Here is a 53,059-nt window from a genome sequence, read left to right as displayed (position 1 = left end):
GGGTACGGGCGGGGTCGCAGCGGGCGGTGGCACCGCTGCCGGCTGTTCGGGCACTGTCGGCGACACGGGAGCAGGCGGCGGCCGGCTCGCCGCCTCGAACTGCTGTGGCGCTGCTGGCTGCCACGCTGGCCTTGATGCCGTTGCCGAAGCCGCCGAAACGGCTGGAGGAGGAGCGGGTGTCGGTCGACATCCTGACGCGTGAAGAACGACCGCGGCGGAAATGCCCCAAGGCGAAGCCTCGTTTCGAAGCGTGACGACGACCGGGTCACGCAAGCCTGCTAGTCCCGCTCTTTGCGCAGCTTCGCCCAATAATCGAGCCGCTTCCTGATGTCGCGCTCAAAACCGCGCTCCGGAGGATCGTAGAAGGTTTGCCGTCCCATCTTTTCCGGAAAGTAGTCCTGCCCGGAAAAGGCGTCGGGCTCGTCATGGTCGTAGCGATAGCCCGCGCCGTAATCTTCCTCTTTCATCAGCTTGGTCGGCGCGTTGAGGATGTGTTTGGGCGGCAGCAGCGAGCCAAATTCCTTCGCGGCCCGCGTGGCCGCTTTGAAGGCGGTGTAGACGGCGTTGGATTTGGGTGCGGTGGCGAGATAGACGGTGGCCTCGGCAAAGGCGAGTTCGCCCTCTGGCGAGCCGAGATAGTCGTAGGCGTCCTTGGCGGCGTTGGCGACGACGAGCGCCTGCGGGTCGGCAAGGCCGATGTCCTCCATCGCCATGCGCACCAGCCGGCGGCCGAGATAGAGCGGATCCTCGCCGGCATCGAACATGCGCGCAAGATAATAGAGCGCCGCATCGGGGTCCGAACCACGCACCGATTTGTGCAGCGCCGAGATCAGGTTGTAATGGCCGTCCTGGCCCTTGTCGTAGATCGGCGCGCGGCGCTGCACGATGCGCTGCAGTCCCTCCGGATTGAAAACCTCGCCGGGCTTTGCTGCCCGCCAGACTTCCTCTGCGAGGGTAAGCGACGCGCGGCCGTCGCCATCGCTCATGCGGATCAGCATGGCCCGCGCCTCGTCGTCGAGCGGCAGCGCCCTGCCCTCGGTTTCCTCGGCCCGCGTCATCAGCTTGGCGATGCTCTCCTCGCCCAACGAATGGAAGACCAGAACGCGTGCGCGCGACAACAAAGCGGCGTTCAGTTCGAAGGACGGGTTTTCGGTCGTGGCGCCAACCAGCACGACAGTCCCGTCCTCCATGACCGGGAGGAAAGAATCCTGCTGAGCGCGGTTGAAGCGATGGATCTCGTCGACGAACAATAGGGTCTGGCGGCCATTGGCGCGGCGCAGCTTGGCTGCTTCGAACACTTTCTTCAGATCGGCGACGCCGGAAAAGACAGCCGATATCTGCTCGAAGGCCAGGCTGGTTTCGCCGGCGAGCAGCCGCGCCACCGTGGTCTTGCCGGTGCCGGGCGGGCCCCAGAAGATCATCGAGCCGAGCGACCCGGAGCCGATCAGCCGGGTCAGCGCACCGTCAGGGCCGGTCAGATGCTCCTGGCCGACGACCTCGCCAAGATTCTTCGGCCGCAGCCTGTCGGCCAGCGGCCGCCCAAGCGGCGCCTTTTCCGGTTCATCGACGCTGAACAGATCGGCCATGCACTTCTTTTTCGTTGGAGCATGAGCCCGAATGCACGGGCTGTACCCTAATAACGCAACACCTGGCGCAGTATCTGCCCGCCACGCTCGACGGTAAAGCGCCACCAGCGCGTATCCGTCTTGGCCGCCTGCTCCAGGGTCGCGGCGGTATCGATGGTGGTGCCGTTCACCTCGCGCACGATGTCGCCCGGCTGGAAGCCGAAATCGGCGGCCGGCGAATCGCGGTTGATGTCGACCACGGTGACACCCTTGATGTCGGTGCGCAGGCCAAGCCGCTGGGCGAGCCGGGGCGACAGGTCCGCCACCTTGGCGCCAGAGAACGGGCTGCGGCCGTGCAACGTCACTTCGGCAGCCTTCATACCTTCCGGAGCGCGCTCCAGCGCGATGTCCATCGCCGCTTGCTGGCCTTTGGTCAGAACTGCGAAATTCGCGGTGGTGCCGATCGACAGCGTCGCCATCCGGTAGTCCAGCGCTTCGATGCTCTCGACCGGCTTGCCGTTGAGCTGCAGGACGACGTCGCCGGGCTTGAGCCCTGCCTTGGCGGCCGGTCCGGTCGCCTCGACCGACGAGACCAGCGCACCGGTCGGCTTCTCCATGCCGAGCGATTCGGCAATCTGCGGCGTCACCGCTTCGAACTCGGCGCCGATATAGGGCCGCTCGAAGAAGTCGAGCCCGGCCTTGGCCGCGTCGGCAAAGGCGCGAACCATGTTCGAGGGAATGGCAAAACCGATGCCGATCGAGCCGCCGCTGCGGCTGTAGATGGCGGTGTTGATGCCGACCAGCTGGCCGCCCATGTTGATCAGCGCGCCGCCGGAATTGCCGGGGTTGATGGCGGCGTCGGTCTGGATGAAGAAGCTCGAATCCGACACGCCGATATGGCTGCGGGCAAGTGCCGAGACGATGCCGCTGGTGGTGGTCTGGCCGACGCCGAAGGGGTTGCCGATGGCCAGTAGCAGATCGCCGACCTCGAGCGCGTCGGAATCGCCGATGGCAATGACCGGAAACGGCTTGTCCGAGGTGATCTTGAGCACGGCAAGGTCGAGCGTCTCATCCTTGAGCAGCACCTTGCTGTCGAACTCACGCCCGTCCGCGGTCGCCACCTTGACCTGATCGGCATCCTTGATGACGTGGTAATTGGTGACCACCACGCCGGTCGGGTCGACCAGCACGCCGGAGCCGAGAGACGACTGCGCCCGTGGCTGCGAACGACCGAAGAATTCCTCGAAGAAGGGATCGCCATCGAAGGGCGACGTCACCTTGGCGGTCTGCGAGGCATAGACATTGACCACGGCCGGCGCCGTCTGCTTGACCAGCGGCGCAAACGACAGCTGCACTTCCTCGCGGCCGAACGGCACACGCTTGTCGGGACCGGAGGTGGCGTTCTCGCCTTCCACGCCATGCAGCAGGTCGGTCAGCACATCGGACAGGCCAGGATCGGTCTTGGTCTCCTCGGCCAATGCCTGCCTGACCACCGGTGCGGCCGCAAACGCCATCATGGCGAAGAGCAGAACAAGGGACAGTCGGTTGGCGCGCATTCACGAATCCTCCAAGGCGAGTTCGGGGGCATTGTCCCGACGATTGTGCAAAATGAAAGGCTAAGCCGCTGAAATCCGATTATTTTGGGCAGCAAAGCAGCTATAGGTCGACTTGAAACCGAAAACCCTCGTCGGACCTGATGAAAAGACAGTTCGTCTCATTCCGTGACTTTTTGAGGACCGGCAAACTGGGCCCGGTCTTCCATGGCATGAAAATGATCGAGATCGCCGAAGTGCTCGGCACACCTGAACACGCAGATCCAGATTATTGGACTTTCGGAAAGCTCGAGATTTCCTTTGATGACAAGGCGCCGTGCCAGATGAACTGGTTTCAAATCGAAGAAGCCGGTTACCTCGAAGGCGATTTCGAGGTTCTTACCGCTACCCTTGCGATTTCGCTAGATGGCTTCAATGGAAACACGAAGCCATCGGAATTCCTGGCTGCGGCCTTGTGGCCGCCAGAAGAGGTCATGGTCTTCTATACCGCGGCGGGCGGCGATATCGAGCTGAACATATGTGCCGGTCCCATCCAGATTCATTTCCGAGTTGATGCGGATTTCATCGAAGATCAGGACATCGGAAAATATTTGAACAGCGTGACGGCTTCCCAATTGATCGCCGATATCGACCGTCGAACGGCGGTAGACAGCATCTACTCCTACCCGCATCCGGCGGTGGAACAGATTACACAAGCGATCGATTGGAAGCCGATTGGCGGACGAGACTATCTCGATCTTGCCAGGTAAGGGACAAAGCCCTTCAACAACAAAAAGGGGCCCGCAGGCCCCTTTGAATTCAATCCGGAAAAACCGAGCCTTATGCGGCTGCGGCGTCCGCGTCGGTGCCTTCGGCTTCGATGCGAGCGCGATCGCCGGCGCCCTTGGCCGAGGTGTCGCGATCGACAAACTCGATGACGGCCATCGCGGCGTTGTCACCGTGGCGGAAGCCCGCCTTCATGATGCGCAGATAGCCGCCGTTGCGGGTGGCGTAGCGCGGGGCGATGGTGTCGAACAGGCGCTTGACGACGCCTTCGTTACCGATCTGCGCGATCACCTGGCGGCGGGCGTGCAGGTCGCCGCGCTTGCCGAGCGTGACCAGCTTCTCGACGATCGGACGCAAATCCTTCGCCTTCGGCAGGGTGGTGACGATCTGCTCATGCTCGAGCAGCGACACGGCGAGGTTGGCGAACATCGACTTGCGATGGCTAATGCTTCGGGCGAAGCGACGGCCTTTGAAACCGTGGCGCATGGCTCTTTTCCTTCTTCAGTTGTTCAAGAGGCCGAGGCCTCTGATGGTTTTCCGCATGACCGTCGGATCGAGCGGCTACGCCGCCGATCCTTGGAATTCATGCTCAATATTGGTCTTCGTAACGCTTGGCGAGGTCTTCGATGTTTTCCGGCGGCCAGTCCGGCACTTCCATGCCGAGGTGCAGGCCCATCGCCGCCAGGACTTCCTTGATCTCGTTCAGCGACTTGCGGCCGAAGTTCGGGGTGCGCAGCATCTCGGCTTCGGTCTTCTGGATCAGGTCGCCGATATAGACGATGTTGTCGTTCTTCAGGCAGTTGGCCGAACGGACCGAAAGCTCGAGTTCGTCGACCTTCTTGAGCAGCGCCGGGTTGAAGGCGAGCTCGGTGACGGCCTCGGCGGCGACTTCCTTCTGCGGCTCGTCGAAATTGACGAACAGGCCGAGCTGGTCCTGCAGGATGCGGGCGGCGAAAGCCACCGCGTCCTCGCCGGTGATCGAACCGTCGGTCTCGATGGTCATGGTCAGCTTGTCATAGTCGAGAACCTGGCCCTCGCGGGTGTTCTCGACCTTGTAGGAGACCTTCTTGACCGGCGAATAGAGGCTGTCAACCGGGATGAGGCCGATCGGCGCGTCTTCGGCGCGGTTGCGGTCGGCCGGCACGTAACCCTTGCCGGTGTCGACGGTGAATTCCATGCGGATTTCAGCGCCTTCGTCCAGCGTGCAGATGACGTGGTCGGGGTTGAGGATCTCGACGTCGCCAACCGTCTGGATGTCGCCGGCAAGAACCGCACCCGGTCCCTGCTTGCGAACGACCATGCGCTTGGGACCATCGCCTTCCATGCGGATGGCGATTTCCTTGATGTTGAGGACGATGTCGGTCACGTCCTCGCGCACACCGGCGATGGACGAGAATTCATGCAGAACGCCGTCGATCTGCACGGCGGTGACAGCCGCACCGCGCAGCGAAGACAGAAGCACGCGGCGCAGGGCGTTGCCCAGCGTCAGGCCAAAGCCACGCTCGAGCGGCTCGGCGACCAGCGTGGTCAGCGTCTTCTTCTTCGACGAGAACTCGATCTTGTTCGGCTTGATCAGTTCCTGCCAATTTTTCTGGATCATGATGCTTTCCTTCCGTTGACCCGCCACCATCCAATCGTGGCGGGCGACCTGGAATGCCGTGGAGGAGCACCCAGGGGCGCTCGCGCGACGTTCGGTAAATTGCTTAGACGCGACGCTTCTTGCGCGGGCGGCAGCCATTGTGCGGGATCGGCGTCACATCACGGATCGAGGTGATGGTGAAACCGGCCGCCTGCAGGGCGCGCAGTGCCGATTCACGACCGGAGCCAGGTCCGCAGACCTCGACTTCGAGCATGCGCATGCCGTGTTCCTGGGCCTTCTTGGCAACATCCTCGGCAGCCATCTGGGCAGCGAATGGGGTCGACTTGCGCGAGCCCTTGAAGCCCTGGGCACCGGCCGACGACCAGGCAATCGAATTACCCTGCGCGTCGGTGATGGTGATCATCGTGTTGTTGAAGGTCGAATTGACGTGGGCAACGCCCGACGAGATGTTCTTGCGTTCGCGACGGCGAACACGAGCGGCTTCCTTGGCCATGATAGTCCTTTCAGTTGATCTCTACACCGCCGTAATGCCAGCGGCTCCACCTAGGAAAGCGAGTAGTGAGTAGGGAATAGCGAATAGGGATCCCTACTCGCTATTGGCTACTCGCTATTCGCTGACTTACTTCTTCTTGCCGGCGATCGACTTGGCCGGGCCCTTGCGGGTGCGCGCATTGGTATGCGTGCGCTGGCCGCGAACCGGCAGCGAGCGGCGGTGACGCAGGCCGCGGTAGCAGCCGAGGTCCATGAGCCGCTTGATGTTCATCGAGACTTCGCGGCGCAGGTCGCCTTCGACCTGGTAGTCGCGGTCGATGGTTTCGCGGATCTGCAGCACTTCCGCGTCGGTCAGCTGGTTGACGCGACGCTCGGCCGGGATGCCGACCTTGTCGACGATCTCCTGGGCGAACTTCTTGCCAATGCCGTGAATGTACTGAAGCGCTATGACAACGCGCTTGTTGGTCGGAATGTTGACGCCGGCTATACGAGCCATGTTCTTCTCTTCTCCATGTGGGCCGGACGAACCGGCGCTATCTTAAGTTGCCCCGCGTCCGGTGGAGGCCGGCCCATGCGGGAGTTTCCAGTTCAAAGCGGCTGCCTTGCCCTTGCGGACAAGCAAAGCCCATGCCTGATAGGAAGACGGGCCGCCATACCGCAGCGAACCGCTTCCGTCAAGTGCAATCGTTAATTTCCCCGCGTTGCGTCCTTGAGCACCGCTTCGATCTGTTCCGTCACAGCATCGATATCGGCCATACCGTCGACACTCCGGAGCTTGCCTTTGGCATAGTAGTAGCCAATCAGCGGCGACGTCTTCTTGTAGTATTCCCTCAGACGCTCTTCGAACACGGTCGGATTGTCGTCCTTGCGAACGGGCAGACCAGCGGCCTGTGCCTCGTTGGCGCGCTTGACGATTCGGCCAACCAGCGCCTTGTCGTCGACGACAAGTTCAATGACGGCGTCGAGGCCCTGGGAGCGATCCGAAAGCATCAGCTCGACCGCGTCCGCCTGCACCAGGGTCCGCGGATATCCGTCGAGGATGAACCCCTTGGCGCAATCCGCCTGATCGATACGCTCGGCGACGATCGCGTTGACGATGGCGTCGGAGACCAGTTCACCGGCATCCATCACCGCCTTGGCGCGCTTGCCGACTTCGGTGCCTGCCTGGACGGCAGCACGCAGCATGTCGCCCGTCGAAAGCTGGGGTATGCCGTGTTTTTCTACCAGTCTTTGTGCTTGCGTCCCCTTGCCCGCTCCTGGCGGCCCAAGCAATATCAACCTCATCTGGCTTTCTTCCCCCCGCGCAGCTTCGACTTCTTGATCAGGCCTTCATACTGATGCGCAATCAGGTGACCCTGAATCTGCGCAACCGTATCGAGCGTGACACTGACCACGATCAGAAGCGATGTGCCACCAAGGTAGAATGGTACGCCAGTCGCCGAGATCAGGAACTCCGGCAGCAGGCACACCAGCACCAGATAGATGGCGCCGACGACGGTGATGCGGGTGAGAACGTAATCGATGTAATCGGCGGTGCGCTCGCCCGGACGATAGCCGGGGATGAAGCCCGAATGCTTCTTGAGCTGGTCGGCGGTGTCCTTCGGGTTGAAGACAATCGCGGTGTAGAAGAAGGCGAAGAACACGATCATCGCCGCATAAAACAGCATGTAGAGCGGCTGGCCGTGGCCGAGCGAGGCGAGCACGGTGCTAGCCCAGGCCGGCATGTTGGTCGTCTGCGAGAAGCCGGCGACGGTGGCCGGCAGCAGCAGCAGCGACGAGGCGAAGATCGGCGGAATGACGCCCGACGTGTTGAGCTTCAGCGGCAAGTGCGAGGTATCGCCCTGGAACATGCGGTTGCCGACCTGGCGCTTCGGATACTGGATCAGCAAGCGGCGCTGGGCGCGCTCGAAGAACACGATGAGCGCAATGACGACGATGGCCAGCACGATGATCGCGAGGATCAGGCCGGTCGACAGCGCGCCGGTGCGGCCAAGCTCCAGCGTGCCGGAGATGGCGTGCGGCAGGCCGGCGACGATGCCGGAGAAGATGATCAGCGAAATGCCGTTGCCGATGCCGCGGGCGGTGATCTGCTCGCCCAGCCACATCAGGAACATGGTGCCGCCGACCAGCGTGACGACGGTCGAGATGCGGAAGAACATGCCGGGATCGCTGACGATGCCGTTGCCGCCTTCCAGGCCGACCGAAATGCCATAGGCCTGAACCAGCGCAAGCAGCACTGTGCCGTAGCGCGTGTACTGGTTGATGACCTTGCGGCCCTGTTCGCCTTCCTTCTTCAGCGCTTCCAGCGACGGGATGACCGAGGTCATCAGCTGCATGATGATGGAGGCGGAGATGTAAGGCATGATGCCGAGCGCAAAGATCGCCATGCGCTGCACGGCGCCGCCGGCGAACATGTTGAACATGCCGAGCACGCCCTTGCTCTGCGAGGAGAAGGCTTGGGCGAAGGCGTCGGGATTGATACCGGGAAGCGGAATGTAGGTGCCGAGGCGGTAGACGAGCAGCGCGCCGATCGTGAACCAGATGCGTTTCTTAAGGTCCTCCGCCTTGGCGAAGGCCGAGAAATTCAGATTCGAGGCTAATTGTTCAGCAGCCGAAGCCATGCCTGATTCTCCGCTTGGTAACGCTTGATGGCCCTGAGGTCAGGCGGCGCGTTTCACCGAAGCCCACGAGATAAGCTCCGGGCTCTAAACATGCAAGCGGCCGCGTTGACGCGGCCGCCTCGTTGAGCAGATCAAAGCGCAATCGTGAGCAAAAACGGATCCCACTCTTGCCGATCGCGCTTCAAATTGCCGTTACTCGGCAGCTGCCTTTTCTTCCGGCAGCTTGACCGAACCGCCGGCCTTTTCGATCTTCTCGATCGCGGCCTTGGAGGCGCCGGCAACGTCAAAGGCGAGCTTCGCCTTGATCTCGCCGTCCGAGAGGATGCGCACGCCGTCCTTGACGCGGCGGATGACGCCGGCGGCAACCAGCGATTCAGCCGTCACGGTTGCCTTGGCGTCGAGCTTCTTGGCGTCGATGGCCACCTGGATCCGGGCCAGCGACACGACAGTGAAGCTCTTGGCGAAGATGTTGTTGAAGCCACGCTTCGGCAGGCGCCGGTAGAGCGGCATCTGGCCACCCTCGAAGCCGTTGATGGCGACGCCGGAGCGTGCCTTCTGGCCCTTGACGCCGCGACCGCCGGTCTTGCCGGAGCCGGAGCCGATACCACGGCCGAGACGCTTCTTGGAGTGCGTCGCGCCGTCCTTGTCACGCAGATCGTTGAGTTTCATCTGAGTTCTCCTGCGCTCTGGCTCAGCCCTCGTCCACGACGCGGACGAGATGCTGGACGGCAGCGATCATGCCGCGCACGGAGGGCGTATCTTCCAGCGTGCGCTGCTTGTGCATCTTGTTGAGGCCGAGGCCGACCAGCGTCGCGCGCTGTTCCTTCGGGCGGCGGATCGGCGAACCGATCTGCTCAACGGTGATGGTCTTGGTTGCTTTCTTGGCCATGGTCAAAATCCCTGGTCAGATCGACTATTCTTCAGCCGCAACGGCGGTGCCGCGGCGGGCCTGAAGGGTCGAATACTTGATGCCGCGAGCAGCAGCCACATCCTTGGGATGCATCTGGCTCTTCAGCGCGTCGAACGTGGCGCGAACCATGTTGTAGGGGTTCGACGAACCCATCGACTTGGCGACCACGTCATGCATGCCGAGCGTCTCGAAGACAGCGCGCATCGGGCCACCGGCGATGATGCCGGTACCTTGCTTGGCAGCGCGCAGCAGCACGCGTCCAGCGCCCCAGCGTCCTTCGACGTCATGATGCAGCGTACGACCCGAGCGCAGAGGCACGAAAATCATGTCGCGCTTGGCCGATTCAGTTGCCTTGCGGATAGCTTCCGGCACTTCGCGCGCCTTGCCGTGACCAAAGCCGACGCGGCCCTTCTGGTCGCCGACGACGACGAGTGCCGCAAAACCGAAGCGACGGCCGCCCTTGACGACCTTGGCGACGCGGTTGATGTGGACGAGCTTGTCCACCATGCCGTCATCGCGTTCTTCACGATCGCGGCCGCGGCCGCCATCCCTACGTTCCTGTGCCATATCCTGTTCCTTGTTTTTTTCCGGAAGCACGGTTGCTGATAAGATCCGGTGCCTCTGTGGGTCACCGGGGGCGAAATTCATTTCCTTCGCATAATCTTTATCCGAAAAGTCTGCAACTTTTCGGGATCATGCTTAGAAGCTAAGACCACCTTCGCGGGCAGCCTCGGCGAGCGCCTTGACGCGGCCGTGATAGATGTAGGCGCCGCGGTCGAAGACGACTTCCTTGACGCCGGCCTTGGTGGCGCGCTCGGCGATCAGCTTGCCGATCGCGGCGGCGGCGGCGGTGTCGGCGCCGGTCTTGAGCGAACCCTTGAGGTCCTTCTCAAGCGTCGAAGCGGCTGCGATGGTGTGGCCCTTGGCGTCGTCGATGACCTGCACGTAGATGTTCTTCGACGTGCGGTGGACCGACAGACGCGGACGCTCACCGGCGACCTTCTTGATCTGACGGCGGACGCGCTGCGCGCGGCGCTGGATGGATTCCTTGGTAGCCATGACAGTTCCTTGCCTTCAAAAAACGGGGGCCGCCATATGCGGTAGGCGAAAGCGCCTCCCGCGACCGCTCCCCGCGGCGTTACACTTCTCTAGCTTGGTCCTTTCCGAAAAGTCTTCAACTTTTCGGGGCCAAGCCCACTACTTCTTCTTGCCTTCCTTGCGGACGATCTTCTCGCCAGCGTAGCGGACGCCCTTGCCCTTGTAGGGCTCGGGACCACGATACTCGCGGATCTCGGCCGCAACCTGGCCGACCTGCTGCTTGTCGATGCCGGCCACGGTGATTTCAGTCGGCTTCGGCACGGTGATGGTGATGCCCTGCGGCGTCTCGTAGACGACGTCATGGCTGAAGCCAAGTGCCAGCTGTAGGTTCTTGCCCTGAAGTGCCGCGCGATAGCCGACGCCGGTGATCTCGAGCTTCTTTTCGAAACCGTCCTTGACGCCCTGCAGGATGTTGACGATCTGCGTGCGCGACATGCCCCACTTGGAGCGGGCGGTCTTGGTCTGGTCGCGCGGCTGGACAGCGATCTCGCTGCCTTCCATCTTGACCAGGACTTCGTCGTTCACCACGAACTTCAGCTCACCCTTGGGGCCCTTCGCCGTCACGGTCTGGCCGTTGACGGTCGCGGTCACGCCCTGCGGCAGCGAAACGGGTTTCTTTCCAATACGAGACATTTTGTTGTCCTCGTCACTTCTCTTGTTTCAGGTCTCTGTCTTCGGGCATGATCCCGAAGACCGGATTCCAATTTTCCCGGTCACACGCCAGATCAGAAGATCTGGCAGAGGATTTCACCGCCGACGTTCTGCTCACGTGCTTCGTGGTCGGCCATCACGCCCTTCGGTGTCGAAAGGATGGCGATGCCGAGGCCGTTGGCGACCTGCGGAATCGACTTGGCCGAAACATAGACGCGACGGCCTGGCTTCGAGACGCGGGCGATTTCGCGCACAACCGGCGCGCCGTCGAAATACTTCAGCTCGATCTCGATTTCGGACTTGCCGTTGTCGAAGTCGGTCTGGCTGTAATCGCGGATATAGCCTTCAGCCTTCAGCACGTCGAGGACGCGGGTGCGCAGACGCGAAGCCGGCGTCGAAACGCTCGACTTTTTGCGGCCATACGCGTTGCGGATGCGGGTCAGCATATCGCCGAGAGGATCGCTCAATGACATGTTATGTCCTCCTTACCAGCTCGACTTGACCAGGCCCGGGATCTGGCCGTTGTTGCCGAGATCACGAAGCGCGATGCGCGATACTTTGAGCTTGCGATAGTAGGCGCGCGGACGGCCGGTGACTTCGCAGCGGTTGCGGATGCGGATCTTGGCCGAGTTGCGCGGCAGGGCAGCAAGCTTTAGCTGAGCGCGGAAGCGCTCCTCCATCGGCTTGGACTGATCCATGATGATCGCCTTGAGGGCAGCGCGCTTGGGACCGTACTGGTCGGCAAGCTTGCGGCGCCTGTTGTTCTTCTCGACTGAGCTGGTCTTTGCCATTTCAGATTTTTCCTTTTCTCGCTGCCGTTACTGGCGGAAGGGGAAGTTGAAGGCCTTGAGCAATGCCCTGGCTTCGTCGTCCGTCTTCGCAGTCGTACAAACGATGACGTCCATGCCCCAGATCTGATCAACCTTGTCGTAGTTGATCTCCGGGAACACGATGTGTTCCTTGATGCCCATGGCGTAGTTGCCACGGCCATCGAAGCTCTTCGGATTCAGTCCGCGAAAGTCGCGGACGCGCGGCAGTGCGATGTTCACGAGGCGGTCGAGGAACTCGTACATGCGTTCCTTGCGCAGCGTGACCTTGGCGCCGATCGGCATCTTCTCGCGGACCTTGAAGCCGGCGATCGAATTGCGGGCCCGGGTGACGACGGCCTTCTGGCCGGCGATCATCGCCAGGTCTTCGGCCGCGATCGAAGGCTTCTTCGAATCGGCGGTCGCCTCGCCAACGCCCATGTTCAGCACGATCTTGTCGATGCGCGGAACCTGCATCTCGTTGTCGTAGCCGAACTGTTCCTGCAGCGCCTTGCGGATGGTCTCGTTGTAGACCTGCTTGAGGCGCGGCGTGTTCTGAGCCTTGGACTGTTTGCTTTCAGCCTTGGGCTTCGTGGTTTGAGCCTTAGCCATTGATGACTTCTCCCGAGCGCTTGGCGACGCGCACCTTCTTGCCGTCCTTCTGGAAGATGAAACCGACGCGGGTCGGCTTGCCATCCTTGGGGTCGGCCAGCGCGATGTTCGACAGCTGGATCGGCGCTTCCTTGGTGATGATCCCGCCCTCTTGGGACTGGGACTGCTTCTGGTGACGACGGATCATGTTGACGCCGCGCACCAGCGCGGTGTCTTCCTTCGGCTGTACCGAGAGGACTTCGCCCGAACGGCCCTTGTCCTTGCCGGCCAGCACGACGACCTTGTCGCCTTTTCTAATCTTTTGCATTGGTCCGGCTCCTTACAGCACTTCAGGCGCGAGCGAGATGATCTTCATATGGTTCTTGGCGCGGAGTTCGCGCGGAACCGGTCCGAAGATACGCGTGCCGATCGGCTCTTTCTTGTTGTCGACGAGAACGGCCGCGTTCTTGTCGAAACGGATCACGCTGCCGTCCGGGCGGCGGATGTCCTTGGCCGTGCGAACCACGACCGCCTTCATCACATCGCCCTTCTTCACGCGGCCGCGCGGAATGGCTTCCTTGATCGACACCACGATGATGTCGCCCACGGAAGCGTATTTCCGCTTCGAGCCGCCCAGCACCTTGATGCACATGACACGACGGGCGCCGGAATTATCCGCGACGTCGAGGTTTGTTTGCATCTGAATCATGACTGGCCGCCTTCTTCTCTTCTAACGGGATGGGCTCAAAGCCCCTCCCCGGTCTGTCCAAAATTCGTTGTTTACGCCTGGTCCGAAGACACGACGATCCAGCGCTTATCCTTGGAAATCGGCTTCGATTCCTGGATGAACACCTGATCGCCTACCTTGTGGGCGTTGTTCTCGTCGTGCGCCTTGTACTTCTTGGTCATGCGCACGGTCTTCTTCATCACGGGATGCGTGAAGCGCCGTTCGACCTTGACGACAACCGTCTTCTCGTTCTTGTCGCTGACGACGGTGCCCTGCAGAATGCGCTTTGGCATGGTTTTCGTCCTTAAGCCTTCTTAGCCGCGGACTTTTCCGCAGCGATGGTCTTGATACGCGCAATGTCCTTACGGACCTGTCTCACGCGCGCGGTCTTCTCGAGCTGGCCGGTGGCCTTCTGGAAGCGCAGGTTGAACTGCTCCTTCTTCAGGCTGGCCAGGTCGTCGGTCAGCTGGTCCTGGGTCTTGGTCCGGATGTCTTCGGCTTTCATATCAGCCCGTCCTTATTCTGCGATGCGCTGCACGAAGCGCGTCTTGACCGAGAGCTTGGCCGCGCCGAGACGCAGTGCCTCACGGGCGGTTTCTTCATTGACGCCGTCGATCTCGAACATGATGCGGCCCGGCTTGACGCGCGCCGCCCAATAATCGACCGCGCCCTTGCCCTTACCCATGCGGACTTCGGTCGGCTTCGAAGTGACCGGCACGTCCGGGAAAATACGGATCCAGACGCGACCAGCGCGCTTCATTTCACGCGTGATCGCGCGGCGGGCCGCCTCGATCTCACGTGCGGTGACGCGGTTCGGCTCAAGCGCCTTCAGCCCGAAACCACCGAAATCCAGGTTGGTGCCGCCCTTTGCGGTACCATGGATACGGCCCTTGAACTGCTTGCGGAACTTTGTGCGCTTTGGCTGCAGCATCGTTCTAACTCCAAATTCCTAAATGTCTCAGGCGTTTTCGCGACGACGACCGCGTTCGCGATCACCACCACCGCCATGCGCTGCATCGCTTTCGCTGGCCCGACGCTCCGAAGCCATCGGGTCATGCTCAAGGATCTCGCCCTTGAACACCCAGACCTTGACGCCGCAGATGCCATAAGCGGTGTGCGCTTCGGCCGTGCCGTAGTCGACGTCCGCACGCAGCGTATGCAGCGGCACGCGGCCTTCGCGATACCATTCCATGCGCGCGATCTCGGCACCGCCGAGACGGCCGGCGCAGTTGATGCGGATGCCTTCGGCACCGAGGCGCATCGCCGACTGAACGGCACGCTTCATGGCGCGGCGGAACGCGATACGACGCTCGAGCTGCTGGGCAATCGACTGGGCGACCAGGGTCGCGTCGATTTCCGGCTTGCGCACTTCAACGATGTTGAGGTGCGTCTCGGACTTCGTCATCTCCATCAGCTTCTTGCGAAGCTTCTCGATGTCGGCGCCCTTCTTGCCGATGATCAGACCCGGGCGCGCGGCGTGGATGGTGACGCGGCACTTCTTGTGCGGACGCTCGATCACGACCTTCGAGATGGCAGCCTGCTTGAGCTCCTTCTCGAGATACTTGCGGATCTTGATGTCCTCATGCAGCAGCTTGCCGTACTCGCCGGTGTTCGCGAACCAGCGCGAATCCCAGGTGCGGTTGATGCCGAGGCGAAGACCGATCGGATTGACTTTCTGGCCCATTATGCGGCCTCCCCTTTTTCTTCGACTTCACGAACAACGATCGTGAGGTGCGAGAACGGCTTCTCGATACGGCTGGCGCGACCACGGCCACGAGCATGGAACCGCTTCATGACGATCGACTTGCCGACATAGGCTTCCGCCACGATCAGTGCATCGACATCCAGGTCGTGGTTGTTTTCCGCGTTGGCGATTGCCGATTCCAGCGTCTTCTTGACCGTGCCGGAAATCCGCTTGGCCGAGAATTCGAGATCGGAAAGCGCTGTCGCGACCTTCTTGCCGCGGATCAGCGCGGCAACCAGGTTGAGCTTCTGCGGGCTGATACGGATCGTGCGCAATACGGCGCGCGCTTCGTTATCAGCAAGCCTGCGCGGAGCTTTGGCCTTGCCCATGATTATTTCCTCTTCGCCTTCTTATCCGCGCCGTGACCGTAATAGGTCCGGGTCGGAGCGAATTCACCGAACTTGTGACCGACCATGTCCTCGTTCACCGAGACGGGAACATGCTTCTGGCCGTTGTAGACACCGAAGGTGAAGCCGACGAACTGCGGCAGGATGGTGGAGCGACGGCTCCACATCTTGATCACCTCATTGCGACCACCTTCACGAACCTTGTCCACCTTCTTGAGAAGGTAGCCGTCAATGAAGGGGCCTTTCCAAATCGAACGAGTCACTTGGCGTTACCTCTTCTTAGCTCTTGCGCTGATGGCGCGAGCGCAGGATGAACTTGTCGGTCGCCTTGTTGGACCGCGTCTTCTTGCCCTTGGTTGGCTTGCCCCAGGGCGAAACCGGATGGCGGCCACCCGAGGTGCGGCCTTCGCCGCCGCCGTGCGGATGGTCGACCGGGTTCATGGTCACGCCGCGATTGTGCGGGCGCTTGCCACGCCAAACCGTGCGACCGGCCTTGCCGTCATTGATGTTGCCGTGGTCCGGATTGGACACGGCGCCGACAGTGGCCATGCAGGAGCCGTGAACGACACGCTGCTCGCCCGAGTTGAGGCGCAGGATCGCCATGCCCTGGTCACGACCGACCAGCTGACCATAACCACCTGCCGAACGGGCGACCTGAGCGCCCTTGCCCGGCTTCAGCTCGATGTTGTGGACGATGGTGCCGACCGGCATCGAAGCCAGCGGCATCGCATTGCCCGGCTTCACGTCGACCGATTCACCGGACACGATCTTGTCGCCGGGAGCCAGACGCTGCGGAGCGATGATGTAGGACAGCTCGCCATCGTCATACTTGATCAGCGCGATGAAGGCGGTGCGGTTCGGATCGTATTCAATACGCTCGACCGTGCCGACAACGTCGAACTTGCGGCGCTTGAAGTCGATGATGCGGTACGAACGCTTGTGACCACCGCCGATGAAGCGGGCGGTGATGCGGCCGTGGTTGTTGCGGCCGCCCGACTTGGTCAGGCCTTCGGTCAGACCCTTGACGGGCTTGCCCTTGTAAAGGCCCGAGCGGTCGACGATGACCAGCTGACGGGTGCTGGGCGTTACCGGGTTGAATTTTTTCAGTGCCATTGTTCTGTCCTCGCGGCCTTGCTCAGAGACCCGTCGCGACGTCGATCGACTGGCCGTCGGCCAGCGTCACAATCGCCTTCTTGACGTCGCTCTGGCGGCCAACCGTGCCACGGAAGCGCTTGATCTTGCCCTTGCGGACAAGCGTGTTCACGGCCATCACCTTGACGCCGAACAGCGCTTCGACGGCGGCCTTGATTTCCGGCTTCGACGCCTTCTTGGCGACGTTGAAGACGACCTGGTTCTGCTCGGAGGCCATGGTCGACTTTTCGGTGATCGCCGGCGAGACGATCACGTCGTAGTGACGAAGGTCGGTCATTTAAAGCGCTCCTCGAGAGCCTCGACGGCGGCCTTCGAAAGGACCAGCGTGCCGCGGCGCAGAATGTCGTAGACGTTGATGCCCTGGATGGGCAGCACGTCGATGTTGGGGATGTTCGTCGCCGCCAGCTTGAAGTTCTTGTCAAGCTCGGCGCCGCCGATCAGCAAAGCGTTGGTCAGGCCCAGCGTCGCGAAATTCGCGATCAGCGCCTTCGTCTTGGCCTCGGTCAGCTTCAGCTCGTCGATGATGATGATCGACGCGCTCTTGGCCTTGGCCGAGAGAGCATGCTTGAGGCCGAGAGCACGAACCTTCTTCGGCAGTTCGTGCTCGTGGCTGCGAACGACCGGGCCGTGAGCCTTGCCGCCGCCGCGGAACTGCGGAGCGCGTGCCGAATGGTGACGGGCGCGGCCCGTACCCTTCTGCTTGTACATCTTGGCGCCGGTGCGCGCGATCTCGGCGCGACCCTTGGTCTTGTGCGTGCCCTGCTGCTTCTTGGCAAGCTGCCAGCGCACGACGCGCTGCAGGATGTCTTCGCGCGGATCAAGGCCGAAAATCTCGTCGGAGAGTTCCACCTTGCCGGCGTCCTTGCCGCCCAGCGTTGTGATCTTGAGATCCATTATTCCGCTCCCTCTGTGGCCGGAGCCTCGTTCTTGGCGCCACTTTCGGCAGCAACGGCGCGGATCGCGGCAGGCTTCGGCGCATTGGCCGGCAGTGCCACCTTGGCCGCATCGCGGACCAGGATCCAGGCGCCCTTCGATCCGGGAACCGCACCGCGGATCAGGATCAGGCCGCGGTCGGCGTCGGTCGATACGATCTCGACATTCTGCGTGGTGACGCGGGTGTCGCCCATGTGGCCAGCCATATGCTTGCCCTTGAACACCTTGCCCGGGTCCTGGCGCTGGCCGGTCGAACCGTGCGTACGGTGCGAAACCGAGTTACCGTGCGTTGCACGGCCACCGCCCATGTGGTGGCGCTTGATGACGCCCTGAAAACCCTTGCCGATCGTCGTGCCCGTCACATCGACCTTCTGGCCGGCGACGAAATGCTCGACGGTGATCTCGGCACCGACATCGATCATGTTGTCGGCGGAGACGCGGAACTCGGCGACCTTCGCCTTCGGCTCGACGGAAGCGGTCGCGAAATGGCCGCGCATCGCCTTCGACGTGTTCTTCACCTTGGCAAGGCCAACGCCGAGCTGAACGGCGGTGTAGCCATTCTTCTCTTGCGTGCGCTGGGCCACGACCTGGCAGTTCTCCATCTGGAGAACGGTGACGGGAACATGTTCCCCGGCATCGTTGTAGATGCGGGTCATTCCCACCTTCTTTGCAATCACACCTGAACGCATCGGTTCAATTCCTTTAGAGTTCCGGGCCAGGGGCACCGCCCCTTACCGCGCTCTCATTCCCTTAGAGCTTGATCTCGACGTCGACGCCGGCGGCCAGATCGAGCTTCATCAAAGCATCGACCGTCTGCGGGGTCGGATCGACGATGTCGAGCAGACGCTTGTGCGTGCGCATCTCGAACTGCTCGCGGCTCTTCTTGTCGACGTGAGGCGACCGGTTGACCGTAAACTTTTCGATCCGCGTCGGCAGCGGAATGGGGCCGCGGACGTTGGCACCGGTACGCTTGGCCGTCGACACGATTTCCTTCGTCGAGGCGTCGAGCACGCGGTGGTCAAACGCCTTCAGGCGGATGCGGATATTCTGTCCGTTCATGCGTCACTTCCTTGTTCTGGCGCGGCGCGGGCAACTCCCGCGCCCGCGACAGATCGGTTTAAGTCCAAATTACTCTTTGATGGTGACGACGATGCCGGCACCGACGGTGCGGCCGCCTTCACGGATAGCGAAGCGCAGCTTCTCTTCCATGGCGATCGGCACGATCAGCTCGACATCGACCGTGATGTTGTCGCCCGGCATCACCATCTCGGTGCCTTCCGGCAGCGACACGATGCCGGTCACGTCGGTCGTGCGGAAGTAGAACTGCGGACGATAGTTGGTGAAGAACGGCGTGTGACGGCCACCTTCGTCCTTGGTCAGGATGTAGGCTTCGGCCACGAACTTCTTGTGCGGCTTCACCGTGCCCGGCTTGGCCAGAACCTGGCCGCGCTCGACACCTTCACGATCAACGCCGCGCAGCAGCGCGCCGATGTTGTCGCCAGCCTGGCCCTGATCGAGCAGCTTGCGGAACATCTCGACGCCGGTGCAGGTCGTCTTGGTCGTCGGACGGATGCCGATGATTTCCAGCTCCTCGCCGACCTTGACAATGCCACGCTCGACGCGACCGGTCACGACCGTGCCGCGGCCCGAGATCGAGAACACGTCCTCGATCGGCATCAGGAACGGCTTGTCGAGCGGACGAACAGGCGTCGGGATGTAAGCATCGACCGCAGCCATCAGCTCGCGGATCGCGTCCTCGCCGATCTTCTTGTCGGTGTCTTCAAGAGCAGCCAGAGCCGAACCCTTGACGATCGGAATGTCGTCACCGGGGAACTCGTTCTTGGTCAGAAGCTCGCGAACCTCGAGCTCGACCAGTTCGAGCAGCTCGGCGTCGTCGACCTGGTCGACCTTGTTGAGGAACACCACGATCGACGGCACGCCGACCTGACGGGCAAGCAGGATGTGCTCGCGGGTCTGCGGCATCGGGCCGTCGGCGGCCGACACGACCAGGATCGCGCCGTCCATCTGCGCGGCACCGGTGATCATGTTCTTCACATAGTCGGCGTGGCCGGGGCAGTCGACGTGAGCGTAGTGGCGGTTGGCCGTCTCGTATTCGACATGCGCCGTCGAGATCGTGATGCCGCGCGCCTTTTCTTCAGGGGCAGCGTCGATCTGGTCGTAGCGCTTGTATTCGCCAAAATACTTGGTGATCGCCGCCGTCAGCGACGTCTTGCCATGGTCGACGTGGCCAATCGTGCCGATGTTCACGTGAGGCTTGTTACGCTCGAATTTACCTTTGGCCATAATCGTTCTCCGTCTATTCTACCCGCTTGGGGGAAATTGTTATTCGCTCTTCAGATCCGGCACCGCGCAAGAGACGCGACCCGGTGGCTAAGGAACCCTTACGCGTATTTCTTCTGGACTTCCTGGGCCACCGCCGTAGGGACCGGCTCGTAGTGATCGAACTGCATCGTGTAGGCCGCACGGCCCTGGCTCATCGAGCGCAAATTGTCGACGTACTTGAACATGTTGGCGAGCGGCACCATCGCGTTGATGACCACTGCAACGCCACGCGCTTCCTGACCCTGGATCTGGCCACGACGACCGTTCAGATCGCCGATGACGCTGCCGACGTAGTCTTCCGGCGTCACAACTTCGACCTTCATGATCGGCTCGAGCAGCTGCACACCAAGCTTGGGTGCTGCTTCACGGAAGCAGGCGCGGCCGGCGATTTCGAAGGCCAGAACGCTGGAGTCGACATCGTGGTAGGCGCCGTCGATCAGCGTCGCCTTGACGCCGATCATCGGGAAGCCCGCGAACGGACCCGAGGTCATGACGCTGTTGATGCCCTTTTCGACACCCGGGATGTATTCCTTCGGCACGGCGCCGCCGACGATCTTGGTATCGAACTCGAACTCGCTGCTGTCCGGGTTCGGCTCGAAGACGATCTTGACGCGAGCGAACTGACCGGTACCGCCGGTCTGCTTCTTGTGCGTGTAATCCTGCTCGTGCTTGCGGGTGATCGTCTCGCGATAAGCCACCTGCGGTGCGCCGACATTGGCCTCGACCTTGAACTCGCGACGCATGCGGTCGACGATGATGTCGAGATGAAGTTCGCCCATGCCGGAAATGATGGTCTGGCCGCTTTCCTCGTCGGTCTTGACGCGAAAGGACGGATCCTCGGCGGCCAGGCGGTGAAGGGCGAGGCCCATCTTTTCCTGGTCGTTCTTGGTCTTCGGCTCGATGGCGATCTGGATGACCGGATCGGGGAATTCCATGCGCTCGAGGATGACCGGATGCAGCGGATCACTGAGCGTGTCGCCGGTGGTCGTGTCCTTGAGACCGGCAAGAGCAACGATGTCGCCGGCAAAAGCCTCTTCGACGTCGGCACGCGAGTTGGCATGCATCTGCAGCATGCGGCCGATGCGCTCTTTCTTGCCCTTCACGGTGTTGTCGACCGAGATGCCCTTGGTGAGCTTGCCCGAATAGATGCGGGCAAAGGTCAGCGAACCGACGAACGGGTCGTTCATGATCTTGAAGGCGAGCATCGACAGCGGCTCGTTGTCGTCGGCATGACGCTCGATCTCGGCGTCGGTCTTGGCGTCGACGCCCTTGATGGCGGGAACATCGGCCGGCGACGGCAGATATTCGACGACGGCGTCGAGCAGCGGCTGTACGCCCTTGTTCTTGAAGGCCGAGCCACAGAACATCGGGTAGAACTTCACCGCGATGGTGCCCTTGCGGATCAGCGCGCGGATCTCGTCATTCGACGGCATCTTGCCTTCGAGGTAATTCTCAAGCGCCGTCTCGTCCATTTCGACGGCGGCCTCGATCATCTTCTCGCGGTATTCTTCGGCACGAGCCTTGAGGTCGTCCGGGATCTCGACGATGTCCCAGGCAGCGCCCAGCGTCTCGTCGCGCCAGACCAGCGCGTTCATCTCGACGAGGTCGACAACACCCTTGAACTCGGTCTCGGCGCCGATCGGCAGCTGCATGACAACAGCATGCGCACCGAGGCGCGAACCGATCATCTCGACCGAGCGGTAGAAGTCGGCGCCGATCTTGTCCATCTTGTTGCAGAAGATCATGCGCGGAACGCGGTACTTGTCGGCCTGACGCCAGACGGTTTCCGTCTGCGGCTCGACACCGGCATTGGCATCGAGCAGCGCGATGGCGCCGTCGAGAACGCGCAGCGAACGCTCGACTTCGATGGTGAAGTCGACGTGGCCGGGGGTGTCGATGATGTTGAAGCGGTACATCTTGCCGCTGCGACCCTTCCAGAAGGTCGTGGTCGCGGCGGACGTGATGGTGATGCCGCGCTCCTGCTCCTGCTCCATCCAATCCATGGTGGCAGCGCCGTCGTGGACTTCGCCGATCTTGTGCGACTTGCCCGTATAATAGAGGACGCGCTCGGTGGTCGTCGTCTTGCCGGCGTCAATATGCGCCATGATACCGAAATTGCGGTAGTCTTCGATTTTGTATTCGCGGGCCATCGTAGCTGCCTCTCAGTCTCGTTCGCGCTTTACCAGCGGTAGTGCGCGAAAGCGCGGTTGGCTTCAGCCATCTTGTGGGTGTCTTCACGCTTCTTGACAGCGGTGCCGCGGTTGTTGGCCGCGTCCATCAGCTCGCCGGAGAGGCGGTCGACCATCGTGGTCTCGTTGCGGTTGCGGGCCGCCGCGATCAGCCAACGAATGGCCAATGCCTGGCGGCGCTCGGGGCGCACGTCGACCGGAACCTGATAGGTGGCGCCGCCGACACGACGCGAACGCACTTCCACATGCGGCGCGACATTGTCGAGCGCCTGATGGAAGACCGTGACCGGCTCCTGCTTGGTCTTCGACTGAACCTGGTCGAGCGCACCGTAGACGATGGTCTCGGCGACCGACTTCTTGCCGTCATACATGACGGCGTTCATGAACTTGGTGACGATCAGATCGCCGAACTTCGGGTCCGGATTGATCTCACGCTTTTCTGCACTGTGACGACGCGACATGGCTTTTGTCTCTCAATCTCATAGCCCGACGCACTCGAGGAGCGCCAAGGCCGGAAAATCTTACTTCGGACGCTTGGCGCCGTACTTCGAACGGCGCTGCTTGCGGTTCTTCACACCCTGCGTGTCGAGCACGCCGCGGATGATGTGGTAGCGAACGCCCGGAAGATCCTTGACGCGGCCGCCGCGGATCATCACCACGGAGTGTTCCTGAAGGTTGTGGCCTTCGCCGGGGATGTACCCGATCACTTCAAAACCATTGGTCAGGCGGATCTTGGCCACCTTGCGCAGCGCCGAGTTCGGCTTCTTCGGCGTCGTTGTATAGACGCGCGTGCAGACGCCCCGCTTCTGCGGGTTCTGCTGCATGGCCGGGACCTTGTTGCGCTTCACCGGCGCAATGCGCGGCTTGCGGATCAGCTGGTTGACGGTAGGCATTAAACCCTCTTGTCTCTCAATTCCGTGTCTCGCCCGGTCAGGGCCGCTCAAAGCGTCATTTCCATACGCAAATTCGGGCCACAAACCGCGCCTCGCGGTCTTGCCCGAACAAATGGCAGAGGAAGCGGAAGCCGCTTCGTGCACGCCGGAAATGTCTTTTTCGCTCGTAAAACGAACCCTGTTTGAGGCAAACTCCAAAGCGTGTCGCTTCGGAAGGGAGAGCCTCACATCGGTTCTGACTGGCCGGCTTCTACTAGCAAGCCCGCGAACCGTCAACCCCGGCGCGGCAAATATTGCATTGAAGCCGGGGCTTGGCAGCCATGCGAAAACCGCATGTAATTTTCTTTCGCCATTTTGCAAGTGCGAGGAAGAAAGTGCCAAGCCTTTGGCAAAGTGAATGGCTTTGCGCTGTTGTACGGCCCTGCTTCATGCGAAAAAGGCCGCATGAGCAGTCAGAGGCCCCTCGCCCGCCCGAATCTTGCCAAGAGGAATCGACCCGTGAACGACAATGACGAACGCCCGGTCACCATCATCACCGGCCGGGTGTGGAAGAAAAAGGGCGGCAAGCCGGAAGGCGTGCACGTGATGCTGGTCGCGCCCGATGACGATTCGGCGGTGCGCCGGGCACTCGAATCGCTTGCGGCCGAAGGTTACGCCGAGGCCGAGCTCGACCAGATCGGCGACATGGATGGCATACCCGACGAAGAGCCGCATATTTCCGCTTTCCAGGGCGCGCTCGAAGGCGAAGTGTCTATCGTCACATTCGACGTGCCTATCTGAAACCAGGGTGCTGAAAGATGGCCGGATCGAGAACGGTTGGACCCGCATCCCGGGACTGGGCCGACCGGGCGGTCGCCGCGATCGAAGCCGACCAGCACCGCTCGGCCGATACGCACCTGTGGAAGCTGGATCTGCCGGCACTGGCTGGCATCGACTTCTACCTCAAGGACGAATCCACCCATCCGACCGGCAGCCTGAAGCATCGGCTGGCACGTTCGCTGTTTCTCTATGCGCTGTGCAACGGCCTTATCCGTGAAGGCTCGCCGGTGATCGAAGCGTCGTCGGGCTCGACGGCGGTGTCGGAAGCCTATTTCGCCCGCATGATCGGTGTGCCGTTCTATGCCGTGATGCCGCGATCGACCTCGCGCGAAAAGATCACGGCGATCGAGCACCATGGCGGCAAGTGCCACTTCATCGATGACGGCCGGCGCATCTATGCCGAGTCGGCTGAACTCGCGGCGCGGCTTGGCGGCCATTTCATGGACCAGTTCACCCATGCCGAACGCGCCACCGACTGGCGCGGCAACAACAACATCGCCGATTCCATCTTCGGGCAGATGCGCGAGGAGCAGCATCCGATCCCGACCTGGATCGTCATGAGCGCCGGCACCGGCGGCACCACCGCCACGATCGGCCGCTATCTGCGCTACAAGCGGCATGCAACGCGGCTGTCGGTCGCCGACGTCGAGCGCTCGGCCTTCTTCGACAGCTTTGCCACGCATGACCGTGACTGCCGCTGCGAGCAGCCGTCGCGAATCGAGGGCATCGGCCGGCCGCGCGTTGAACCGTCCTTCGTGCCCGGCGTCATCGATCACATGCTGCGGGTGCCGGACGCGGTGTCGCTGGCGGCGATGCGGGTGCTGTCGCGCCGGCTCGGCCGCCGTGTCGGCGGGTCGACCGGCACCAACTTCGTCGCCATGTGCTTTCAGGCAGCGCGCATGGTTGAGGCGAGGAAGGCCGGCTCGCTGGTGACGCTGATCTGCGATTCCGGCGACCGCTATGCCAACACCTATTATTCCGACGACTGGCTGGGTGCGAACGGCCTCGACCCCTCACCTTTCGAAGCAGCTATCGAGGCCTTTCTGGCCGGCGAAAAGCTGGCGCTGCAGTTCGAGGAAAGCTGGGGCTGACCTTTCGGCGTCAGCTTGCCGGCTCCGGCTTGCCCGGAGCAAGTGTTCTGATAAGAAACGCTCTTCATCACTCAACAAACAGACGGAGCGGCCGTGTCCCAGCCCATCAAGATAGGCATCGTCGGCGTCGGCAAGATCGTCCGCGACCAGCACCTGCCGGCCCTGGCGAAAGACCCGAACTATCGCCTCATCGCGGCCGCTAGCCGGCATGGCAAGGTGGAAAACATCCCGAATTTCCCCACCATCGAAGCCATGCTCGACGCCGTACCCGAGCTTGAGGCCGTATCGCTCTGCATGCCGCCCCAGTTCCGCTACGACGCGGCGCGGACGGCGCTGATGGCGAAGAAGCATGTCTTCCTGGAAAAACCGCCAGGCGCAACCGTCAGCGAGGTCGAGGACCTCAAGGCATTGGCCGCGCAGAACGACGTCTCGCTGTTCGCCAGCTGGCACTCGCGCTATGCGCCGGCGGTCGAGGCCGCCCGCGCCTTCCTGAACTCGACCAAGATCAAGTCGGCCGCCATCAACTGGAAGGAAGACGTGCGCCGCTGGCATCCGAACCAGGAGTGGATCTGGGCCCCCGGCGGTTTTGGCGTCTTTGATCCCGGCATCAACGCGCTGTCGATTGCCACCCATATCCTGCCGGCGATGTTCATCACTTCGGCAGTTCTGGATTTCCCCGAAAACCGCGCATCCCCGGTTGCCGCGCGTGTCACCTTCCGCACCTCGAACGGGTTGCCGGTGACGATGGACCTCGACTGGCTGCAGACAGGCCCGCAAAGCTGGGACATCCTGGCCGACACCGACAAGGGCGCCATGGTGCTGTCGGGTGGCGGCATCAAGCTCGCCATCGACGGCCGTGTCGTCCACGATGAACCGGAAGCGGAATACCCGATGCTCTACAAGCGTTTTGCCGAGATCGTGCGCGCCGGCGTTTCCGACGTCGATCTCGCGCCTCTCCAGCATGTCGCCGATGCCTTCATGCTCGGCAAGCGCAACGTGGTCGAAGCGTTTTTCGACTGAGCTGAGATGAAAGACCTATCCGCCGTTGTCTTGTCATCCTCGGCTAGGATATGTTCCTGGCCGAGGTTCGGAAACGGTGGGCGCGGTTCGATGTCCGCGCTCCATCTCGTTCAGAACGTGTTGAATGGCAACCTCAAGGTCAGCTTGCCCCCAGCCAAGTTCAGCGATCTCGCCATACCTGACGAAATGCGAGCGGTCGAAGCCGTATTCGAATTCATTGTAGGAAATTACGCTTCGTCCAACCAGCGCCACCACCCAGATGCGCTGGTCATCCCCCGCCGAAGAGCGATGCGTCCATTGCTCAGGGTCGATGCCGATCACATCCCAGAGTCTTCTCTGCGCGATATTCATGCGCTCCCGCCCCGCGTTGATTAAATCCCAAAGCGCTGCTTCGTTCATCTGTCCTAGACCTCTTTGTGATCAAAGCTTGCATTCTCACTCTACGATCGCGATGGCAAAGCCGTCATAGCCCTTGGCGCCAACAGTCTGGATGGCGGTGCCGTCCAGATGCTTCTCGCCGCCAATGAACGAGAATGCGGCGCGCGCGCCTTCGACATTGGCGTCGCGGCCATCTTCATTCACCACGGCGCCATCGCGGATCACGTTGTCGCAGACGATGACCGTTCCGGGCCGCGACAGCGGCATGGCCCAGGACAGATAGTGCGGGTTGTTCGGCTTGTCAGCGTCGATGAAGATGAAGTCGAACGGCCCGGCATTCTCGGCGCCAAGTGCTGCAAGCGACTGAAGAGCCGGCCCGACCCGCAGTTCCACACGCTCCGAGACGCCTGCACGCTCGAAATTCGATCGCGCGACGCCGGCATAGTGCGGATCGAGTTCAAGCGTCACGATCTTGCCGTCGACAGGCAGTGCCCGCGCCATCCAGATGGTCGAATAGCCGCCCAGCGTGCCGATTTCGAGAACCTTCCTCGCTCCCCGCATGCGCACAAGAAGTGAAAGCAGCTTGCCTTGCGCCGGCGACACGTCGATCGCCGGCAGGCCGTGATCGTTGTTGGCCGCCAGGACGGCATCAAGCACAGGGTCCGCCTCAAACAGGGAACCGACGATGTAGTCGTCGACAGCCGCCCAGATCCTTTTGCTCATCGTTTTCTTCTCCGATCCAATTGGGGACCTAAACGCGAAAAGGGGCCGCTTGGGCCCCTTTTCTTGTCTCTTTCCGTTCGCGCTTACTGTGCGGCGGTTGTCATGTCGGCCAGCATCGGCTCGGCGACTTCCACACCGGAGGCCTTGCGGCGCTCGTCGATGATCAGTTCGTCGCGCGAGGTGGCGATGCGCCGGATCTGGCTCATCGTGCCGCCGGTGCCGGCCGGGATAAGCCGGCCGACGATGACGTTTTCCTTCAGTCCCTGCAGCATGTCGGTCTTGCCGGCAACAGCGGCTTCCGTCAGCACTCGGGTCGTCTCCTGGAAGGAGGCGGCCGAGATGAAGGATGGCGTCTGCAGCGATGCCTTGGTGATGCCGAGCAGAACCGGCAGGCCTTCAGCCGGCTTCTTGCCGTCCTCGACCAGGCGCTCGTTGACCTCTTCCAGTTCGATCACGTCGACATGATCGCCCGGGATGTAGGTCGAGTCGCCCTGCACCGTGATCTCGACCTTCTGCAGCATCTGGCGAACGATCACCTCGATGTGCTTGTCGTTGATCGACACGCCCTGCAGACGGTAGACTTCCTGGATCTCGTTGACGAGGTAGGAAGCAAGTGCCTCCACGCCCTTGATCGCCAGGATGTCGTGCGGCGCCGGATTGCCGTCGAGGATGTAGTCGCCCTTCTCGATGACATCGCCGTCCTGGAGATGGAACGGCTTGCCCTTCGGGATCAGGTATTCAACCGGCTCAAGCGTCGAGTCATGCGGCTCGATGATGATGCGACGCTTGTTCTTGTAGTCGCGGCCGAAGCGGATCGTGCCGTCGATCTCGGCGATGATGGCGTGATCCTTCGGACGACGTGCCTCGAACAGTTCGGCAACACGCGGCAGACCGCCGGTGATGTCCTTGGTCTTGGCGCTTTCCATCGGAATACGCGCCAGCACGTCGCCGGGGCGAACCTGCGAGCCCGGCTCGACCGAAAGAATGGCCTCGACCGAGAGCAGGAAGCGGGCGTCGCCACCCTTCGACAGCTTGCCGACCTTGCCCTTGGCGTCCTGGATCGCAATCGCCGGCTTCAGGTCGTTGCCGCGTGGCGTCGAGCGCCAGTCGATGACCTCACGCTTGGTGATGCCGGTCGACTCGTCGGCCGTTTCCTGAACGGAAATGCCGTCGACCAGATCCTCGTACGACACCCTGCCCTCGATTTCGGTGAGGACTGGACGGGTGTAGGGATCCCACTCGGCGATACGCTGGCCGCGCTTCACCTTGTCACCATCGTCCACGAAGATGCGCGAACCATAGGTGAGACGGTGCGAGGCGCGCTCCTTGCCGGCTTCGTCGAGGATCAGCACCGCCATGTTGCGGCCCATGACCATCTGCTGGCCGTCGGAGTTGCGCACCACGTTGCGGTTGCGGATCTCGACCTTGCCCTCATACGAGGCTTCAAGGAACGAACTATCCACCACCTGCGCGGTACCGCCCATGTGGAAGGTACGCATGGTGAGCTGCGTGCCCGGCTCGCCGATCGACTGCGCCGCGATGACGCCGACAGCTTCACCCTGGTTGACCGGGGTGCCGCGGGCAAGATCGCGACCGTAACAGACCGCGCAGACGCCAACCCTGACTTCGCAAGTCAGTGCCGAGCGGATGCGAACCGACTGGACGCCGGCCTTTTCGATCTGTTCCACATCACGCTCGTCCATCAGCGTTCCGGCCTTGACCAGAATCTCGCCCGACACCGGATGGGTGATGTCGTCGAGCGACGTACGACCCAGCACGCGCTGGCCGACCGAAGCGACGACCTGACCGGCATCGACGATCGGCTGCATGGTGAGGCCCTTGTCGGTGCCGCAGTCGACGGAGTTGACGATGCAATCCTGCGCCACGTCGACCAGACGACGGGTGAGGTAACCCGAGTTCGCCGTCTTCAAGGCGGTGTCGGCCAGACCCTTACGGGCACCGTGGGTCGAGTTGAAGTACTCGAGCACGGTCAGGCCTTCCTTGAAGTTCGAGATGATCGGCGTCTCGATGATTTCACCCGACGGCTTGGCCATAAGGCCGCGCATGCCGGCAAGCTGACGCATCTGGGTGGGCGAGCCACGCGCACCGGAGTGCGACATCATGTAGATCGAGTTCATCGGCTTTTGACGGCCGTTGTCCTCGAACTCGACCGCCTTGATGCGGGCCATCATTTCGTCGGCGACCTTTTCCGAGCACTTGGCCCAGGCGTCGACGACCTTGTTGTACTTCTCGCCCTGCGTGATCAGGCCGTCATTGTACTGCTGCTCGTATTCCTTGGCCAAAGCCTCGGTGTCGGAGACCAGCTTGATCTTGGCGTCCGGGATCAGCATGTCGTCCTTGCCGAACGAAATGCCGGCGCGGCAGGCATGGCTGAAGCCGAGTGCCATGATGCGGTCGCAGAAAATGACCGTCTCCTTCTGACCGCAGTGGCGGTAGACGGTGTCGATCATCTTGGAGATGTTCTTCTTGGTCATCTCCTGGTTGGCGGTCTCGTAAGGCACGTTGACGTTCTTCGGCAGAAGCTCGCCGATGATCATGCGGCCAGGGGTGGTGTCATAGATCTTCGACACGACCTTGCCTTCGGCATCAACCGAACGGAAGCGGCCCTTGATCTTGGAGTGCAGCGTCACCGCCTTGGTCTCAAGCGCGTGCTGGAGTTCGCCCATGTCGGCAAACACCATGCCCTCGCCCGGCTCGTTCTGGTTGACGATCGAGAGATAGTAGAGACCCAGAACCATGTCCTGCGACGGCACGATGATCGGCGCGCCGGAGGCCGGGTGCAGGATGTTGTTGGTCGACATCATCAGCACGCGGGCTTCAAGCTGCGCTTCCAGCGACAGCGGCACGTGAACGGCCATCTGGTCGCCGTCGAAGTCGGCGTTGAAGGCCGTGCAGACCAGCGGGTGCAGCTGGATCGCCTTGCCTTCGATCAGGATCGGCTCGAACGCCTGGATGCCGAGACGGTGCAGCGTCGGCGCACGGTTCAGCAGCACCGGATGCTCGCGGATGACCTCGTCGAGGATATCCCAGACTTCCGGACGCTCCTTCTCGACCAGCTTCTTCGCCTGCTTGACGGTCGAGGAGTAACCCTTGGCGTCGAGACGGGCGTAGATGAAGGGCTTGAACAGTTCGAGCGCCATCTTCTTGGGCAGGCCGCACTGGTGCAGCTTGAGCTCCGGACCGGTCACGATGACCGAGCGGCCGGAATAGTCGACGCGCTTGCCGAGCAGGTTCTGACGGAACCGGCCCTGCTTGCCCTTGAGCATGTCGGACAGCGACTTCAGCGGGCGCTTGTTGGCGCCGGTGATGACACGGCCGCGACGGCCGTTGTCGAACAGCGCATCGACGGCTTCCTGCAGCATGCGCTTTTCATTGCGCACGATGATGCCGGGGGCGCGCAGCTCGATCAGCCGCTTCAGACGGTTGTTGCGGTTGATGACGCGGCGATAGAGGTCGTTCAGATCCGACGTGGCGAAGCGGCCGCCGTCCAGCGGGACAAGCGGACGCAGGTCTGGCGGGATCACCGGAACCACCTTCATGATCATCCATTCCGGACGGTTGCCGGATTCCATGAAGTTCTCGACGACCTTGAGCCGCTTCAGATACTTCTTCTGCTTCAGCTCGGAGGTGGTCGAAGCCAGTTCCGAACGCAGGTCGCCGGCGATCTTCTCCAGGTCCATGCCGGCCAGCAGGTCATGAATGGCCTCGGCGCCGATCATGGCGGTGAAGCTGTCCTCGCCATACTCGTCGACGGCGATCATGTACTCTTCCTCGCTGAGCAGCTGGTGCTCCTTCAGCGCGGTGAGGCCAGGTTCGGTGACGATGTAGTTCTCGAAGTAGAGGACGCGCTCGATGTCCTTGAGGGTCATGTCGAGCAGCGTGCCGATGCGCGACGGCAGCGACTTCAGGAACCAGATATGGGCGACCGGTGCTGCCAGTTCGATATGGCCCATGCGCTCGCGGCGGACGCGCGACAGCGTGACTTCGACGCCGCACTTCTCGCAGATGACGCCCTTGTACTTCATGCGCTTGTACTTGCCGCACAGGCACTCATAGTCCTTGATCGGGCCAAAAATGCGCGCGCAGAACAGACCGTCACGCTCCGGCTTGAAGGTGCGGTAGTTGATGGTCTCCGGCTTCTTGATCTCGCCGAAAGACCAGGACAGAATCTTCTCAGGGCTGGCAAGCGATATCCGGATAGAATCGAACACCTGCGCAGGCGCCTGCGGATTGAAGAGATTCATGACCTCTTGGTTCATGCCGTTCTCCTTTTCGGGGTCCTCGAAAACCCCTTGCATCTAGTCGCGAGCCAAACGCCCGCCGTCTTGTCGGCCACTGGCCGTAGAATTTGATGCATCCGGTCGCGGGAGCCCGCGACCGGATGTCTTTCTTACTCGGCCGCGTCGGGCAGCCGGATCGGGTTGTCGTCGAGCTTGGTGTTCTCCAGCTCGACATTGAGGCCGAGAGACCGCATTTCCTTGACGAGAACGTTGAAGCTCTCGGGAATGCCGGCCTCGAAAGTGTCGTCGCCACGGACGATCGCCTCGTAGACCTTGGTGCGGCCGGCGACGTCGTCCGACTTCACCGTCAGCATTTCCTGCAGCGTGTAGGCGGCGCCGTATGCTTCGAGCGCCCAGACCTCCATCTCGCCGAAGCGCTGGCCACCGAACTGCGCCTTGCCGCCCAGCGGCTGCTGGGTGACGAGCGAGTACGGACCGATCGAACGCGCGTGGATCTTGTCGTCCACGAGATGGTGAAGCTTGAGCATATAGATGTAGCCCATCGTCACCTTGCGATCGAACGGCTCGCCTGTGCGTCCGTCATAGAGCTGCGACTGACCGCTGGTGTGCAGGCCCGCCTGCTCCAGCATGATGTTGATGTCAGCCTCGTGCGCGCCGTCGAACACCGGGGTCGCGATCGAGACGCCGCGGCGCATCTGCTCGCTGAGGCGAACAATGCTCTCGTCGTCATACTCGCGAACCGGCTCGTTGCGGTCGTTGGCCGGGATGAAGCTTTCGAGCGTCTTGCGCAGCGGCTTGATGTCGCCCGCCACCTTGTACGCGTCGATCAGCTCGCCGATCTTCTTGCCCATGCCCGCGCATGCCCAGCCCAGATGCGTTTCCAGGATCTGGCCGACATTCATGCGGCTCGGCACACCCAGCGGGTTGAGCACAATATCGGCATGCGTGCCGTCCTCGAGGAAAGGCATGTCCTCGACCGGAACGATCCGCGACACGACACCCTTGTTGCCGTGACGGCCGGCCATCTTGTCGCCGGGCTGCATCTTGCGCTTCACGGCCACGAAGACCTTGACCATCTTCATGACGCCCGGAGGCATTTCGTCGCCGCGCTGGACCTTCTCGACCTTGTCCATGAAGCGCTGCTCGAGCGCCTTCTTGGAGTCGTCGTACTGACCACGCAGGGCTTCGAGTTCGCTCTGGAGCTTTTCGTTCTCCACGGCAAACTGCCACCACTGCGAACGCGGATACTCGTCGAGCGTATCCTTGGACAGCGTCGAGCCCTTCTTGAAGCCCTTCGGTCCGGCGATCGCTTCCTTGCCGACGAGCACGTCGGAAAGACGCGCGTAGACGTTGCGGTCCAGAATGGCCTGCTCGTCGTCGCGGTCCTTGGCGAGGCGTTCGATCTCCTCGCGCTCGATCGCCATGGCGCGCTCGTCCTTCTCCACACCGTGGCGATTGAACACGCGCACCTCGACGACGGTGCCGAAAGTGCCCGGAGGCATGCGCATCGAGGTGTCGCGCACATCGGATGCCTTTTCGCCAAAGATGGCGCGCAGAAGCTTCTCTTCCGGCGTCATCGGGCTTTCACCCTTCGGCGTGATCTTGCCGACCAGGATGTCACCCGGCTGAACTTCCGCACCGATATAGACGATGCCGGCCTCGTCGAGGTTCTTCAGCGCTTCTTCCGAGACGTTCGGGATGTCGCGCGTGATTTCCTCCGGCCCGAGCTTGGTATCGCGCGCCATGACCTCAAACTCCTCGATGTGGATCGAGGTGAAGACGTCATCGGCGACGATGCGTTCGGACAAGAGGATCGAGTCCTCGTAGTTGTAGCCGTTCCACGGCATAAACGCGACCAGCACGTTGCGGCCGAGCGCCAGATCACCGAGCTCGGTCGACGGACCGTCGGCAATGATGTCGCCCTTGTTGACGCGGTCGCCCATGCGAACCAGCGGACGCTGGTTGATGCAGGTGTTCTGGTTCGAACGCTGGAACTTCATCAGCCGGTAGATATCGACGCCGGACTTGCCCGGATCGAGATCTTCGGTGGCGCGGATAACGATACGCGTCGCGTCCACCTGGTCGACGATGCCGCCTCGGCGGGCGCCGATGGCGGCGCCCGAGTCACGGGCGACGATCGGCTCCATGCCGGTGCCGACGAACGGCGCCTCGGCGCGCACCAGCGGCACGGCCTGACGCTGCATGTTCGAGCCCATCAGAGCGCGGTTGGCGTCGTCGTTTTCCAGGAACGGGATCAGGGCCGCGGCCACCGACACCATCTGCTTGGGCGAAACGTCCATCAGATCGACGTTTTCGCGCGGCGCCATCATCACTTCGCCGGCGCTGCGGCAAATGACGAATTCGTCGACGAAACCACCGTTCTTGTCGAGCTCGGCGTTGGCCTGCGCGACATGGTGCTTGGCCTCTTCCATCGCCGAGAGATAGACGACGTCATTGGTCAGCTTGCCGTCGACGATCTTGCGGTACGGGCTCTCGATGAAGCCGTACTTGTTGACGCGTGCGAAGGTGGCCAGCGAGTTGATCAGACCGATATTCGGGCCTTCCGGCGTCTCGATCGGGCAGATGCGGCCGTAATGCGTCGGGTGCACGTCGCGCACCTCGAAGCCGGCGCGCTCGCGGGTCAAACCGCCCGGTCCAAGCGCCGAGAGACGGCGCTTGTGGGTGATCTCCGACAGCGGGTTGGTCTGGTCCATGAACTGCGACAGCTGCGAGGAACCGAAGAACTCGCGCACGGCGGCAGCCGCCGGCTTGGCGTTGATCAGGTCCTGCGGCATCACCGTGTCGATCTCGATCGAGGACATACGCTCCTTGATCGCGCGCTCCATGCGCAGCAGGCCGACGCGGTACTGGTTTTCCATCAGCTCGCCGACCGAACGCACGCGGCGGTTGCCGAGATTGTCGATATCGTCGATTTCGCCCTTGCCGTCGCGCAGTTCGACCAGCGTCCTGACCACGGCCAGGATGTCGTCCTTGCGCAGCACGCGCACGGTGTCCTCGGCCTTGAGCTCGAGACGCATGTTCATCTTGACGCGGCCAACGGCCGACAGATCGTAGCGCTCTGAGTCGAAGAACAGCGAGTTGAACATGGCTTCGGCGGTTTCGAGCGTCGGCGGCTCGCCGGGGCGCATGACACGATAGATGTCGAACAGCGCGTCCTGGCGGCTCTCGTTCTTGTCGACGTTGAGCGTGTTGCGGATATAGGCGCCGACATTGACGTGGTCGATGTCGAGAACCTTGATCTCGTCTTCGCCGGTGCCGAGCAGAACCTTCAGCGTCTTCTCGTCGATCTCGTCGCCGGCCTCGAGGAAGATCTCGCCGGTGCCGTAGTTGACGATGTCCTCGGCAAGATAGTTGCCGAGCAGATCCTCGTCGGTCGCCTTGATCGCCTTCAGACCCTTTTCGCCAAGCGCCCTTGCCTGACGCGCGGTGATCTTCTTGCCGGCCTCGACGACGACTTCGCCGGTATCGGCATCGACCAGGTCGCCGACAGCCTTGAGGCCGCGGAAACGCTCGACGTTGAAGGGAATGCGCCAATGGTCGCCGGCGCGCTTGTAGGTGATCTTGTTGTAGAAGGTCGACAGGATCTCTTCGCCGTCCATGCCGAGCGCCATCAGCAGCGACGTCACCGGAATCTTGCGGCGACGATCGATGCGGGCGTGCACGACGTCCTTGGAATCGAACTCGATGTCGAGCCACGAACCGCGATAAGGAATGACGCGCGCGGCAAACAGAAGCTTGCCCGACGAGTGCGACTTGCCCTTGTCATGGTCGAAGAAGACGCCCGGCGAACGGTGCATCTGCGAAACGATGACGCGCTCGGTGCCGTTGACGATGAAGGTGCCGTTCAGGGTCATGAGCGGCATGTCGCCCATGTAGACGTCCTGCTCCTTGATGTCCTTGATGGACTTGGCGCCGGTATCCTCGTCGATATCGAACACGATGAGGCGCAGCGTCACCTTGAGCGGCGCGGCATAGGTCAGGTCGCGCTGACGGCATTCGTCAACGTCGAATTTCGGTCCTTCGAACTCGTACTTCACGAACTCCAACATCGAGGAGCCGGAAAAATCGGAGATCGGGAAGACCGACTTGAAAACGGCCTGCAGTCCCTCGTCCGGACGCCCACCCTTGGGCTCCGCCACCATCAGGAACTGGTCATAGGATGCCTTCTGAACCTCGATCAGGTTCGGCATCTCCGCAACTTCCGGGATCTTTCCGAAGAACTTGCGTACGCGTCTGCGGCCATTGAAAGTCTGGGTCTGGGCCATCGTCGCTCCTTAGCTCTAAACTCGGGACGAGCCTCGCCGCGGCTCGCCTTGCATACTGGGCTACCTTGGCGGCAACCCTCTGTCTGTTTTCCCGGCGCCTGTCGGCGGCCGGCTAGAACGGGAGAAAACCCGTTTCCTGAAGGCCGATTTGCGGCCCTCAGGAAAGAGGTTCTCGTACGTCTCGCGCTACGCGTGCTCCCTTCCAGCGAAGGGAGTGGCGGACGGCGCGAGGCCGTCCGCCGCTTTTACGCTTACTTCAGGTCGACCTTGGCGCCGGCTGCTTCCAGCTGGGCCTTGAACTTGTCAGCGTCGGCCTTGGAAACGCCTTCCTTGACCGGCTTCGGAGCCGCTTCGACCAGATCCTTGGCTTCCTTGAGGCCAAGACCGGTGATGGCGCGGACTTCCTTGATGACGTTGATCTTCTGAGCGCCTGCCTCGGTGAGGACGACGTCGAATTCCGTCTTTTCCTCAGCCGGAGCAGCAGCGGCTGCAGCGCCGCCAGCAGCGGCAACCGCCACCGGAGCAGCAGCGGAAACGCCCCACTTTTCTTCCAGAAGCTTCGACAGCTCGGCCGCCTCGAGGACGGTCAGCTTCGAAAGGTCGTCTACGATCTTTGCGAGATCAGCCATTGTTGTATTCCTTCATAAGGTTCGAACGTGTGTTTGTGATAGCGAGGAACGGCCTCATGCCGCCTCGTCCTTCCGGGCGTAAGCGCCGATGACGCGCGCGACCGAGGCCGCTGGCGCATTGACGATCTGGGCGATCCGGGTTGCCGGCGTGGCGATCATGCCAACCAGCCTGGCGCGCAGCTCATCGAGCGACGGGAGTGTGGCGAGTGCCTTCACACCGTCGGCATTGAGCGAGGTCGTGCCCATTGCGCCGCCGAGAATGACGAGCTTGTCATTTCCCTTGGCGAAATCGGACGCGACCTTCGGCGCCGCAATCGGATCCTCCGAATAAGCAATCAGCGTCTGTCCCTTGAACAGCTCGATGATCGATGCGGAGTCCGTGCCCTGAAGAGCGATTTTGGCGAGACGGTTCTTCGCGACTTTGACGGTGCCACCGGCGGCGCGCATTTTCGACCGAAGGTCGTTCATTTGCGCGACGGTGATACCGGCGTAGTGGGCCACGACCACTGAACCTGCGTTCGAGAACGCACCGTTCAGGCCCGTGACGAGTTCGCGTTTTTCCGCTCTGTCCACTGCCTATCTCCAGTTGACCCCTGCCCCATTAACGGGGACAGGCGTCGGGTTGCCTTTGTCGGCCGGGCCATCCAGTAACGGATCTCCCGAACGACGCTCGAGGATCCTGCCCCCTTTCGCCACATCGACGGCAAAGCCGGCGATGCGCAGACAAAAGGCAAACACGGTTCGAACCTTTCATTGGAGCAATCGCTCCGTTGTCCGGTCTTCACCCGTCTCATGCAGGCCCAAATCGAATTAAGGCTTCTGGGCCGCCTGCAATCTCGGACAGGATGTCCGGAAACCTCTCGGCTTCCGGTACCGGGCCGCCGACAAGTCGGAGGCCCGGAATTCACTTGCGGATCAGCCCTTTAGCGGCCGATCCAAATGTTCGTATCAGGACGCTGTGAGCGTCGCGACGTCGAGCTTGAGGCCCGGACCCATCGTCGAGGTGACCGACACCTTCTTGACGTAGTTGCCCTTGGCGCCAGCCGGCTTTGCCTTGGTCACGGCATCGGCGAAGGCGCGGATGTTCTCTTCCAGAGCCTTGACCTCGAACGAGACCTTGCCGACGCCGGCATGAACGATGCCGGCCTTCTCGACGCGGAACTCGACGGCGCCGCCCTTCGATGCCTTGACCGCGGCGGCAACGTCGGTGGTGACGGTGCCGACCTTCGGGTTCGGCATCATGCCGCGCGGGCCGAGCACCTTGCCCAGACGGCCGACCAGCGGCATCATGTCCGGCGTGGCGATGCAGCGATCGAAATCGATCGTGCCCTTCTGGACGATATCGACCAGATCCTCGGCACCAACGATGTCGGCGCCGGCGGCGCGCGCTTCGTCAGCCTTGTCGCCGCGTGCGAACACAGCGACGCGCACCGAGCGGCCGGTGCCGTTCGGCAGATTGACCACGCCGCGGACCATCTGGTCGGCATGGCGCGGGTCGACGCCGAGGTTCATGGCGACTTCGATGGTCTCGTCGAACTTGACCGAGGAACGGTCCTTGAGCAGCTTCAGCGCATCACCCAGGGCATAAGCCTTGTTGGGATCAATGCCTTCGCGGGTCTTCGATACACGCTTTGCAATCTTTGCCATGATCTTAGCCCACCACTTCCAGACCCATCGAGCGGGCGGAGCCCTCGACCATGCGCATGGCCGCTTCGACGTCGTTTGCGTTCAGATCCTTCATCTTCGCGGTGGCGATCTCGCGGACCTTCTCACGCGAAACCGTACCGGCCTTGACCTTGCCCGGCTCCTTGGAACCAGACGTCAGGTTAGCCGCCTTCTTCAGGAAGTAGCTCACCGGCGCCGTCTTCATGACGAAGGTGAAGGACTTGTCCTGATAGTAGGTGATGACGACCGGAACCGGCGATCCCTTTTCCATTTCCTGGGTCTGCGCGTTGAACGCCTTGCAGAATTCCATGATGTTGATGCCACGCTGACCAAGCGCCGGGCCGATCGGGGGAGACGGCGTAGCCGATCCCGCTTTCACCTGGAGCTTGAGCTGGCCTGCAATTTTCTTAGCCATCTCTTTTCCTGCCTTTGTCTATGCCGGCCCCCACTGTCTTGGGAAACCCGGCGGTTGCAGTCTGGTGGTGCGATCCATGCGGCCGGCTAAAGCCGCACTCGTCTCCCACCGTTCTCAAGAGCAGCGCGATCTCCGCGCCGCTCTTCCCTACCGCACTTGGCGGCGGGATTTCGGATCAGCCTTTTTCGACCTGTCCGAATTCCAGATCGACAGGCACGGCGCGCCCGAAGATCGAAACTTCCACCTTGAGCCGCGCCCGCTCCTCGTCCACTTCCTGGACGAAACCGTTGAACGACGCGAAGGGACCATCCGAAACGCGGATCGCTTCGCCGATCTCGAACGTGACCGAGGGCTTGGGCCGCTCGACGCCTTCCTGCACCTGGTTCAGGATGCGCTGCGCTTCCGCCTCGGTGATCGGCACCGGCTTGGAGTCACCCAGGAAGCCGGTGACCTTCGGCGTGTTCTTGACCAGCGAGAACACAGCATCGGTCAGGTTGGCCTTCAGGAGCACATAGCCCGGGAAGAACTTGCGCTCGGCATCGACCTTGCGGCCGCGACGAACTTCGACGACCTTCTCGGTCGGCACCACGATCTGATGGATATCGGCGGACAGGCCCTTCTGCTTGGCCTTGTTCTCGATATCCTCGGCGACCTTCTTTTCAAAGTTCGAATAGGCGTGGACGATGTACCAGCGCGCGGTCATTTCAAGACTTCTCCGTAATCGCCGGACTTAGCGTCCGATGCCCAGAATCTGTTCGACCGCGAGGCCCATGAGCTGATCAGCGGTGAAGAAAAAGATCATCGCGATCACTGCGAAGGCCAGGACCATCACCGTCGAGATCATCGTTTCGCGCCGCGACGGCCAAGTCACCTTGGCGGTCTCCGCGCGGACCTGCTGGAGAAAGACGAAAGGATTTGTGGTTTTCGAAGCCATATGCCGCTCTGTCTTCAAGACCCGTTGGCCGGGTCTCCTGGATGATCCCGCTGGCCGGGACGTGCCGCCTGAGCCCAATCTCGCGCCGAATCAGCGCAATCATTTCGCCCATGCAAATCAGACGCGTAAAGCCGGCTTCCCAGCTCCACGCGTCGCGTGTCTGTTTCGTCTACATAAAACCGATTCTTGATCCACGCAAGTGGCAAGTCTCCGCTTTATGACCAAACGCCGCCTCGGAACCATCCAGTCGTTCCGTCCCGGCTATGGCGCTCTTATGCCCCAAGAGCGCTAATATGGCAAGCGGGTCGCCGATTTTCAATCGGCAGACCGTAGAAATATCGTTTTGATGGCCATTTCGAGAAATGGCGAAATATCACGTCGAGTGCCATTCCAAGAAATGGCACGGGCAGCAGGGCTCGAACCTACGACCTGCGGTTTTGGAGACCGCCGCTCTACCAACTGAGCTATGCCCGTATCGTGCGCATGTCGGCGCAGCAGGCGCTTCCTAAAAGCTTCCGCACGCTCTGTAAAGAGCGGTTTGCAAGCAAACGCGCCTTAACCCCTGCGCCAGAAATCGGGATAGCTGACAACCAGCCCGTCGCGGTCGATCTCAAGTTCCCGCCTGAAGTCGCTCACGCGCGATTCATAGAGATATCGCCTGCCCTCTTCGAGGCATGTGTAGCGCTGCGGGTTGGCGACGACGGTGAGGGCGGGGAAGTCGATGAAGGCAGTGGTTATCTCGGCACTCTGCCCTGCGGAAAGCCGCAATCGCCGGATCGGCAGCGTGTTGGTGAACGGCGTGACGGTCAGGTCGGGATCGAAAATGCCGTCGAGCTCCGGCATCGGCAGGCCGTCCCTGGTCCAACGACCATCGCCATCGGCGGCAAGAACAAGCGTGCGGCCGCTACCGATCATATCGACAACGACACGCCTGGCATGCCAGCCGACATCGCAAGCGATGCGGTAACGGACGGCAAAAGGCGTTTGCCCGGAACAGATGACGACGGAGTCGGCCGAGACCTCCCCTGCGCGCTCCTGCAGCACCAAATGTTCGACGCCGGGTCCGTCCCACTCCCGCCAGCGCACGATCTTCATATCTTCCGGCACCAGCCCAACACCTCCCGTGGCGACTGGGCGCTAGTTTGTGCCCGGTGGCCGATAGGGGCCACCCGGCACGCCCCAGCCCCAGGCGGGCATCGGCTCCGTCTCGGGATCGCAGGTCTCGCCGAGATTGGAGTTCATCTTGGCCAGCCGCGATCCCCATTCGACATAGCCCATGAAGGCCGAACGGAATTCCGGATCGTCGGGCATCCCGACCGCGTCGGCGGCATCGGCCAGGAGGTTGATCCAGCGGCGGCGCTGCTCCTCCGTCAGATGCTTGCCCAGATGGTGCATGACCATCTCGCGGTGGCCGCCAAATTGCTCGCTGTAGGTTTTTGGTCCGCCGAAAACCTCGCCGATGAAGGCCGCGACATGGGCGGGATGATCCGGCGACATGGTCTTGAACACCGGCCCGACGATCGGGTCCTGCGCCACCTTGTCATAGAAAGTCTGGGTCAGCCGGTTCAAGGCCTCGCTGCCGCCGGCCCATTCGTAGAGTGTCGGGATATCCTGGTTCATTCTCGATCCTCCGCCAGCCCCGGCGCCGCCAGCAGCGACGATAGCGGAAAAATCGAGAGTGTCTCAACCTGCCTCAATGGCCAGTTTCCGACGTCGCCGCGCTTTACAATTTGGCGGGCGCGTCAGCCTCGGCATTGGCGGAAGGCCGGATCCGGCAATTCTGCGGTTTCGGCACCGCCTCGCAGATGGTGGCGCCGGTCAGCACGTCGACCGATTGCGGGCCCGTCGTCAGCCCGACCTTCAGCATCATGTCGGGTTCAAGCAGGCGCTCGACCGAGCGCCGTTCGATGGCTGCGAACAGCGCGGGATCGATCGCCATCTCCTCGAGATAGGCCTTGACCATCTGCTTTTGCCCCATCGGATACAGGCTAAGCTGCGCCCGGGGACCGACAAGCCGCCTGACGCCACCGGCAAGCATGAGCGCGCAGGCCGAATCGCACTCCACGCCCGCATCGGTGCTCAGCCCGGCATAGGCGCCCTCTTTGGCCAGGCAACTCCACTCTCCCGGGTCACAGCCGACGAAATCGGTGCGGCCAACGGCGACGTCGAGCTTCTTTTCATGGATAAGCCGTCCCGCCGCCAGAGCGCTGAACAGGTCGCCTCCCGTTGAGCTGATCACGACAGGCAGTTGCCGGTTGCCGAGCGTGGCGAGCAATTGGCGCAGCTTCTGCGGGGTCCGAGGTGTGATCGCGCCTTCCGCCGAAATCCATTCCGGGCAGTCGGGATTGCAGAGCGGGTTGCTGCCGCGAGCCACGATAAAGCGCATGTCTTCATCGCGCTGCACGCCCTCGGGCTCCACCGGTAGCGGGGTGGGCCTGGCTGCGGTCGTCAGGCCATCGGCTGGCTTGTTCCCCGGTATTTCGAGGCAATTCGCGGCCAACCGGTCCGGCCTGCACAGGCTTGCGGCGGTCAACAGGTCTACAGCGTCCGCACTGGTGACCAACTTCATCGCCAGCATGTCGTCGAGGGCGATCTGGTGGATGTCGCTGGCCGGGGTGCCCTTCATCGTTTCGAGCACGCTCGGTTCGATGCCCATCTCGTTCAGATAGGCGGCCAGCTTTTTCTCCACCGACTTGCTCATCTCGTAGGTCTTGTAGCTGCCGGCATTCTTCCGGCTGACGATCTTTGTGTTGAGAACCTTCTTCTTGCCCCCCACGATGCGGTAGGTGGTCCGGTATTGCAATTTCGTGCGGATGTAGGTCGTGGTGATCTGATGGACGCCGAGATAGGCCCATTCGCCTGCGACACGCCGGACGCCGCCGGCAAACATCAACGGACAGGCGGAATTGCACATGGCGCCATAGTCAATGACATCGCCTAAGTAGCGGGCGCCATTCTTGTCACGGTCCTGGCAACCCTTCGCGTCGGGCTGGCAACCGGAGAACACCGTCTTGCCAATGGCGATATCGAGCTTGTTCTTGCGGATCAGCCGGCCAAGCGCCAGCGCCGCCTCGACATTGCCGCCGGGAGAATTGACGACGATCGGCAGCTTTCGCCCGCCAAGCGTCTTCAGCATGCGTTTGAACAGAGCCGGCGTTCCGGCTTCTATCGAGCCTTCTGCCGAGATCCACTCCGGGCAGATCGGCTCGCACCCCGGTGCATTGCTGCGGACAATACCAAACTGCATCGTCGGACCGAGATCCGGGGCCGTATCCGCCGCAAAGGCACGCCCCGTGACAAGCAACGCCAAGAGGCAGATCAGCCGCAGCGACCACAATGCCCGACGATGGAAAAGGCGCCCTGGAACCATTTGGAAAAAGCCCCTTGATGCAACCTATACTAGACGAGGTCCAAAGGCTTGCAACAGGGTCCGGGCGACAACGCGGCGCACCGATCTCTGGGGGCAAAAGGAAAGGGCGGCCCCAAGGACCGCCCTTTCCGTTTCGAACCGATCCGGCACAAGCCGGGTTCGATTATTCCTTGATGGTGACGACGATGCCGGCACCGACGGTGCGGCCGCCTTCACGGATAGCGAAGCGCAGCTTCTCTTCCATGGCGATCGGCACGATCAGCTCGACATCGACCGTGATGTTGTCGCCCGGCATCACCATCTCGGTGCCTTCCGGCAGCGACACGATGCCGGTCACGTCGGTCGTGCGGAAGTAGAACTGCGGACGGTAGTTGGTGAAGAACGGCGTGTGACGGCCACCTTCGTCCTTGGTCAGGATGTAGGCTTCGGCCACGAACTTCTTGTGCGGCTTCACCGTACCGGGCTTGGCCAGAACCTGGCCGCGCTCGACACCTTCACGATCAACGCCGCGCAGCAGCGCGCCGATGTTGTCGCCAGCCTGGCCCTGATCGAGCAGCTTGCGGAACATCTCGACGCCGGTGCAGGTCGTCTTGGTCGTCGGACGGATGCCGATGATCTCGAGTTCCTCGCCGACCTTGACAATGCCACGCTCGACGCGGCCGGTCACGACCGTGCCGCGGCCCGAGATCGAGAACACGTCTTCGATCGGCATCAGGAACGGCTTGTCGAGCGGACGAACCGGGGTCGGGATGTAGGCATCGACCGCAGCCATCAGCTCGCGGATCGCGTCCTCACCGATCTTCTTGTCGCTGTCTTCAAGAGCAGCCAGAGCCGAACCCTTGACGATCGGAATGTCGTCGCCGGGGAACTCGTTCTTGGTCAGAAGCTCGCGAACCTCGAGCTCGACCAGTTCGAGCAGCTCGGCGTCGTCGACCTGGTCGACCTTGTTGAGAAACACGACGATCGACGGCACGCCGACCTGACGGGCGAGCAGGATGTGCTCGCGGGTCTGCGGCATCGGGCCGTCGGCGGCCGACACGACCAGGATCGCGCCGTCCATCTGCGCGGCACCGGTGATCATGTTCTTCACATAGTCGGCGTGGCCGGGGCAGTCGACGTGAGCGTAGTGGCGGTTGGCCGTCTCGTATTCGACATGCGCCGTCGAGATCGTGATGCCGCGCGCCTTCTCTTCAGGGGCAGCGTCGATCTGGTCGTAGCGCTTGTATTCGCCAAAATACTTGGTGATCGCCGCCGTCAGCGACGTCTTGCCATGGTCGACGTGGCCAATCGTGCCGATGTTCACGTGAGGCTTGTTACGCTCGAATTTACCTTTTGCCATAGTCTCTTTCCTTGGACGGCCTGGACCTTCAGTTCAGTCGAATGCGGGGCGATTAGCGACAAAGGCCAAAAAACACAAGCGTCTTTTGGCTGGGTGCCGTCTCACTCAGTCCGAACCATCGATCCGATTGCGGGGATGTGGCGCTGATATAGGAACGCTGAAGCCGAAATGAAATGGGTGACAGACCGATGCATCGAAGCCGCGATAGCGCTGGCTGGCTTGCCCGCCCTGTCTGATTCAAGGCCAGGCCATGGCCCATTGCGGTCGCAACCAGGGTCTGATGTTGTGACCGAATGCATTTGATCCCTGCCTCCATCCGCGGACCGCTGTTCATGATCGTCTCGACGGGGTCGTATCTCGTCAACGACACGATGATGAAGCTCGCGACGGCGGGCCTGCCGTCCTATGAAGTGCTGTTTCTGCGCGGCGTGGCGGCAGCGCTCTGGGGCTTCCCGCTGTTGTTCGCGCTGGGCTACGGCAAGCAGATCCCGCTGATCTTCGACAAGCGCGTGTTGCACAGGAACCTGCTCGAGATGGCGGCGATCCTTTGTTATGTCGTCGCACTCGCCAACATGCAGATCGCGGATTCCACCGCGCTCGGACAGATCACGCCGCTCTTGATGCTGGTCGGCTCCTCGATCCTGTTTGGCGAACGGATCGGCGGCCAGCGCATGGCGCTGATCGGGCTCGGCTTCATCGGCGCCCTGATGGTGGCGCAACCGACCATGCAAGGCATTTCGGTCTACGCGCTGCTGGCGCTCGGCAACGCCGCACTTGCGGCGGCGCGCGACCTTGCCGGCAGGCGGGTCGCGGCCGAGGTGCCGGGGATGATCGTGGCGATTTCCGCCGTCGTGGTGGTGCTGATCGGCGCCGGTGCCGCGCATCTGGTTTCCGAGCGCTGGGTCATGCCCGGGACGCACCACCTGCTGCTGATGGCCGGCGCAGGATTTTTCCTGATCTTCGGCCACTTCTTCATCTTCATGGCCTATCGCGTCGGGCCGACCAGCGCCGTGGCACCGTTCTACTATAGCTTCACCGTCTGGGCGGTCATTTCAGGCCTGCTGGTGTTCGGGCAATTCCCCAACGCGCTGGCGGTCTGCGGCATCCTGCTGGTTGTCGGCAGCGGGCTGACCATCGTGTCGCTGGATCAGCGCGAGCGCCGGCTGGCCGTCGTCGCGTAGCCTCAGCAAGCAGGCGCTCGCGCACGAGCTGTTGCCGAGCCGAAAAAGATCGTCTAATCGGCGAAGACTCGTCCAATCGACGACGGCATGATCAATCAGCCAAGGGAGCTCCCCATGACGGATTTTGACCAGAACAAGAACTCCAACGCCGAGCACAAGGCCGCCATCCGCAAGTCGCTTGTCGGCTGGGCGGCGTTCATCGCGGGCACGCTGATCTTTTTCGCCGCCGCCGACGCGGTGTTGATGCCATAGGCGAGCCGCTGCTGGGTATGCCGGCCCTGAGCCGTTCTCCTCGCCTCCCAGCAGCAATAGTTCGAAACTTCAGACGATCCGGCTGGCGCCTAAAGCGTCCGCTTTGCGCTGAACTGATGGTAGGCCCACAGGACGACCACCGCGCCAACCACAGCGACGATCAGGCTGTAAATGTTGAGGCCGGTGACACCTGACGCGCCGAAGGCGCTGAAGATCAGGCCGCCGACAATGGCGCCAACGATGCCGAGCACGATATCCATGATCATGCCCTGGCCGGTCTTGTTGACGATCTTGCTGCCGATGAAGCCGGCGACCACGCCGAGAATGATCCAGCTGATGATACCCATTTTTTCCTCTCCATCCCCCGCCAGCCGGACATTTTCATATGATTGTCAAAACCTCAAGCCAACTTGAAATTCCGCCTGGATGCGCCATTGTTGAAGATGGGCTGGGCTTGGTTGAGATGGAGGATCCACTATGGGACTTTTTGACAATGCCGTTCCCGGCGGCAACATCACCAAACCACTGATGATCGCGCTCGGTGCTCTGCTGGTCGGAAAAATGCTGAGCGGCAGAAGTGCCGAACAGCCCGAGCAGTCTCCCGCTCCTGCTCCTACTCCGACCGGCCCCGCTCCGACGGAAACCACGTCCGCCGACGGCGGCCTGGTCGGCGGACTGGGCGGCCTGCTCGACAAGCTCAGAAATGCCGGCCACGGCAATGCCGCCGACTCCTGGGTCGGCACCGGCCAGAACCAGTCGATCAACGCCAATGATCTCGGCACCGCAATCGGACCGCAGATCATTCGCGAGATCGCGCAACGGACCGGAATGGACGAGCAGGAACTGCTCAAGCAACTGTCCGCTGCCTTGCCCGGCATCGTCGACAAGCTGACGCCGAACGGCCAGGTGCCGCAGCAGCACCAGGTGGCGTCAGCGTTCAACAGCTAGCGCGTCGCGGACACTACAATTGGAGCACTGCGCCTTGTGCGCAGTGTTTCGGCTTGCCGGTGCTGGGGATGAGTGTCTGGAGCGGGTAGCGGGAATCGAACCCGCATATTCAGCTTGGAAGGCTGCTGCTCTACCACTGAGCTATACCCGCGCCGTTCCTGAAGTACCGGATTCACCCGAAAAGCGCCATGCACTTTTCGGTCCGATTCTTTTCGCGTTTCAGGGCTTCCGGGCCGGCAGTGGTGGAGAGGGTTGGATTCGAACCAACGTAAGCTAAGCTAACGGATTTACAGTCCGTCCCCTTTAACCACTCGGGCACCTCTCCAGTCTGCCGCCGGAGCCATGCAACGAGGCATTCGCGCCAATCCGGACCCGAGTTGTGTCTTCTCCGAAACCAGCGCAGCGCCTTATGGCGGCAAGCCCATTGGGTGTCAACCGCGCAGCCAGGGTTTTTCGATGTTGTTCGCCGGCTGCAGCGACGGGCCATATCCTTGGCCGGAGGACACGGCTATAGAAGCCAGCCATGAGCGATAAAACCAACACTCCCAAAGACACCCATTACGCCAAGCTGCGCCGCGCCTATCGCGACGAGAAAAGCGGCGGCGCGCCGGCGTTCAGGCCGCGACAGCCGGTTCCGCCGGGCGAAAATGCCGCGGACGGCCTGGTGCGGCTGTACGGCCTGCACACGGTGCGCGCCGCCCTCGACAATCCGCGCCGCAAGATCAGAAAGATGCTGGTGACGCGCAATGCGGCCGAGCGCCTTGATATAGCCGATCTCGCCGCCCTGCCCTTCAAGACGGAACTGGTCGAACCCAGGGACATCGACAAGATCACCGGGTCGGACGCCGTGCATCAGGGCGTGCTGATCGAGGCGGAGCCGCTGAAAGCCAAGCGGCTTGATGCGCTTGGCGATGCAAAGCTGGTGCTGGTGCTCGACCAGGTCACCGATCCGCACAATGTCGGCGCCATCCTGCGCTCGGCGGTCGCCTTCGGCGCCGGCGCGCTGATCACCACCGCCCGCCACAGCCCGCAGGAATCGGGCGTGCTGGCAAAATCCGCCTCCGGCGCGCTGGAGCATATCGACCAGATCGAGGTGAAGAACCTCGCCGACGCGCTCGGCCAGTTGCACGAGGCCGGCTTCCGCACCATCGGACTTGATTCGGACGCGCCTGCGGAACTCGAAAAGAGCTTTGCCGGAGAAAAGATCGCCTTGGTGCTGGGCGCCGAAGGCAAGGGCCTGCGCCAGAAGACACGCGAGACGGTGACGACGCTGGCACGCCTCGACATGCCCGGCGCCATCCATTCGCTCAACGTATCGAACGCCGCGGCGATCAGCCTTTACGTGGCTAGGAAGTTCTTGGCGAGTAGCGAATAGCGAATAGCGAATAGCGAGTAGCGAGTAGCGAGTAGCGAGTAGCGAGTAGCGAGTAGCGAGTAGCGAAAGTCGAGTCCCGCCTATCCGTGGGCTGCAATCCCTATTCGCTACTCGCTATTCGCTATTCGCTCCTACCCCACCTCATGCGCGGCCATCCGCTCCAGCGCCCTGACCAGCGCCGAATGATCTTCCTTGGCGCCGCCATTGGCCGCGCAGGAATTGAACAGCTGCTGGGTCATGGACGTGTTGGGCAGCGACACGCCGAGCGCTTTCGCGCCCTCCAGCGCGAGGTTCAAATCCTTCTGGTGCAGTTCGATGCGAAAGCCCGGCGCAAAGGTGCGCTTGACCATGCGCTCGCCATGTACTTCGAGAATGCGCGAAGCCGCCAGACCGCCCATCAGCGCCTGCCTGACCTTGGCCGGGTCGGCGCCGGCTTTCGACGCAAAAACAAGCGCTTCGGCGACGGCTTCAATGGTCAGCGCGACGACGATCTGGTTGGCCACCTTGGTGGTCTGGCCAACGCCATTCGGCCCCACCAGGGTGATGTTCTTGCCCATCTTCTCGAAGACGGGTTTTGCACGTTCGAACGGCTTTTCCTCGCCGCCGACCATGATGGTGAGCGACGCCGCCTTGGCGCCGACCTCGCCGCCCGAGACCGGCGCGTCGAGATAGTCGCAGCCCAGATCGTTGATCTTCCTGGCAAAGGTCTTGGTCTCGATCGGCGAGATCGAGCTCATATCGATGACCAGCTTGCCCTTCGACAATCCCGATGCGACGCCATTCTCGCCGAACAGCACATCGGCCACTTGCGGTGTGTCCGGTACCATCAGGATGATGATGTCGGCAGTCTTGGCCACGGCGGCATGGCCGGTTACGGTTTTGAGGCCCTTGGCGACGAGATCGGCCGGCGGCTTGGAGCGATGGTCGCTGGCGATGACCTTGTAGCCGGCATCGAGCAGATGCCCTGCCATCGGTGCGCCCATGATGCCGAGGCCGATGAAGCCGATGGTTTCCATTGTGGTTCTCCGTCTTTTGTTAGGCCGCGTTCTGTCACGCCCCCCTCTGTCCTGCCNNGGGGGGAGATTGGCGGCTTCGGCGCTGGCTTTCAATTTTGTTACAGTCGAAAATTGGCGAAGGCCGTGGTGACATCCAATCTCCCCACCTGTGGGGGAGATGGCCGGCAGGCCAGAGGGGGGCGCGACAGAACGCGAGTTCCGTTGCTAATACGCCAATATTTACGCCGCCGCGCTCCCCTGCCCGGCCAATTCCCTGAACCACCCCAACCCAGCCTCTGTACCCGCCTTCGGCTTGTATTCAGCCCCGACCCAGCCGGAATAGCCGATGCGGTCGATGTGCTCGTAGAGGAAGGGATAGTTGATCTCGCCCGTCCCCGGCTCATGACGGCCGGGATTGTCCGCAAGCTGGATATGCGCAATGCGGCCAAGGTTAGCCTCGATGGTACGGGCGAGATCCCCCTCCATGATCTGCATGTGATAGATGTCGTATTGCAGGAACAGGTTTTTTGAGCCGACACGGTCGATCAGCGCCAACGCTTGATCCGAGTAATTGAGGAAGAAGCCCGGGATATCGCGTGTGTTGATCGGCTCGATCAGCAGCCTGATGCCCGCCTGCTCCAGCTTCTCCGCCGCGAAGGCCAGGTTTTCGGCAAAGACATCCTCCAGCACCTTGCGGTCGGCGCCGGCGGGCGCGATGCCGGCCAGGCAATTGACCTGCTGGCAGCCGAGCGCCTGCGCGTAGGTGATCGCCTTGGCGATCCCCTGGCGGAATTCAGGCACGCGGTCCGGCAGCACGGCAATGCCGCGCTCGCCCTTGCCCCAGTCGCCGACCGGCAGATTGAACAGCACCTGGGTCAGGCCGTTCTTCTTCAACCGGGCAGCGACGACATCGGGCGCATGGTCATAGGGGCCGATATATTCGACGCCCTTGAAGCCGGCGCGAGCGGCGGCATCGAAACGGTCGAGAAACTCATGCTCGCCAAAGAGCATCGAAAGATTGGCTGAAAAACGCGGCATCTTCTTGTCCTTCTTAGTCGAGCATGACGATCGCCGTCGGCGCGTCTTCCCGATGTTCGGCAAGGTCCTCGAATTCGGTGATCTTGTCGATCTCGGTGCCCATCGAGATGTTGGTGACGCGCTCGAGGATGAATTCGAGCACGACCGGCACCTGATGTTCTTTCATCAGCCGCTGCGCCTCCTTGAAGGCACCGGCGAACTCTTCCGGCTTGCGCACCCTGACCGCCTTGCAGCCCATGGCTTCGGCGACGGCAACGTGGTCGACGCCGTAGCCGGCCTCGGGATCGCCTGATCGGTTGATGTTCTCGAAGGCGAGGTCGACCTCGAAATCCATCGAAAAACCGCGCTGCGCCTGGCGGATCAGCCCGAGATAGGCGTTGTTCACGACGACATGCAGATAGGGCAATTTGTGCTGCGCGCCGACCGCCAGTTCCTCGATCATGAACTGAAAATCATAGTCGCCAGACAGCGCCACGATGGTGCGCTCGGGATCGGCGGCGCGCACGCCAAGCGCTGCCGGCAAGGTCCAGCCGAGCGGGCCGGCCTGGCCGCAATTGATCCAGTTGCGCGGCTTGTAGACATGCAGGAACTGCGCGCCGGCGATCTGCGACAGGCCGATCGTGGTGACATAGGTGACGTCGCGGCCGAACGCCTTGTTCATCTCCTCATAGACACGCTGCGGCTTCAGCGGCACCTGGTCGAAATGCGTCTTGCGCTTCATCGTCTTCTTGCGGGCCTGGCATTCCTTCGCCCAGCCCGACCAGTCGCGCAGCTTGCCGGTCGTCTTCCACTCGGTGGCGACGTCGAGCAGCACCTTCAGTGCCGCACCGGCATCCGACACGACGCCGAGGTCCGGTGCGAAGACACGGCCGATCTGCGTCGGCTCGATGTCGACATGGATGAACTTTTTCCCCTTTGTATAAACATCGACGGAGCCGGTGTGACGGTTGGCCCAGCGGTTGCCGATGCCGAAGACGAAGTCGGCTTCCAGCATCGTCGCATTGCCATAGCGGTGCGACGTCTGCAGCCCGCACATGCCGGCCATCAGCCGGTGGTCGTCGGGGATCGCGCCCCAGCCCATCAAGGTCGGGATGACCGGCACGCCTGAAATCTCGGCGAATTCGATGAGCAGATCCGACGCATCGGCGTTGATGATGCCGCCGCCGGCGACGATCAGCGGCTTTTCCGCCGCGTTGAGCATCGTCAACGCCTTTTCAGCCTGCGCGCGCGTCATCGCCGGCTTGAACGGCACCAGCGGCTCATAGGCATCGATGTCGAATTCGATCTCGGCCAGCTGCACGTCGACCGGCAGGTCGATCAGCACCGGTCCGGGACGTGACGAGCGCATCAGATGAAAGGCCTTCTGCAGCGCCATCGGCACCAGATAGGGCTCCATGACGGTGACCGCCCATTTGGCGACCGGCGCGGCAATGGCGGCGATGTCGACGGCCTGGAAATCCTCCTTGTTGAGCCGCGCGCGCGGTGCCTGGCCGGTGATGCACAGGATCGGAATGGAATCCGCCGCGGCCGAGTAAAGCCCGGTGATCATGTCGGTGCCGGCCGGACCCGAGGTGCCGATGCACAGGCCGATATTGCCTGCCTTGGCGCGGGTATAGCCTTCCGCCATGTGCGAGGCGGCCTCGACGTGGCGGGCAAGCACGTGGCGGATCGTCCCTCTCGCCTTCAGCGCCGAATAGAGCGGATTGATCGCCGCGCCCGGCACGCCGAAAGCGCAGGAAATGCCTTCCTTTTCGAGAACGAGAACCGCGGCATCGACAGCGCGCATCCTGGCCATTTTCCAGCCCTCCACGGGGTTTGTCATTGTTGGATGGCTGAGGATGTCAGCAAGCCGCCTATTTTTCAATTTTTTCAGAATATTTTTTCATTTCTAGAGAATGGCGTCAGACCTCTGATTTAATTAGATTTTCCGTTTTCCAGGAATTCACCCCGCTGCCATAATGAAAAACTTTTTCATTGTGCGTTTGGCGAAGTCGGTCGAGAATGGCGCCATGGAAACCACCGAAAAACGCCAGCGCGGCCGGCCGCGCGCTTTCAACGGGCCCTCGGAGGCCGGTTCGGTGCAGTCGCTCGATCGGGCACTGCGCATCCTGGCCATTGTCGCGGAAGGCAGCGGCCTGTCGCTGAGCGAGATATCAGCGCAGAGCGGGCTTGCCGCCTCCACCGCCTACCGCATGCTGACGACGCTGCAAAACCACGGCATGGTCGAATTCGACACATCAGACCAGTTGTGGTCGATCGGCGTCGAGACCTACCGCATGGGCGCGGCGTTCCTGCGCCGCCGCAAACTGGTCGACCGCGCCCGCGTCGTCATGCAGGAGTTGATGGAGAGGTCAGGCGAGACCGCCAATCTCGGTGTCGCCGAGGATGATTGCGTCGTGTTCGTCAGCCAGGTCGAGACGCATCAGGCGATCCGCGCCTTCTTCCGGCCGGGCACGCGTAGCCCCTTCCATGCGTCGGGCATCGGCAAGGCGGTGCTGGCCCATCTCGAGCCCGAACGCGTCGGCGTCATTCTGCGCAAGGCCGGGCTGCAGCGCTTCACCGACAGGACGCTTTCAGACATTTCGGCGCTTGCCCACGACCTGGCGACGATCAAGCGACGTGGCTGGTCGGTCGATGACGAGGAGCGGCACCCCGGCATGCGCTGCGTGGCGGCCGCCATCTTCAACGAATTCGGCGAGCCGATCGGCGGCGTGTCGGTCTCCGGGCCGACCGTGCGGGTGACGCCGGAGCGGCTGGCCGAGATCGGCCCGCTGGTGCGCGATGCCGCGGCCGAGGTGACCAGGATGATCGGTGGCGTCAGGGAGATCTGACGGTCCCTACGCCCCGGGCAGCGTGCCCTTCGCCGACATCTCGAAGACATCGAGCAGGATCGCCAGCCCGACGCCGCACGCGGTCAGGATGAGGCCGGCCATGAAGATGCGGCTGGCGCGGTCGTAGACGGGACGGCGCAACGAACTCATGTCGAGCAGCAGCGACAGCGCCCGCATCTGCAGCGCGACGCCGACCAGGATCGGCACCACGGCGAACAGGTCGTAGAACCGCCACGGCACCGGGTTCGCCGCCCAGTGCGTGATGAAGCCGAGCGAGAAGGCAAGCAGGATGCCGACGGCGGTGATCGTGCCGTTGCGGAAAATGGTCTCGATCAGTTCTTCCTTCGGATCGTGCTTGTCCAAGCGTCCCTCCCCTGCGGCGGCCAAATCAGGTGGTTGTGCGCTCGAGACTAAGCCCTCGGGAAATCCCTGTACACGACCGGTCGCCTGGAATTCGACTGACGCCAACAATCGAGAAAACAAACGGTTGCGGGATCGTCCCCAACAGCGAAAAGAGGGGCGGCGGGG

At 62.1% G+C, this 53,059-nt stretch carries 61 protein-coding genes, 3 tRNA genes and 1 pseudogene; 10 read left to right on the top strand and 55 right to left on the bottom strand.

Annotated features, from left to right (window positions below):
- Positions 1-254 (top strand): annotated as a pseudogene (locus FCU66_RS18725) (hypothetical protein); the annotation flags it as partial.
- Between the two features lie 24 nt (positions 255-278).
- On the opposite strand, the gene FCU66_RS18720 reads toward FCU66_RS18725, so the two are convergent.
- Complete coding sequence (locus tag FCU66_RS18720) at positions 279-1,586, bottom strand: replication-associated recombination protein A (protein ID WP_136622447.1); 1,308 nt, start codon at positions 1,584-1,586, stop codon at positions 279-281.
- Between the two features lie 47 nt (positions 1,587-1,633).
- Positions 1,634-3,121 carry a DegQ family serine endoprotease gene (locus tag FCU66_RS18715; protein ID WP_136622446.1) on the bottom strand — a complete coding sequence of 496 codons (1,488 nt, stop codon included), beginning with the start codon at positions 3,119-3,121 and terminating at the stop codon, positions 1,634-1,636.
- A gap of 140 nt (positions 3,122-3,261) precedes the next feature.
- On the opposite strand from FCU66_RS18715, the gene FCU66_RS18710 reads away from it, so the two are divergent.
- Positions 3,262-3,867 carry a hypothetical protein gene (locus FCU66_RS18710; RefSeq protein ID WP_136622445.1) on the top strand — a complete coding sequence of 202 codons (606 nt, stop codon included), beginning with the start codon at positions 3,262-3,264 and terminating at the stop codon, positions 3,865-3,867.
- A 70-nt stretch (positions 3,868-3,937) separates the two neighbouring features.
- Here the strand turns inward: FCU66_RS18710 and rplQ are convergent, their stop codons facing one another.
- From rplQ to rpsL, 31 genes are all read right to left on the bottom strand, one after another.
- Complete coding sequence (gene rplQ, locus FCU66_RS18705; protein ID WP_056588614.1) at positions 3,938-4,369, bottom strand: 50S ribosomal protein L17; 432 nt, start codon at positions 4,367-4,369, stop codon at positions 3,938-3,940.
- 103 nt (positions 4,370-4,472) lie between these two features.
- Positions 4,473-5,483: a DNA-directed RNA polymerase subunit alpha gene (locus FCU66_RS18700; RefSeq protein WP_013531438.1), complete on the bottom strand. Its 1,011-nt coding sequence runs from the start codon at positions 5,481-5,483 to the stop codon at positions 4,473-4,475.
- 103 nt (positions 5,484-5,586) lie between these two features.
- Entirely contained in the window at positions 5,587-5,976 is a 390-nt protein-coding gene (gene rpsK, locus FCU66_RS18695) for a 30S ribosomal protein S11 (protein WP_006205444.1), read from the bottom strand.
- 126 nt (positions 5,977-6,102) lie between these two features.
- On the bottom strand, positions 6,103-6,471 hold the full coding sequence (rpsM, locus tag FCU66_RS18690; RefSeq protein ID WP_006205445.1) for a 30S ribosomal protein S13: 369 nt from the start codon (positions 6,469-6,471) through the stop codon (positions 6,103-6,105).
- Positions 6,472-6,662: 191 nt separating this feature from the next.
- Positions 6,663-7,259, bottom strand: coding sequence for an adenylate kinase (locus tag FCU66_RS18685; protein WP_136622444.1), 597 nt, complete (start codon positions 7,257-7,259; stop codon positions 6,663-6,665).
- Positions 7,256-8,596 carry a preprotein translocase subunit SecY gene (secY, locus tag FCU66_RS18680; RefSeq protein ID WP_056588610.1) on the bottom strand — a complete coding sequence of 447 codons (1,341 nt, stop codon included), beginning with the start codon at positions 8,594-8,596 and terminating at the stop codon, positions 7,256-7,258. The genes FCU66_RS18685 and secY overlap by 4 nt, the downstream gene beginning before the upstream one ends.
- 192 nt (positions 8,597-8,788) lie before the next feature.
- Positions 8,789-9,265: a 50S ribosomal protein L15 gene (rplO, locus tag FCU66_RS18675; protein WP_136622443.1), complete on the bottom strand. Its 477-nt coding sequence runs from the start codon at positions 9,263-9,265 to the stop codon at positions 8,789-8,791.
- A gap of 22 nt (positions 9,266-9,287) precedes the next feature.
- A complete protein-coding gene (gene rpmD / locus FCU66_RS18670; RefSeq protein WP_006205449.1) occupies positions 9,288-9,485 on the bottom strand; it encodes a 50S ribosomal protein L30 in 198 nt (65 codons plus the stop codon).
- Between the two features lie 24 nt (positions 9,486-9,509).
- A complete protein-coding gene (gene rpsE, locus FCU66_RS18665; protein ID WP_006333394.1) occupies positions 9,510-10,073 on the bottom strand; it encodes a 30S ribosomal protein S5 in 564 nt (187 codons plus the stop codon).
- A gap of 132 nt (positions 10,074-10,205) precedes the next feature.
- On the bottom strand, positions 10,206-10,565 hold the full coding sequence (gene rplR, locus FCU66_RS18660; RefSeq protein ID WP_032925343.1) for a 50S ribosomal protein L18: 360 nt from the start codon (positions 10,563-10,565) through the stop codon (positions 10,206-10,208).
- Positions 10,566-10,703: 138 nt separating this feature from the next.
- Complete coding sequence (rplF, locus tag FCU66_RS18655; RefSeq protein WP_013531432.1) at positions 10,704-11,237, bottom strand: 50S ribosomal protein L6; 534 nt, start codon at positions 11,235-11,237, stop codon at positions 10,704-10,706.
- 92 nt (positions 11,238-11,329) lie between these two features.
- Positions 11,330-11,728, bottom strand: a complete 399-nt coding sequence (rpsH, locus tag FCU66_RS18650; protein ID WP_013531431.1) for a 30S ribosomal protein S8 — start codon at positions 11,726-11,728, stop codon at positions 11,330-11,332.
- A gap of 12 nt (positions 11,729-11,740) precedes the next feature.
- The gene (gene rpsN / locus FCU66_RS18645; protein WP_010909282.1) at positions 11,741-12,046 is read right to left on the bottom strand and encodes a 30S ribosomal protein S14; all 306 of its coding nucleotides are present in this window, start codon (positions 12,044-12,046) and stop codon (positions 11,741-11,743) included.
- 27 nt (positions 12,047-12,073) lie between these two features.
- Positions 12,074-12,673, bottom strand: coding sequence for a 50S ribosomal protein L5 (gene rplE / locus FCU66_RS18640; RefSeq protein WP_013531429.1), 600 nt, complete (start codon positions 12,671-12,673; stop codon positions 12,074-12,076).
- On the bottom strand, positions 12,666-12,980 hold the full coding sequence (gene rplX / locus FCU66_RS18635; RefSeq protein WP_013531428.1) for a 50S ribosomal protein L24: 315 nt from the start codon (positions 12,978-12,980) through the stop codon (positions 12,666-12,668). Before rplX ends, rplE begins: the two co-directional genes overlap by 8 nt.
- A gap of 12 nt (positions 12,981-12,992) precedes the next feature.
- Positions 12,993-13,361, bottom strand: coding sequence for a 50S ribosomal protein L14 (gene rplN, locus FCU66_RS18630; protein WP_006205457.1), 369 nt, complete (start codon positions 13,359-13,361; stop codon positions 12,993-12,995).
- 71 nt (positions 13,362-13,432) lie between these two features.
- Entirely contained in the window at positions 13,433-13,672 is a 240-nt protein-coding gene (gene rpsQ / locus FCU66_RS18625) for a 30S ribosomal protein S17 (protein WP_010909280.1), read from the bottom strand.
- Between the two features lie 11 nt (positions 13,673-13,683).
- Positions 13,684-13,884: a 50S ribosomal protein L29 gene (rpmC, locus tag FCU66_RS18620; protein WP_006205459.1), complete on the bottom strand. Its 201-nt coding sequence runs from the start codon at positions 13,882-13,884 to the stop codon at positions 13,684-13,686.
- Positions 13,885-13,896: 12 nt separating this feature from the next.
- Positions 13,897-14,310 (bottom strand): 50S ribosomal protein L16, encoded by a 414-nt coding sequence (gene rplP / locus FCU66_RS18615; RefSeq protein WP_013531427.1) that lies wholly within the window; start codon positions 14,308-14,310, stop codon positions 13,897-13,899.
- Between the two features lie 27 nt (positions 14,311-14,337).
- The gene (gene rpsC, locus FCU66_RS18610) at positions 14,338-15,063 is read right to left on the bottom strand and encodes a 30S ribosomal protein S3 (RefSeq protein ID WP_013531426.1); all 726 of its coding nucleotides are present in this window, start codon (positions 15,061-15,063) and stop codon (positions 14,338-14,340) included.
- Complete coding sequence (gene rplV / locus FCU66_RS18605) at positions 15,063-15,452, bottom strand: 50S ribosomal protein L22 (protein WP_006205462.1); 390 nt, start codon at positions 15,450-15,452, stop codon at positions 15,063-15,065. Before rplV ends, rpsC begins: the two co-directional genes overlap by 1 nt.
- Before the next feature lie 2 nt (positions 15,453-15,454).
- Positions 15,455-15,733, bottom strand: coding sequence for a 30S ribosomal protein S19 (rpsS, locus tag FCU66_RS18600; protein WP_006205463.1), 279 nt, complete (start codon positions 15,731-15,733; stop codon positions 15,455-15,457).
- Between the two features lie 16 nt (positions 15,734-15,749).
- Positions 15,750-16,583, bottom strand: coding sequence for a 50S ribosomal protein L2 (rplB, locus tag FCU66_RS18595; protein WP_024505067.1), 834 nt, complete (start codon positions 16,581-16,583; stop codon positions 15,750-15,752).
- Positions 16,584-16,605: 22 nt separating this feature from the next.
- The gene (locus FCU66_RS18590; RefSeq protein WP_023757976.1) at positions 16,606-16,899 is read right to left on the bottom strand and encodes a 50S ribosomal protein L23; all 294 of its coding nucleotides are present in this window, start codon (positions 16,897-16,899) and stop codon (positions 16,606-16,608) included.
- Positions 16,896-17,516 carry a 50S ribosomal protein L4 gene (rplD, locus tag FCU66_RS18585; protein WP_013531423.1) on the bottom strand — a complete coding sequence of 207 codons (621 nt, stop codon included), beginning with the start codon at positions 17,514-17,516 and terminating at the stop codon, positions 16,896-16,898. The genes FCU66_RS18590 and rplD overlap by 4 nt, the downstream gene beginning before the upstream one ends.
- Positions 17,516-18,244 carry a 50S ribosomal protein L3 gene (gene rplC, locus FCU66_RS18580; RefSeq protein ID WP_136622442.1) on the bottom strand — a complete coding sequence of 243 codons (729 nt, stop codon included), beginning with the start codon at positions 18,242-18,244 and terminating at the stop codon, positions 17,516-17,518. Before rplC ends, rplD begins: the two co-directional genes overlap by 1 nt.
- 61 nt (positions 18,245-18,305) lie before the next feature.
- Complete coding sequence (gene rpsJ, locus FCU66_RS18575) at positions 18,306-18,614, bottom strand: 30S ribosomal protein S10 (protein ID WP_010909272.1); 309 nt, start codon at positions 18,612-18,614, stop codon at positions 18,306-18,308.
- A 69-nt stretch (positions 18,615-18,683) separates the two neighbouring features.
- Positions 18,684-19,859 carry an elongation factor Tu gene (tuf, locus tag FCU66_RS18570; RefSeq protein WP_136622441.1) on the bottom strand — a complete coding sequence of 392 codons (1,176 nt, stop codon included), beginning with the start codon at positions 19,857-19,859 and terminating at the stop codon, positions 18,684-18,686.
- A 98-nt stretch (positions 19,860-19,957) separates the two neighbouring features.
- Positions 19,958-22,048 (bottom strand): elongation factor G, encoded by a 2,091-nt coding sequence (fusA, locus tag FCU66_RS18565; RefSeq protein ID WP_056590946.1) that lies wholly within the window; start codon positions 22,046-22,048, stop codon positions 19,958-19,960.
- A gap of 29 nt (positions 22,049-22,077) precedes the next feature.
- Positions 22,078-22,548 (bottom strand): 30S ribosomal protein S7, encoded by a 471-nt coding sequence (gene rpsG / locus FCU66_RS18560; protein WP_008875664.1) that lies wholly within the window; start codon positions 22,546-22,548, stop codon positions 22,078-22,080.
- A gap of 60 nt (positions 22,549-22,608) precedes the next feature.
- Positions 22,609-22,980: a 30S ribosomal protein S12 gene (gene rpsL / locus FCU66_RS18555; RefSeq protein ID WP_006333356.1), complete on the bottom strand. Its 372-nt coding sequence runs from the start codon at positions 22,978-22,980 to the stop codon at positions 22,609-22,611.
- Between the two features lie 498 nt (positions 22,981-23,478).
- Here rpsL and FCU66_RS18550 point away from each other — a divergent pair, with 498 nt between their 5' ends.
- The 3 genes from FCU66_RS18550 (at position 23,479) to FCU66_RS18540 (ending at position 25,910) form a co-directional block, all read left to right on the top strand.
- Complete coding sequence (locus FCU66_RS18550; protein WP_027038858.1) at positions 23,479-23,760, top strand: transcriptional regulator; 282 nt, start codon at positions 23,479-23,481, stop codon at positions 23,758-23,760.
- A 17-nt stretch (positions 23,761-23,777) separates the two neighbouring features.
- Complete coding sequence (locus FCU66_RS18545; protein WP_136622440.1) at positions 23,778-24,890, top strand: PLP-dependent cysteine synthase family protein; 1,113 nt, start codon at positions 23,778-23,780, stop codon at positions 24,888-24,890.
- A 93-nt stretch (positions 24,891-24,983) separates the two neighbouring features.
- A complete protein-coding gene (locus FCU66_RS18540) occupies positions 24,984-25,910 on the top strand; it encodes a Gfo/Idh/MocA family protein (RefSeq protein WP_136622439.1) in 927 nt (308 codons plus the stop codon).
- 33 nt (positions 25,911-25,943) lie between these two features.
- Here FCU66_RS18540 and FCU66_RS18535 read toward each other — a convergent pair whose 3' ends face one another.
- The 15 genes from FCU66_RS18535 to tuf (FCU66_RS18465) form a co-directional block, all read right to left on the bottom strand.
- A complete protein-coding gene (locus FCU66_RS18535; RefSeq protein ID WP_136622438.1) occupies positions 25,944-26,309 on the bottom strand; it encodes a hypothetical protein in 366 nt (121 codons plus the stop codon).
- A 36-nt stretch (positions 26,310-26,345) separates the two neighbouring features.
- Positions 26,346-27,011: an O-methyltransferase gene (locus FCU66_RS18530; protein ID WP_136622437.1), complete on the bottom strand. Its 666-nt coding sequence runs from the start codon at positions 27,009-27,011 to the stop codon at positions 26,346-26,348.
- A gap of 83 nt (positions 27,012-27,094) precedes the next feature.
- Complete coding sequence (gene rpoC, locus FCU66_RS18525) at positions 27,095-31,291, bottom strand: DNA-directed RNA polymerase subunit beta' (protein WP_136622436.1); 4,197 nt, start codon at positions 31,289-31,291, stop codon at positions 27,095-27,097.
- A 131-nt stretch (positions 31,292-31,422) separates the two neighbouring features.
- Entirely contained in the window at positions 31,423-35,559 is a 4,137-nt protein-coding gene (gene rpoB, locus FCU66_RS18520; protein WP_056590924.1) for a DNA-directed RNA polymerase subunit beta, read from the bottom strand.
- A gap of 251 nt (positions 35,560-35,810) precedes the next feature.
- Positions 35,811-36,188 carry a 50S ribosomal protein L7/L12 gene (gene rplL, locus FCU66_RS18515; protein WP_008875658.1) on the bottom strand — a complete coding sequence of 126 codons (378 nt, stop codon included), beginning with the start codon at positions 36,186-36,188 and terminating at the stop codon, positions 35,811-35,813.
- A 54-nt stretch (positions 36,189-36,242) separates the two neighbouring features.
- The gene (gene rplJ, locus FCU66_RS18510; RefSeq protein WP_013531412.1) at positions 36,243-36,761 is read right to left on the bottom strand and encodes a 50S ribosomal protein L10; all 519 of its coding nucleotides are present in this window, start codon (positions 36,759-36,761) and stop codon (positions 36,243-36,245) included.
- A 375-nt stretch (positions 36,762-37,136) separates the two neighbouring features.
- Complete coding sequence (rplA, locus tag FCU66_RS18505) at positions 37,137-37,835, bottom strand: 50S ribosomal protein L1 (RefSeq protein WP_109672641.1); 699 nt, start codon at positions 37,833-37,835, stop codon at positions 37,137-37,139.
- Between the two features lie 4 nt (positions 37,836-37,839).
- Positions 37,840-38,268 carry a 50S ribosomal protein L11 gene (rplK, locus tag FCU66_RS18500; protein WP_056590915.1) on the bottom strand — a complete coding sequence of 143 codons (429 nt, stop codon included), beginning with the start codon at positions 38,266-38,268 and terminating at the stop codon, positions 37,840-37,842.
- 175 nt (positions 38,269-38,443) lie between these two features.
- Complete coding sequence (nusG, locus tag FCU66_RS18495; protein ID WP_013531409.1) at positions 38,444-38,971, bottom strand: transcription termination/antitermination protein NusG; 528 nt, start codon at positions 38,969-38,971, stop codon at positions 38,444-38,446.
- Positions 38,972-38,998: 27 nt separating this feature from the next.
- Positions 38,999-39,202 carry a preprotein translocase subunit SecE gene (gene secE, locus FCU66_RS18490; protein ID WP_013531408.1) on the bottom strand — a complete coding sequence of 68 codons (204 nt, stop codon included), beginning with the start codon at positions 39,200-39,202 and terminating at the stop codon, positions 38,999-39,001.
- Positions 39,203-39,600: 398 nt separating this feature from the next.
- Positions 39,601-39,676 (bottom strand) — tRNA-Trp (locus tag FCU66_RS18485).
- An 81-nt stretch (positions 39,677-39,757) separates the two neighbouring features.
- Positions 39,758-40,309, bottom strand: coding sequence for a putative glycolipid-binding domain-containing protein (locus FCU66_RS18480; RefSeq protein WP_136622435.1), 552 nt, complete (start codon positions 40,307-40,309; stop codon positions 39,758-39,760).
- A gap of 30 nt (positions 40,310-40,339) precedes the next feature.
- A complete protein-coding gene (locus tag FCU66_RS18475) occupies positions 40,340-40,822 on the bottom strand; it encodes a group II truncated hemoglobin (RefSeq protein WP_136622434.1) in 483 nt (160 codons plus the stop codon).
- 103 nt (positions 40,823-40,925) lie between these two features.
- Complete coding sequence (locus tag FCU66_RS18470; protein ID WP_136622433.1) at positions 40,926-42,572, bottom strand: COG3904 family protein; 1,647 nt, start codon at positions 42,570-42,572, stop codon at positions 40,926-40,928.
- A 163-nt stretch (positions 42,573-42,735) separates the two neighbouring features.
- Positions 42,736-43,911: an elongation factor Tu gene (gene tuf / locus FCU66_RS18465; protein WP_126069210.1), complete on the bottom strand. Its 1,176-nt coding sequence runs from the start codon at positions 43,909-43,911 to the stop codon at positions 42,736-42,738.
- Positions 43,912-44,204: 293 nt separating this feature from the next.
- Between tuf (FCU66_RS18465) and FCU66_RS18460 the strand changes: the two genes are divergently transcribed.
- Together FCU66_RS18460 and FCU66_RS41185 are read left to right on the top strand one after the other, a co-directional pair.
- Entirely contained in the window at positions 44,205-45,092 is an 888-nt protein-coding gene (locus FCU66_RS18460; RefSeq protein WP_136622432.1) for a DMT family transporter, read from the top strand.
- Between the two features lie 114 nt (positions 45,093-45,206).
- Positions 45,207-45,344, top strand: a complete 138-nt coding sequence (locus FCU66_RS41185; protein ID WP_168992208.1) for a hypothetical protein — start codon at positions 45,207-45,209, stop codon at positions 45,342-45,344.
- 89 nt (positions 45,345-45,433) lie between these two features.
- Here the strand turns inward: FCU66_RS41185 and FCU66_RS18455 are convergent, their stop codons facing one another.
- Complete coding sequence (locus FCU66_RS18455; protein ID WP_109671668.1) at positions 45,434-45,691, bottom strand: GlsB/YeaQ/YmgE family stress response membrane protein; 258 nt, start codon at positions 45,689-45,691, stop codon at positions 45,434-45,436.
- 130 nt (positions 45,692-45,821) lie between these two features.
- Here FCU66_RS18455 and FCU66_RS18450 point away from each other — a divergent pair, with 130 nt between their 5' ends.
- Positions 45,822-46,292: a YidB family protein gene (locus FCU66_RS18450; protein ID WP_136622431.1), complete on the top strand. Its 471-nt coding sequence runs from the start codon at positions 45,822-45,824 to the stop codon at positions 46,290-46,292.
- Positions 46,293-46,369: 77 nt separating this feature from the next.
- Here the strand turns inward: FCU66_RS18450 and FCU66_RS18445 are convergent.
- Together FCU66_RS18445 and FCU66_RS18440 are read right to left on the bottom strand one after the other, a co-directional pair.
- Positions 46,370-46,443 (bottom strand) — tRNA-Gly (locus FCU66_RS18445).
- Between the two features lie 89 nt (positions 46,444-46,532).
- A tRNA-Tyr gene (locus FCU66_RS18440) sits at positions 46,533-46,617 on the bottom strand.
- 198 nt (positions 46,618-46,815) lie between these two features.
- Here FCU66_RS18440 and rlmB point away from each other — a divergent pair.
- A complete protein-coding gene (rlmB, locus tag FCU66_RS18435; RefSeq protein WP_136625430.1) occupies positions 46,816-47,667 on the top strand; it encodes a 23S rRNA (guanosine(2251)-2'-O)-methyltransferase RlmB in 852 nt (283 codons plus the stop codon).
- A gap of 131 nt (positions 47,668-47,798) precedes the next feature.
- Here rlmB and FCU66_RS18430 read toward each other — a convergent pair whose 3' ends face one another.
- From FCU66_RS18430 to gcl, 3 genes are all read right to left on the bottom strand, one after another.
- A complete protein-coding gene (locus tag FCU66_RS18430) occupies positions 47,799-48,683 on the bottom strand; it encodes a 2-hydroxy-3-oxopropionate reductase (RefSeq protein ID WP_136621286.1) in 885 nt (294 codons plus the stop codon).
- 219 nt (positions 48,684-48,902) lie between these two features.
- Positions 48,903-49,700: a 2-oxo-tetronate isomerase gene (gene otnI / locus FCU66_RS18425; RefSeq protein ID WP_136621285.1), complete on the bottom strand. Its 798-nt coding sequence runs from the start codon at positions 49,698-49,700 to the stop codon at positions 48,903-48,905.
- A gap of 13 nt (positions 49,701-49,713) precedes the next feature.
- The gene (gene gcl / locus FCU66_RS18420) at positions 49,714-51,495 is read right to left on the bottom strand and encodes a glyoxylate carboligase (RefSeq protein WP_136621284.1); all 1,782 of its coding nucleotides are present in this window, start codon (positions 51,493-51,495) and stop codon (positions 49,714-49,716) included.
- 214 nt (positions 51,496-51,709) lie between these two features.
- On the opposite strand from gcl, the gene bhcR reads away from it, so the two are divergent.
- A complete protein-coding gene (bhcR, locus tag FCU66_RS18415; RefSeq protein ID WP_136621283.1) occupies positions 51,710-52,531 on the top strand; it encodes an HTH-type transcriptional regulator BhcR in 822 nt (273 codons plus the stop codon).
- A gap of 6 nt (positions 52,532-52,537) precedes the next feature.
- On the opposite strand, the gene FCU66_RS18410 is transcribed toward bhcR, so the two are convergent.
- Positions 52,538-52,894, bottom strand: a complete 357-nt coding sequence (locus FCU66_RS18410) for a hypothetical protein (RefSeq protein WP_136621282.1) — start codon at positions 52,892-52,894, stop codon at positions 52,538-52,540.
- Between the last annotated feature and the right edge of the window lie 165 nt (positions 52,895-53,059).

Origin of the sequence: Mesorhizobium norvegicum, assembly GCF_004919685.1 — a bacterium.
Taxonomy (GTDB): Bacteria; Pseudomonadota; Alphaproteobacteria; order Rhizobiales; family Rhizobiaceae; genus Mesorhizobium; species Mesorhizobium norvegicum.
The sequence above is the reverse complement of the archived record's forward strand: the minus strand, read 5'-3'. Positions and strand labels throughout refer to the sequence as shown.

Bases quoted from the DNA above. Each gene is read 5' to 3' on its own strand.
- FCU66_RS18720 (WP_136622447.1), bottom strand. From the start codon at position 1,586: ATGGCCGATCTGTTCAGCGTCGATGAACCGGAAAAGGCGCCGCTTGGG.
- FCU66_RS18715 (WP_136622446.1), bottom strand. From the start codon at position 3,121: ATGCGCGCCAACCGACTGTCCCTTGTTCTGCTCTTCGCCATGATGGCG.
- FCU66_RS18710 (WP_136622445.1), top strand. From the start codon at position 3,262: ATGAAAAGACAGTTCGTCTCATTCCGTGACTTTTTGAGGACCGGCAAA.
- rplQ (WP_056588614.1), bottom strand. From the start codon at position 4,369: ATGCGCCACGGTTTCAAAGGCCGTCGCTTCGCCCGAAGCATTAGCCAT.
- FCU66_RS18700 (WP_013531438.1), bottom strand. From the start codon at position 5,483: ATGATCCAGAAAAATTGGCAGGAACTGATCAAGCCGAACAAGATCGAG.
- rpsK (WP_006205444.1), bottom strand. From the start codon at position 5,976: ATGGCCAAGGAAGCCGCTCGTGTTCGCCGTCGCGAACGCAAGAACATC.
- rpsM (WP_006205445.1), bottom strand. From the start codon at position 6,471: ATGGCTCGTATAGCCGGCGTCAACATTCCGACCAACAAGCGCGTTGTC.
- FCU66_RS18685 (WP_136622444.1), bottom strand. From the start codon at position 7,259: ATGAGGTTGATATTGCTTGGGCCGCCAGGAGCGGGCAAGGGGACGCAA.
- secY (WP_056588610.1), bottom strand. From the start codon at position 8,596: ATGGCTTCGGCTGCTGAACAATTAGCCTCGAATCTGAATTTCTCGGCC.
- rplO (WP_136622443.1), bottom strand. From the start codon at position 9,265: ATGAAACTCAACGATCTGCGTGACAAGGACGGCGCGACGCACTCCAAG.
- rpmD (WP_006205449.1), bottom strand. From the start codon at position 9,485: ATGGCCAAGAAAGCAACCAAGACCATCACCGTTGAGCAGATCGGTTCG.
- rpsE (WP_006333394.1), bottom strand. From the start codon at position 10,073: ATGGCACAGGAACGTAGGGATGGCGGCCGCGGCCGCGATCGTGAAGAA.
- rplR (WP_032925343.1), bottom strand. From the start codon at position 10,565: ATGGCTACCAAGGAATCCATCCAGCGCCGCGCGCAGCGCGTCCGCCGT.
- rplF (WP_013531432.1), bottom strand. From the start codon at position 11,237: ATGTCTCGTATTGGAAAGAAACCCGTTTCGCTGCCGCAGGGCGTGACC.
- rpsH (WP_013531431.1), bottom strand. From the start codon at position 11,728: ATGTCATTGAGCGATCCTCTCGGCGATATGCTGACCCGCATCCGCAAC.
- rpsN (WP_010909282.1), bottom strand. From the start codon at position 12,046: ATGGCAAAGACCAGCTCAGTCGAGAAGAACAACAGGCGCCGCAAGCTT.
- rplE (WP_013531429.1), bottom strand. From the start codon at position 12,673: ATGGCTAAGGCTCAAACCACGAAGCCCAAGGCTGAAAGCAAACAGTCC.
- rplX (WP_013531428.1), bottom strand. From the start codon at position 12,980: ATGCAAAAGATTAGAAAAGGCGACAAGGTCGTCGTGCTGGCCGGCAAG.
- rplN (WP_006205457.1), bottom strand. From the start codon at position 13,361: ATGATTCAGATGCAAACAAACCTCGACGTCGCGGATAATTCCGGCGCC.
- rpsQ (WP_010909280.1), bottom strand. From the start codon at position 13,672: ATGCCAAAGCGCATTCTGCAGGGCACCGTCGTCAGCGACAAGAACGAG.
- rpmC (WP_006205459.1), bottom strand. From the start codon at position 13,884: ATGAAAGCCGAAGACATCCGGACCAAGACCCAGGACCAGCTGACCGAC.
- rplP (WP_013531427.1), bottom strand. From the start codon at position 14,310: ATGCTGCAGCCAAAGCGCACAAAGTTCCGCAAGCAGTTCAAGGGCCGT.
- rpsC (WP_013531426.1), bottom strand. From the start codon at position 15,063: ATGGGCCAGAAAGTCAATCCGATCGGTCTTCGCCTCGGCATCAACCGC.
- rplV (WP_006205462.1), bottom strand. From the start codon at position 15,452: ATGGGCAAGGCCAAAGCTCCGCGCAGGCTTGCTGATAACGAAGCGCGC.
- rplB (WP_024505067.1), bottom strand. From the start codon at position 16,583: ATGGCACTGAAAAAATTCAACCCGGTAACGCCCAGCACCCGTCAGCTG.
- FCU66_RS18590 (WP_023757976.1), bottom strand. From the start codon at position 16,899: ATGACCGACCTTCGTCACTACGACGTGATCGTCTCGCCGGCGATCACC.
- rplD (WP_013531423.1), bottom strand. From the start codon at position 17,516: ATGGATCTCAAGATCACAACGCTGGGCGGCAAGGACGCCGGCAAGGTG.
- rplC (WP_136622442.1), bottom strand. From the start codon at position 18,244: ATGCGTTCAGGTGTGATTGCAAAGAAGGTGGGAATGACCCGCATCTAC.
- rpsJ (WP_010909272.1), bottom strand. From the start codon at position 18,614: ATGAACGGACAGAATATCCGCATCCGCCTGAAGGCGTTTGACCACCGC.
- tuf (WP_136622441.1), bottom strand. From the start codon at position 19,859: ATGGCCAAAGGTAAATTCGAGCGTAACAAGCCTCACGTGAACATCGGC.
- fusA (WP_056590946.1), bottom strand. From the start codon at position 22,048: ATGGCCCGCGAATACAAAATCGAAGACTACCGCAATTTCGGTATCATG.
- rpsG (WP_008875664.1), bottom strand. From the start codon at position 22,548: ATGTCGCGTCGTCACAGTGCAGAAAAGCGTGAGATCAATCCGGACCCG.
- rpsL (WP_006333356.1), bottom strand. From the start codon at position 22,980: ATGCCTACCGTCAACCAGCTGATCCGCAAGCCGCGCATTGCGCCGGTG.
- FCU66_RS18545 (WP_136622440.1), top strand. From the start codon at position 23,778: ATGGCCGGATCGAGAACGGTTGGACCCGCATCCCGGGACTGGGCCGAC.
- FCU66_RS18535 (WP_136622438.1), bottom strand. From the start codon at position 26,309: ATGAACGAAGCAGCGCTTTGGGATTTAATCAACGCGGGGCGGGAGCGC.
- FCU66_RS18530 (WP_136622437.1), bottom strand. From the start codon at position 27,011: ATGAGCAAAAGGATCTGGGCGGCTGTCGACGACTACATCGTCGGTTCC.
- rpoC (WP_136622436.1), bottom strand. From the start codon at position 31,291: ATGAACCAAGAGGTCATGAATCTCTTCAATCCGCAGGCGCCTGCGCAG.
- rpoB (WP_056590924.1), bottom strand. From the start codon at position 35,559: ATGGCCCAGACCCAGACTTTCAATGGCCGCAGACGCGTACGCAAGTTC.
- rplL (WP_008875658.1), bottom strand. From the start codon at position 36,188: ATGGCTGATCTCGCAAAGATCGTAGACGACCTTTCGAAGCTGACCGTC.
- rplA (WP_109672641.1), bottom strand. From the start codon at position 37,835: ATGGCAAAGATTGCAAAGCGTGTATCGAAGACCCGCGAAGGCATTGAT.
- rplK (WP_056590915.1), bottom strand. From the start codon at position 38,268: ATGGCTAAGAAAATTGCAGGCCAGCTCAAGCTCCAGGTGAAAGCGGGA.
- nusG (WP_013531409.1), bottom strand. From the start codon at position 38,971: ATGACCGCGCGCTGGTACATCGTCCACGCCTATTCGAACTTTGAAAAG.
- secE (WP_013531408.1), bottom strand. From the start codon at position 39,202: ATGGCTTCGAAAACCACAAATCCTTTCGTCTTTCTCCAGCAGGTCCGC.
- FCU66_RS18475 (WP_136622434.1), bottom strand. From the start codon at position 40,822: ATGAACCAGGATATCCCGACACTCTACGAATGGGCCGGCGGCAGCGAG.
- FCU66_RS18470 (WP_136622433.1), bottom strand. From the start codon at position 42,572: ATGGTTCCAGGGCGCCTTTTCCATCGTCGGGCATTGTGGTCGCTGCGG.
- tuf (WP_126069210.1), bottom strand. From the start codon at position 43,911: ATGGCAAAAGGTAAATTCGAGCGTAACAAGCCTCACGTGAACATCGGC.
- FCU66_RS18460 (WP_136622432.1), top strand. From the start codon at position 44,205: ATGCATTTGATCCCTGCCTCCATCCGCGGACCGCTGTTCATGATCGTC.
- FCU66_RS41185 (WP_168992208.1), top strand. From the start codon at position 45,207: ATGACGGATTTTGACCAGAACAAGAACTCCAACGCCGAGCACAAGGCC.
- FCU66_RS18455 (WP_109671668.1), bottom strand. From the start codon at position 45,691: ATGGGTATCATCAGCTGGATCATTCTCGGCGTGGTCGCCGGCTTCATC.
- FCU66_RS18450 (WP_136622431.1), top strand. From the start codon at position 45,822: ATGGGACTTTTTGACAATGCCGTTCCCGGCGGCAACATCACCAAACCA.
- rlmB (WP_136625430.1), top strand. From the start codon at position 46,816: ATGAGCGATAAAACCAACACTCCCAAAGACACCCATTACGCCAAGCTG.
- FCU66_RS18430 (WP_136621286.1), bottom strand. From the start codon at position 48,683: ATGGAAACCATCGGCTTCATCGGCCTCGGCATCATGGGCGCACCGATG.
- otnI (WP_136621285.1), bottom strand. From the start codon at position 49,700: ATGCCGCGTTTTTCAGCCAATCTTTCGATGCTCTTTGGCGAGCATGAG.
- gcl (WP_136621284.1), bottom strand. From the start codon at position 51,495: ATGGCCAGGATGCGCGCTGTCGATGCCGCGGTTCTCGTTCTCGAAAAG.
- bhcR (WP_136621283.1), top strand. From the start codon at position 51,710: ATGGAAACCACCGAAAAACGCCAGCGCGGCCGGCCGCGCGCTTTCAAC.